Origin of the sequence: Tenacibaculum pacificus (assembly GCF_027941775.1) — a bacterium.
Classification (GTDB): domain Bacteria; phylum Bacteroidota; class Bacteroidia; order Flavobacteriales; family Flavobacteriaceae; genus Polaribacter; species Polaribacter pacificus_A.
Genome location: NZ_CP115917.1, coordinates 441029 through 498699 on the forward strand (window position 1 = coordinate 441029; position 57671 = coordinate 498699).

Genomic DNA, 57671 nt, shown 5'->3' on the forward strand with positions numbered 1-57671 from the left:
TTCTGATAAAATTTTCTTTAAAGCATGTGCGCCAAAAGCACCAAAAATTATCGATAAGCCTCCAAATAAAGCTCCTGATATTAATACTATTTGTTGTGTAATCATATTATTATTATTATTATTAAAAATTAAAACCTAAAGAAAAAGCTATTTGTAAGCCTTCTTGGCTATTAAATGCAGAAACTTTAGCTGTCATCATATTTGCAGCATTAAAAAACATACCTCCACCAATAGAGGTATTCCATTTATCAGAATCCATATTTTTCATCCATACTTTACCATAATCAAAACCTCCGTAAACTCCAATGTATAAAGGAACTAAACTTGTTTTTAAAGTGGTTAAATTTAGGCGAATATCAGTACTATGATAAAAAGCATTTTTACCTGTAAAACGTTCATTTCTATATCCGCGTAATCCGTTATTTGCTCCTAAACTGGCTCCTTGGTAAAACTCAAAACCATCACCAAAGGTAAGATGTCCTTTAAACTTTGTAGCTAGTACTAATTGACTGCTAGAAATTAGTTTGTAATCAAAAGAAACAGATGGAATTGTATATGCAAACTTGTTCTTATTACTCAAATTTGAAGTATAACCAACTTGTAACGCAGTTTTCATTCCCATAGTAGTAAAAGCAGGATTGTCAGTGTTTTCAAAAGTATAACTAGCTTCGGCATTTAAAAAGTTTTGACGGTCAAAATTCATTGTTTGTGTTGTGATAAATCGACCAGAAGTTTCATCAATTTTAAATGATTGATAGTTAATTCCTAGTTTTATTTCAGCAGCTAAATCACTTTTCCAATGAATAGAGGAACCTGCAATTAATTTTCTAATTTTAACTCGATTATAGTTTTTATCTTTAAGATTATCAGCCTCTAAGTTTATAGAATTATTTCCAAATCCGAAGAAGTTTATAGCATAATTAGGACTTGTGTACATTGCGTTAAATCCTAAATTCCAATTACCGATAATATTTGCAAATTCATTGGAATAATTTAATTCAAAACCATCAGTAGCAAAATAATATGCCCCAGAAATTTTATGCTGTGTTGTAAACGGATTTCTTTCAAAACCGTAAGTCGTATAGGTATTAGAAACACCTATTTTAAAACCGTCATCAGGATTTGTGCCAATAATAGGCACTAAAACATTGGTGTTATTTTTTAATTTTTTATAATCGTATATGTTTATTTCGTAATCGTCAGTTAATTTTTTACGTCCTTTATTGGTGATAAAAGTATTTTTCTTTGATTTATAATCGTAAACTTTTACTTTTTTACCATTTCGAATATCATAATTATCATTGTTTTGACCACCAATAATTCGAAGTTTAATCAGATTATTTCCATTACCTTTTACTACAAAAACATCGTCATCATCTAAACCATATATCCATATTTCTTTAGTTTCAGAATGATTATAAGTTCTCTGATGAAAAACAGCACCTTTTTCTCCTTTTTTAATTCTGTAGGCGGTAACGTTTGTTTGTCCGTTTGGTAATCGATTAATTTCAAACCAATCGTCTTTATTAGTTCCTTTAATTATTTGAAATTTATTAATATGATTAAAATAAATATCAGATATTTTTTGCAGATTTTGTCTTCTTCCTTGTAATTTTTTCTTGATGATTTTAATTGTTTCACCTTGTACTTCATCAGGAAAATTATTGAAAGCTTCTGTTATAATTTCATCTGTAATTGTAGCTGTAATATGTTTTACTTGAGCATCCCAAACTTTTTTATCGGATTGACTAATTAAAGACATATCTAAAGGATACGGCTCTAAATTAAACCATTTCGGACTTTTTAAATCTTCTTGATATGCTTTCATTAAGCGTAAATCAGGAATTATTCTGGTAGCGATATTTAATAAAAAACCATCTCCCATAATAGAAAAAGCTTGATCTCTATCTCTAGGAACAGGGCGATAAATAGTGTGTCCATTTTCCTTAAAAACAGCCCAACGCCATTGGTCTTCGTGTCTGTCCCAGTCGCCAATTAACATATCAAACAAACGAGCTTTTATATAAGCAGGTTCATCTAATATGTGTTTTTCACTTTTAGCTAATTTTTTTAATAAATCATCTGTGCTAATTATTTTATCAGAAAAACCAAAACTTGCTTTATCGCCATGACCAGAAGCGGCACGTTCTTCAATCATATATAATTCATCACCAAATTCAGTATTAAAAGAACCCAATGCATTTTGTTTTGGAATATAATATAAAACAGGATTTGTATGATAAATTCCAGCAGCTTTAGATAGCGTTCCGATGGTAAAAGGTGCGTAAGGATGCGAGCCTGTAAATGCGTCTAATAATAAGTTTTCTGTATATGTATCATCAAATTGATCCTTTAAATATTGATCTTTAAAAGCAACTGCTTGTAAATATTGAACAGCATTTTTACGCAAAGCACGCATTACATATTCACGTCCTTTTTTATCGCGTAAGCGTAATGATTTAGATTGATTTCCACCACCTTTTCTAATAGGTCTTAATCCGCCAAAAAGAGTATCTAAATTTACAGTTGGCGCTGTTACTTTTGTTCCGAAATCTTTTCGATAACGTTTTCCCCAAAAATATTCGAATGCTTTTGCTTTTTTGACTTCCTTATCACTGTAAATACTAGCCGATTTTTCTTTAATATTTCGATAAGGATAGGTAATAAAATTCTTGTTTTTATCCGCAGGGAAAATAGTAGTTTGATAGACTACTTTATTTTCATTTACAGAATAAAAACGAACATTAGAACTTCCATCTTTATAAATATCTAATTTAGCAAAACCTTGACTTCCGTAAGTGAATTTTGCACCTCCAGCTAATTTAGTAGCACTATTTTTTGATCCTGAACCACTAATTATTTGTGGTAAATTATCTTCAACAATGTATTGTAAACTATGCTCGTGACCAGATACAAAAATGGTTTTTTCATTTTCTTGAGCTAAAGTTACAATGTGTTTTTTAAGTTCGTTATATTTTTTATTTTGTAAATCAACATTGGCAATACCTGTAGTTTTTCTTAGGATATTTTTTAATGTTCCTAAAACAGGAAGTGGGCTCATGTGACTTTTAAATGAATAATAACCACCGTGAGAACCATTGGTAAACATCGGGTGATGCATGGCAATAATTGTTGTTTTTCCTCTTGCTTTTTTAATTAATCCTTTAAATTCATCAAAGAATTTTTTCCGTGTTTTTATATTGCAATTATCATTTATTTTAGGATGATTATCCCAATTAGTAACATACCAATGAGTGTCGACAATAATTAATACGACATCTTTCGAAATAGTTACTTTTTTTAATGGACAGCCATTTTCGGGTAAAAAAGAATTTTTTCCTAATGCTTTTTTAACTAATTTTTCTTGTCTTTTTAAGCCATCTAAACCATTGTACCAATCATGATTTCCAGGGATAAATATTGAATTACCTGCAAATTTTTCAGCAATATCGGTTTGTACTTTAATTCGATGTTTTGCTAATGAATATTTTTTTGATTTTTTAGATGGAACTCCTGTTTCGTACACGTTATCACCTAAAAAAAGTAAAGTCGAATTTTTTGGCGCTGTACGAATATGGTTATTCAAATATTTCAATGCAGGTGATGTTTTTCCTAAGTCAGAATTTCCAGCATCGCCAATTAAATAAAAAGTATGAGCGATTTTTTTATCAGTATTTAAATTGTTTTTTGTTTCTTTATTCAAATATTTTACAGCCTTTTTATCGGCATATTGAGCGTTATAAGTTGCACAGCCAGTAAGTAGATTAATGGCGAAAAAAACCAGCAAATATTTAAACTTCATATATTGATTAATTAGACTGTAAAAATACTTTATATTCTTTGAAATGATTAATAAAATAGTAGATTAAGAACTACAACTTAAAGCAGAACAGCCAACTTTATTACGAGCCCATTCTGGACGTTTTGCAAACCATTTTTGATGCTTTTCTTGTTCATCATAAGGGTTTTTTAACAACTCATATAATTTATCAATTAAATTATAATCACCTTTATTGGCATCATCAATAGCTAATTGTGCCATATAATTTCGCAATACATATTTCGGATTTACAGCATTCATTTTTTCTTTTCTTACTGAATTAGAAAAAGTTTCTTGTTGCAATCTTTTTAAATAACGATTAAACCAATCTTGCCAATGATTTTTAATCGCGTCTTTTACTTCTATAATCGTATAAAATGCCTCTTTTATTTTATCAAAAGCAGTTTCAAAACTATCATCTGAAGAAATTAATGATAAATTTCTAAAGAAAAGTGTCATATCAATTTCCGTTAATTGTAGCGTTTCTTCTAAGCGTCCAATTAATTCATAATCGTTAGTATCTTCAGAAAATAAACCGATTTTCGATGTCATCATTTCTAAATATTTCTTTTGATAAATATCAGAATATTCATCTAAAATTTCTTGTAAAGGCGGCGCTTCTTCGATAAGTGGAAACAATGAATTTGCTAATTGAAATAGATTCCAAACACCAATTTGTGATTGATTTCCGTAACGATATCGCTTGTGCTGATTGTCGGTTGTATTTGGTGTCCAGCCAGCATCGTAGCCTTCTAACCATCCGTAAGGACCATAATCTATGGTTAATCCGAGGATAGACATATTGTCGGTATTCATAACGCCGTGAACAAAACCAACACGTTGCCAATCGACAATCATTTCAATAGTTCGGTTTCTTATTTGGGTTAAAAAATCGAGATATTTTTGTTTTCCTTCGGATGTAATTTCAGGGTAAAAATGCTTGATTGTATAATCTGCTAATGTTTTTAAAGCAGGATGATTTTTTCTAGAGGATAAAATTTCAAAGCTTCCAAAACGGATAAAACTTGGTGCTAAACGGCTTACAATTGCGCCTTTTTCGTAGGCTTGATTTCCGTTGTATAACATATCTCTTAAAACGTCATCACCCGATAAACTCAAGGATAAAGCTCGAGTTGTTGGAACGCCCAAATGAAACATAGCTTCGCTACATAAATATTCTCTTACCGATGAGCGTAAAACCGCCAAACCATCTGCAGTTCTTGAATATGGAGTTCCTCCAGCACCTTTTAATTGTATTGCCCAACGTTTATTATTGTGTACAACTTCGGTTAAATTGATTGCTCTACCATCGCCTAATTGCCCTGCCCAATTTCCAAATTGATGTCCGCCATAACACATCGCAAATGGATGCGTGTTTTCTAAGACTTTATTTCCTGTAAAAACATTTACAAAATCTTCTGATTTAGCATCTTTTTCAGTTAATCCAATTGCTGTTAACATTTCTTGGGAAACATTGAAGTAACTTCGGATTTGCTGTTTTTTTAGGTTCAACAAACGAAAAGCAAGCATCTAAAACTTGTCTTCGGGTATTTTCTAAAATTTTATCAGCAGGTAATTCTTTTGTAAAAGTATTTTGAATGTTAAGCTTCATTGTTTTTTGGATAAATGGATTGACAAAATTACGGTAAATTACTTTAATTTATGAGCATGTAATTTTCGAAGTGTTGCTAATTTTGGCGAAATAACAAAACTACAATAACCTTGTGTTTGGTTTTGTCTGTAATAATTTTGATGTGCTTTTTCTGCCTCATAAAAAATAGTATATGAACTAACTTCGGTAACAATTTTATCTTCATAAAAAGGAGCAACTTCAGTTAAAACAATTTCTGAAATTTCTTTTTGAGCTTCATTATGATAAAAAATTACAGAACGATATTCAGTTCCTTTATCCGCCCCCTGCTGATTTAAGGTTGTCGGATTGTGAGTTGTCATAAAAATTATTAAAATATCTTGATACGAAATTATATTAGCATCAAAAGTAAGTTGAATTACTTCGGCATGTCCTGTTAATCCGCTACAAACTTCTCTATATGTTGGATGCCCAGGAACATTTCCGCCAGCATAACCAGAAACTACTTTTTCAATACCTTTTACTTCCTGAAAAACTGCTTCTGTACACCAAAAACATCCACCGCCTAAAGTGGCTATTTGTAAATTTTGATTAGTCATTAAATTGAATTATTTTAATTTTTATTTAAAATCATTGATTCCGAATTGATGCAATATCTTAAACCACTAGGTTCAGGACCATCAGGAAAAACATGTCCTAAATGTGCATCACAACTATTGCATAAAACTTCTACTCGTACCATTCCAAAAGTTGTATCTCTATGATATTTAATAGCATTTTCGGTAATTGGTTGTGTAAAACTTGGCCATCCAGAGCTTGAATCAAACTTAATAGTAGAATCAAATAAAGGAGTATCGCAACAAATACAGTTGTATTTTCCTTGATCATAAGCAGTACATAATTCTCCAGAAAAAGGACGTTCAGTTCCTTTTAAACGGGTAATTCTGAATTGTTCATTAGTTAATAATTCTTTCCATTTTTCTTCGGATTTTTCAACCCTTTTTATTGGTGTTGGGTTTCCGTTTACTGCAAAGTGAATAATATTTTTCCAAGTAAGCATCTTAAAATATTTTGGTGATTAATTGTAATAATTTGTTTTTTCTGTAATCTTATATATTGGTAGTAATAGAGTCGTTTTAATCTTGTCAAAATTACAATTAATAAGAGTAGAATAATATCCTTAATTTAGCAAAAAATCTTTTTGATGGAAAATTTATTAATTGAAGCTGAAAATTTTGTTGTTACTCTTTTAAATGAAAAATTAGATACTTCATTTATATATCATAATGTACTTCATACCCAACGAGTAGTAGCAAAAACGAAAGAATTAATAAAAGAAGCAGAATTAACAACTGAATTATCAAATATATTATTGTTAACAGCGTGGTTTCAATGATACAGGTTATACAAAATCAATAAAAAATCATGAAGAAGAAAGCGTTAAAATAGCAACAAAATTTTTAAAAAAACATGATGTTTCTGAAGCTGTTATTTTACAAGTTTCAGAGTTGATTTTAGTTACTAAAATTTGTGTAAAACCTGTAACCAAGTTAGAAAAAATAATTAAAGATGCTGATTGTGCTCATTTAGGAAGTAAAAATTTTAGCGATTATACATTATTATTAAGAAAAGAGTGGGAGCTGACTAAAGTAGCTGTTTTTTCTGATGAAAAATGGCTAGAAGAAAATATTAAATTCTTAACAAAACAACGTTTTTATACAGATTTTGCAGTTAAAAACTGGAGTAAAATAGCAAGTAAAAATTTAGCTGAATTATTAAAAAATCAACAAAAATTAAAACAAGAAAATAAGAGATTACAACATAAAAAAGAGGAATTAGCTTTTAAAAAAAACAAAGTAGAGTTACCCGAAAGAGGTATTGAAACGATGTTTCGTGTTGCTTTAAGAAATCATATTACTTTAAGTGATATTGCAGATACGAAAGCGAATATTTTGTTATCGGTAAATGCTATTATTATTTCGATGAGTTTATCTACTTTAATTCCAAAATTAGACAATCCGACGAATCATTATTTAATAATTCCATCGTTAATATTTGTTTTGTTTACGGTGGCTTCTATTATATTGTCTGTAATGGCAACCCGTCCAAATGTAACACAAGGGAAGTTTACTAAAGAAGATGTTGCGAATAAAAAAGTAAATTTATTGTTTTTTGGAAATTTTCATCAAATGAATCTTCCTGATTTTGAATGGGCAATGAATGAAATGATGAAAGACCGTGATTATTTATACGGTTCATTAACCAAAGATTTATATTTTTTAGGCTTAGTTTTAAACAGAAAATATAAATTACTAAGAACAACTTATACTGTTTTTATGATAGGAATTATTATAAGTGTAATTGCTTTTGTTGTAGCATTTCAAATACAAGAAAATTCAAATATTTTATAAATAATATAGGTTAAGTTAATTTTTAAACTCTTCGATTAAAGTATCAATTGTTATTGTTTTTTTAGCGTCAAAATCAGATTGATAAAGTACCGCTACACGAAGTGCTTTTAAACCAGAAACTCCTTGTAAATCTTCTAACTCTAAAGTTTCAACTTCACCTAATAAATTTTTAGCTTGTAGGTATTTAATATATTTTAAATATTCTTTAGCATCTTTACTTTGTGAATAAACAATAGAAATTTTACCAGGGATAGTAAGACGTTTTTTGGTGCTTTTTATATGAATTTTGTCAATTCTTTTTTTGATGATTTCATAACGAATATTATAAGCTCCATCAACATCAAATTGTTTTTCATCCATTCTAAATTTAATAGATAAAGGCGTGCTGTGTACTAAAATTAACGATGCAACTTGTAAATCATGCTCCATAGATTTACGTGTCGTATTCGCTACATTTTCCATTTCGCACATAAGTTGTAATTGCCATAAACGAAGATTATAAAGGTATAATTCATCGAAATTTTTATTTTTAGTTAAAGATTGCCCGATATACATATTGTATTCTACACCATCAGTTTTATAGCGTTCAAAATAATGCGGAAACATTATTTGTGCATCTTCTTGTTTACAATCTATAAATTTAGCTAATTTATCATTTAATAAAGTAACACTTTGTTCGTAGGCTTTTCGTTTTTCATAAACAACGTGCAAATTGCTATCTAAACGGTTCATGTAAGTATTTACAACAACCAATAAGTTGTTATTAAGTGTTTTTATGTGTTTAAAAACAGGATAAATTTCACGTTTTAAAAACTCTAAAATACCAATTTCATCACCAGCTTTTAAACCTGTATTCACATCTTTTAAATAGTCATTTACTCGAAACATCAATTCATTATAAATAGGTAATTTCTCAGATACACAAGCTTCTTTTAATACTGAAATAGCTAAGGTAAGTTGAGTAATTAAATCTTCTTTAATAGCTTCATTTCTGGCAAAAGATGAGCCTTTTATATCTGATTGACCATATAAAGGGTACACATTATTAAATACTATTTGTTCAATTTTTACATTTTCTTTTTCGGCATAAATATCGGCTTGATATTGTTCGGCAGCTTCATAAAATTTCCATTTTACAGTTTCGTGTAAAGAGGTGTAGTGTTCTTGTATAGTAGCTTCTAAAATGTTTGAATACTCTTCTGATGAGCGATTAACAGCCACTTTAAAAACAGGAATAATATCTTTTAATTTTTGCTGATTTACAGAGTTTAATTCATAAGGTCTTGGAGAAGCTATTTCTAATAATGCTAAGTCGTTATTGTTGCTTGCTTTAATAGGAATTAATAAAATACTTCCAATATTCTGATTTCTTAATCTTTTAGAAAATTCATTTTCTTTTGATGAATTTCCGTAGTTTTTGGTGTCAGATATAGCAATTATTTTTTGCTCTTTAAATACTTTAGTAACTATATCATTACAAAAAAAGGTACTACAAGTTATTTTGTTTTCATTTTTTAATAAAATGATACTTTCTGTTCTTTTAATACGTGTTGATTGTAATGATAAATCAGTGCTGTCAAATACTGAAAAACCGACTTTTAAATCTTTAATATTATAGAATTCACTTAATTCTTTGCGTAGTTTTTCAACAATAGTACCATCATCTTTTTGTAGTAAAGTTGTTCTTATTGATGAAATATTTTCATCAACAGTAACATCAAATAAATTCATAATACCAAAGCCTTTAAAAATATAGCTGTTTGGCGGAAATTTTTCTTTCCAAATAGCTATGTTATCATAACTATTTATAAGAATTTTAATATCATCTTCAGTAATTTCAGGAGCATTCTCTGAACGAGTAATCTCCATAAAATCGGCATTAAAAGCTACTCTGTAATGTTTTATTATGTCTAAATTTTTATCAGGAATATCAAAAAAAAATGGACGTTTTAAGTCAATAGGTTGTTTGTATACAATGTTTAAAATAAAAGTACATGCCATAATGTACATTTTATCGTCTTCAAAATCTCTAACTTTTAAAACATATTCTTCTCCAGCATTTTCAAGAATATTTTCTAATCGTTTTGTAAATTTAAACGACGTAAAAGAAAAAGGGACAGTAGCGGCTTTAATTTCATTTAATGTTAACATTTCAGGAAATAGAGTTTCTAGCAAAACATCTATAATATCTTCGTGTTTTTTTAATAATGAAAGGTCAGAAAATCCATTAATTAGTTCAGGATATTTTTCTACTTTATTTATAATTATGTTAGCCGATGCATTAAACGGATGTTTTTTAGCAGTATTACTAGCATATTCTTTAAGCATATTATATATTTTCTTAAAACTAATATTTAGTTGTAAGGGAAGTTCAATATCTTTAAAGGCGTCTAGTTTTCTAATTTCCATTAAATTATTTTCTTAATACGTTGCAAATTTATAAAATTGTGTACAATTAATTTTTTTGAAGCAACTTCCCGCTTTCTGCACTCGCTTTTTTTTGAAGAAAAATCAAAAAAAGAGCTCAAACAAATGCTTCAATCGGGGCTAGGCATACTAACTTATTTATTAAAATTATTTTTTAAATTTAGTAAATAAATAGCATTAAAATAAGCACAAAAAAAATAGTTTTTTCAGTTTTTTTTGCAAATTGATTTAATAATTTGAAAAGAAAATGAAAAAACTATTTTAATTTTTTTTAGACTAAAAATTATTTTTGTCTAAAATATATAATAATAGGAACTCCGTTAAAGTTATAATGCTGACGAAGTTGATTTTCTAAATAACGTCTGTACGGATCTCTAACATACTGCGGTAAATTCGCAAAAAATGCAAACTGTGGCGTGTATGTAGGTAATTGCATACAGTATTTAATTTTGATGTATTTTCCTTTAATTGCAGGAGGTGGATTTTGTTCTAAAATCTCTAACATCGTTTCGTTTAACTTACTTGTTTGAATACGACGTTTTCTGTTTTCAAAAACTTCAACAGCCGTTTCAATAGCTTTAAAAATACGTTGTTTTGTTAATACCGAAGTAAATACAATTGGCACATCACTAAAAGGTGAAATTTGCTGTCTTATTTTTGCTTCAAAGTCACGCATAGTATTGGTTTCTTTCTCTACCAAATCCCACTTGTTAACAAGTATTACAATTCCTTTTTTATTCTTTTCAGCTAGCCAAAATATTTTTTCATCTTGTCCTTCAAAATCACGAGTTGCATCAATAACTAAAATAGCAACATCACAATGTTCAATAGCACGAACGGCACGCATTACAGAGTAAAATTCTAAATCTTCTTTTACTTTTGATTTTTTACGAATCCCAGCAGTATCTACTAAGTTAAATTCAAAACCAAAACGATTGTATTTCGTATCAATAGAATCACGCGTAGTACCTGCAATATTAGTTACGATATTTCTATCTTCACCAATTAAAGCATTAATAAACGACGATTTTCCTGCATTCGGACGTCCTACAATTGCAAAACGAGGAAGTTCATTTTGTTCTTCTTCTTCTTCAAAAGGAATTTCTTCAGCAACGGCATCTAATAATTCACCTGTTCCACTACCATTTATTGAAGAAATAGTGTGATATCCTCCTAAACCAAGGTTATAGAATTCAACTGCATCTGCATCACGCATTGCATTATCTACCTTGTTAACAGCCATAATAATAGGCTTTTTAACTTGGCGTAATATTTTTGCAACTTCAGCATCCATAGGAGTAATTCCTTGTTCAACATCAACAACAAAAATAATTATATCAGCTTCTTCAATAGCTAATTGCACTTGTTTACGTATTTCTCCTTCAAAAATATCATCAGATCCGACAACATATCCACCAGTATCAATTACAGAAAATTCCTTTCCGTTCCATTCAGATTTTCCGTAATGTCTATCTCTGGTTACTCCACTTACAGAATCAACAATCGCTTCACGACGTTGTACTAAACGATTAAATAAAGTGGACTTACCTACATTCGGTCTTCCAACAATGGCTACAATACTACTCATTATACTAAAATTTTTGCAAAGATACAACTTACCTTACTATTATGAGCTGAATTTTAAAGACTATAATTTTTAGTACATTGTAGCAGAATAACTTTATACTATGGATGATAAATTATATAATCAAATTTTTTTAAAGCCAAGGTTTCAAATTGATTTTCAAATGAATTCAGAAGTGCTACTTAATGAAATAAAAAAGCATTTATCTGATGAAACAACTTATAAAATGAAAGTGGTAGATAATCATGTAATTATTGATGTTCCTGATAAAGAAACTCATTTTTGGTCTCCTCAGTTACAGTTGGAAGTAGAGGAAGTTACAGAAACAACATCTAAAATAAAAGGGTTATTTGGTCCAAAACCACAAGTTTGGACTTTTTTTATGTTCTTACATTTCGTAATAGCGACTGCTTTTTTTATCTTCGGAGTTGTAGCTTATAGTAATTGGTCGCTAAAAAAAACAGCAATACTACCCATAGTAATGTTGGTTGTTTTACCAATTATATGGGTAGTATTTTATTTTGTAGGAACTTTAGGAAAGGCTACAGGTAAAAAGCAAATGGATGAATTAAAAAGTTTTGCTAAAATATTATTGATGAAAATAAATTAGTCTTTATATCCAAAACGTTTTAACTGTTTGTCGTTAGAACGCCAGTTTTTATTTACTTTAACATATAATTCTAAAAACACTTTTTTATCAAAAAACAGTTCTAAATCTTTACGAGATTCTGTACCTACTCGTTTAAGTGCAGTACCTTTATGTCCTATAATAATTCCTTTTTGAGTATCACGTTCTACCATAATAACCGAACGGATTTTGATGATATTTTCTTCTTCAAAAAATTCTTCGGTTTCTACTTCAATAGAATATGGAATTTCTTTTTTATAGTGTGTTAATATTTTTTCACGTATTTTTTCATTGACAAAAAAGCGTTCAGGCTTATCTGTTAATTGATCCTTCGGATAAAAAGCAGGACCTTCAGGAAGTAATTCTATAATTTTAGTGAAAACAGAATCCACATTAAATTTTTCTAAAGCCGAAATTACATAGACAAAAGCATTTGGTACTTTATTTTTCCAGTATTCTATTTTTTCTTCAACTTCGTCTTGTGATGATTTGTCAATTTTATTTAATAATAAAATAACAGGAATTTCACTGTGGATTATTCTATTAAAAAAAGCTTCATTTTTTAATTCTTTTTCTCCAACTTCTACCATATAAATTAATACATCGGCATCATCAAAAGCTGATTTTACAAAATCCATCATTGAATTTTGTAGTTCATAAGCAGGTTTTATAATTCCTGGAGTATCAGAAAAAATAACTTGATGATTATCATCATTTACAATTCCTAAAATACGATGTCTAGTAGTTTGTGCTTTAGCTGTAATAATTGATAATTTTTCACCAACTAAAGCGTTCATTAAAGTTGATTTCCCAACATTTGGGTTTCCGATGATGTTTACAAATCCTGATTTATGTGTCATTTGGCAAAGATAAGCTGTTTAAATTAGAAATTAATTTTTTTATAGTGCTGTTATTGTATTAGTTAAAAAACATTTTACTTAAAAGTTTATTTTATTAGGTTAACTAGAATAAAAGAACGTATATTTGCACTCGAAATCGCGGGATAGAGCAGTAGGTAGCTCGTCGGGCTCATAACCCGAAGGTCACTGGTTCGAGTCCAGTTCCCGCTACTAAGCTCAAAAGCTTCACAGAAATGTGAAGCTTTTTTTATTTCTGTTAATTATAATAGTTTTCGAATACTTATAAAAACGAGAATCATTACAGAGTACCACAAGAAAAATGTAACAATGTATTCTTTTAAACCTAAAACTAACAGTAAACTTATAATTAGTAGTTGAAATCCAAGTCCGAAGGTAGATAAAGCTGTCATTAATAAATTAGGAAAGCGTTTTGTTTCTGGTGCATTTGAGTCTAATGCATAAATTGTTTTGTCAAATATTCCATATAGTGCTTTGTAAATTTTGAACAAAAGGTTTACATTTTTTTGTTTTTCTCCTTTTAAAGCTTTTGGTGTATTGTATTCAAAAATTCTACTTGTAGTATCGCCATTAACGTTGTTTCTTAGAATAACGTAATAGTAATTATATAGTGTTCCTTGTAATTGAATTGCTAAAAAGGCTAAAAAACTATAGACAAAAAAGGTATCTGTAATATACCATAGTGCTGCGAAAATAAAGAAGTTTAAAATAATATCAGCAACAGAATCAAGGTATCTACCTGTATGTGAAGGTGTTTTTTTTACTCTAGCTAGTTCTCCATCAGCTGCATCAAGTATCGATTTAAATAGTAAAAAAAAAGCAGCAGCCCAATAATAACCTAATAGTATACAGGCGATTCCCGTAACACCTGAAATGATAAACCATATAGTAACATCAATAGGAGTGTATGAAGTTTCTTTAATTTGATTAACTATTATTCTTGCTACTGGTCTTCCGTAGTCAGAAAGATCTATAAATTTATATTCTTTAGGTAATTTAGACATATTTTATTTTGAAAAATTTGAAAACTATATTGTTAATTAATTCTAAAAAGAGGTTTTATATTTTTAGTGGGCGACAAATATACGATAGCTTAATATATAATTGATATTAGTATTTCTTTTTTTGTTTACTCTTTTTGTGTTTTTATTAAACAATTGTTTAGCTTTGCTGAATAGTCTTAAAAGTACTGACTGTATCTAATTTTTTAATAGTAAGAATATTTATACAGAGAAAATATGAAATCAAAAATAAAAAATATACAGATTAATAATGATAATATAATTAGTAATTTTTCTATTGATGATATAGGTGATGACCATATGTACACTGGTTTAGAAACTCCTATGAAAGCTGATGCTTTTTTGTTATCTGATCATCAAAAGAAAGAGAAAATTTCTGATTTATTTGCCCAAATAATGGATGTTATGGGTTTAGATCTTACAGATGATTCTTTAAAAGGTACTCCAAATAGGGTTGCCAAAATGTATATAGATGAAGTGTTTTCAGGACTTAACCCTGCTAATAAACCTAAAATTGCATTATTTGACAATAAATATCAATATAACCAAATGTTGGTTGAAAAGAACATTACTTTTTATTCTAATTGCGAACATCACTTTGTACCTATAATTGGTAAAGCACATATTGCGTATGTGTCTTCAGGTAAAGTTATTGGTATTTCTAAGTTGAATAGAATTGTACAATATTATGCAAAACGACCTCAGGTGCAGGAGCGTTTAACAAATCAGATAGTAACAGATTTAAAAGCTATTTTAGATACAGAGAATATTGCCGTTATTATTGATGCAAAACATTTATGTGTTTCATCTAGAGGAGTAAAAGATGATGCTTCTGCTACAGTTACTTCTTTTTATGGTGGCGTATTTAATACATCAGAGAAAATTACAGAGTTACAAAATTATTTAAATCAGTAGTTTTATTACTTTTTTCTGAATTTTATTTATCAATAATAATTAATCATTTGTATTAGAAAAAACGATGAAAAGAATATCAAAAGCAAAATTAACGGGAAGTGTTGTTATTAAAAAAAATCCCGAATCGATTTATAATATAGCAATCAATGGCCTAAATGGACAACCAATTTTGCTTTCAGCATTTAAAGGAAAGAAACTACTTTTTGTAAATGTTGCTTCTTCGTGTGGTTTTACCAAGCAATATAAAGAATTACAGGATTTAAGCGATAAGTATGCCGATAAACTTGTAGTTATTGGTGTTCCTTGTAATCAGTTTGGAAGTCAAGAGAAAGGAAATGCATCAGAAATTCAAGAATTTTGTGAGTTAAATTTTGGAGTTACTTTTTTGTTAACGGAAAAAGTAGCGGTTAAAGGAAATTATCAGCATCCTTTATATAAATGGCTTACTTCTGAAGCTAAAAACGGAGTTAAAAGTTCAAGTGTAAAATGGAATTTTCAAAAGTATTTAGTAGATTGTACAGGAAATTTTATTGATTATTATTACTCAACGACCACACCAATGAGTTCAAGAATAACAATGTATTTATAATGGTTTTAGATAATATAACACTTTTAGTAGATTTTGGACTTGTTGTTTTAATTTGGATTGTACAGCGTATTATATATCCAAGTTTTTTATATTATAAAACTTCAAAATTACTTATTTGGCATACCGAGTACATGGCACGTTTTAGTGCTATTGTAATACCATTGATGCTTGGTCAACTGGCTATTTCCATATATCAGCTTTTTATTGATATTAATAGTAATTCCTTTATAAGTTTTGGAATTATAGTATTATTATGGATGTCTACTTTTTTACAATTTGTACCGATACACACTCATATTTCAAAAGGAATTGTTACTGAAGAAATGTTAAAATCATTAGTGCATAAAAACTGGATACGAACTGTTTTATGGACATTATTATTTTTATATCATTTTATATTATCCATCGTAATAATCTAAGTTTAAAAAAGTATTTTTAAAGTCTGTCATTTTTTGGATGAACTTTTTATTTTCTTTATAGTTTTTGTTCTTTATAAATTGAATAAAACTTCCGTTAGCGTGTATGCTAAATGTTTCATTACTATATATAACAAGGCGATAGTAAGGAATTATCCAAGAATAACGTCCTAATTTATTGGTAAAATGAACTATAATTCCTTTTGGTCTTAATTCAATATTAGCATATTTTATGGCATATGATTCGTTGCTTTTAGGTTGTAACTTAGTACTTAATTCTTTTATAATAAATCGACTAGACCCTACACCACCAATTTTAATTTTATCAAAAAAAGAAAAAGATTTTCCTAGTTTTTGTTTACTTTCTGTAATGTAGTTTTTATTAGTATAAGTTGTATTAAATAACATTATGTATGTATTTTAATTTATATTTTAATGAGAAATAGCTAAATTTATTAAATATTTTTCACCATTATTTAGGTGTATTTGTTGTTTTTCGATAGGCATTTTATCAAACATACGTACTAGCATTCCTAACCTTGGATTTGATAAAAAGAAATTACGATGTATGTGCATAAACCTCCAAAATAGTCCATCCCAAACAGCTTGCCATTCTCCTTTTTTATAATTACTCATTTTAAGAATATAGTTGCTACCACTTATATAAGGTTTTGTAGCTATTAATCCACCATCTGAAAACTGACTCATTCCGTAAATATTGGTAACCATTACCCAGTCGTAAGCATCAATAAAAAGTTCCATAAACCATTTATATACTTCATCAGGGTCAAATTCGCAAAGCATCATTGAAATTACCTAATATCATTAAGCGTTCTATATGATGACAATAGCCAGTTTGTAATACTTTTTTTATCGTTTTATCGATAGGAGGAATGCCTGTAGTTCCGTTATAAAATGAAGCGGGTATTTTCTTTTTAAATTTCCAAAAGTTAGTAGTGCGTTCTTCACTTCCTCTAGTTTCATAAACACCTCTTACAAACTCTCGCCAACCTATAATTTGTCTAACAAAACCTTCTGTAGAGTTAATTGGGATATTGTTTTCCTCTGCGTAGGTTAGACAGGTTTCTATGATTTCATTAGGAGTTATCAATCCTACGTTTAGCATAGGAGTTAATACACTATGATTAAGTATTGAATTTTCTGAAACAATAGCATCTTCGTATGTTCCAAATTCTAAAAATCGTTGTTCTAAAAACTGAACGAACCACTGTTTTGTGTTTTTAAAATTAGTTGGATATAATGAGTATTCTGTTAAGTTTCCTAAGTTAGAAGAAAAGTGAGTTTGTACATATTGTATAGCTTCTTTATAATAACTGTCTGTGTTAGGAAATTGAATTGGAGGAGGTGTTTTTTTTGCAGGATATTTTTTTCTGTTTTCGGTATCAAAAGTCCATTTTCCACCTGTAGGTGTTCCATCTGGTTCTATAAGTATATTACGTTTTTTTCGTTGTTCAGTATAAAAAGTTGTTTGATGGTATTTTTTTTTATCCTTTTTAAAGAAGCTTGTTAACTCTTCTTTTGTATTTATAAATAAAGGTGATTTGTATATTTTAGTTGTAATATTATTATCTAAACATCCTTTTTTTATTCTTTTTTCAAGCCAATTATCCGTAGTGTCTATATAATTAATATGAGTAATATTTTTGTTTTTTAAATAAGGAATTAATATTCTTATATCAGAAATGGGGTTAATACTTTCAATATAATATATTTCGATATTTTTAATATTACTAATGTAATTGGCATAGTGCTTCATAGTGGCTCTATGAAATGCTATTTTTTGTTTATGAAAAGAGTATTGCTTAAAAAATAAATATTCTTCAATAATATATATACGAGTATTATTTTCAAAAATAGGAGAGTTTTGAAATAATTGATGAGGGAATACTAGATTAACTTGTTTCATTTTTTATTTCGAGAACGTTGACTGCAATATTTTACTTCATTCCAGTTTTTTTCCCACTTTTTACGCCATGTAAAGGGTAGTTTACATACTAGACATATTTTTTGAGGGAGATGTTGCTTTTTCATTTTTTTAAATTCATAATTTTTTTTGCTATTACACTTTTTCCCATATTTGATCAACATTTAAATAAAAACTGCCTAATGAGTTAAAAGTACATTCTTCTGGTGCTATAATCGAAAGAAATGATTCACCATTATCTCTTTTATAAAGATGATAAATTTGTCCTATAATTGGTTCAAAAGTAAATTTTGCTTCAAAAATAAGTTTGTTGTATTCAAAATCTTCCATCATTTTATCATAGGCTACTTTTAACTCTAAGTACTGTGTAGCTACTTTATGATTTATTTTATTGATGCTTCTATTTTTCCAAGCAATAGTATCTGTTGTAGTAATTACTGGTGCTCCTACAGATGTTGCATATGGTTTAAGATAGGCATCGTATTTTTGAGTTTCTGCATTAAAAACTACATTATCAGGTTTTTTATTTTTAGTCATTTTATAAAATGGTATTAATTAAGTTTTTCTATTTTTAGCATAACTTCTTCTGCTTCAAAACTTTTTTTATCACTCATTTTTCTATTTGTTGTAGATAGTGTATGTGCTTCTTTTAAAAGTTTTTCATATTGATATTGAAGTTTTTCTTTTTCTGTTTTCTTTTTAAATATTCCAAACATTTTTTATTAGGTTTTATAGTTATATTTCTGATTAATTATTTTATAAAGATAATAAATGTTTAATTAATTTTATAATTTGTTAAACAAAACATCAAGTTAAATAGTTTCTAATGATGTAAACTATTGTTAGACTGCTTTTTTACGCTTTTATTTTTATCAAAAAAAAATATTTAAAAAAAACTGTATTTATTAGGTTAACTAGAATAAAAAAACGTATATTTGCACTCGAAATCGCGGGATAGAGCAGTAGGTAGCTCGTCGGGCTCATAACCCGAAGGTCACTGGTTCGAGTCCAGTTCCCGCTACTAAGCTCAAAAGCTTCACAGAAATGTGAAGCTTTTTTTGTGCGTAAAATAAAATAAATAAAAAACATTTTTATTTATTACGTAATAGAAAAAGGTTGTATATTTGCACCCACAAATCGCGGGATAGAGCAGTAGGTAGCTCGTCGGGCTCATAACCCGAAGGTCACTGGTTCGAGTCCAGTTCCCGCTACTATAAAAAGAGTAATCAGCAATGATTACTCTTTTTTTTTGTTAAATTTTCAAAATAACTGCAAATTTTTTTTTGATGTAATCGTATTTGATGTAGAAAGATGTTATTTTTACAGAAAATATCAATACAACTATTAATTAAATGATAATGAGGGAATTACTGACAATCGCAATATTTTTCGTAAGTGTTTTTTCTTACGGACAAATGGATAACCCTGTAAAATGGACTACTGCAGTAGAAAAAATATCAGAAGAAGAAATTGAATTAATAGCGATAGTAACTCTAGAGGATGAATGGCATATTTATTCTCAAAAAATGGAAGAAGGAGGTCCTGTAGCAACTTCGTTCTCTTTTAGAGGAGATCAACGTTATATTAAAAAAGGAAATACTGAAGAGGAAGAAGGGCATATTGTAAATGATGAAATATTTGCAATGAGTATTAAGTATTTTAATAATACAGCAGTATTTAAACAACGAATTAGATTAAATACAAATGAAAAATTTATCATAAAAGGAACTGTTGAATATATGGTTTGTTCTAATGAAAGTTGTTTGCCTCCTGAAGAGGTAGCTTTGTCTTTTCAAGTTAATTAACCCCCATAATAAATTTATATGAAAAAAATATGCATATTTTTTGTCTTATTGATAAACTTATCAGTAACAGCTCAGATATTTAATCCTATTCAATGGAAGACCAAAGTAGAAAAGATAACTGATTCAAAATATAAATTAATTACAGAAGCTACAATTAAAGATAGTTGGAGCTTATATTCTCAAGAAGTACCTAAAGGAGGGCCAATTCCGACAACTTTTTTTTATAATGATAAAGAAAATAAGATAAAATTAATAGGAAAGACAGAAGAACCTAAGGGAAAAATTAAGTTTACAAAACTATTTAATGACGAAGGAATGTCTATTAAGTCATTTGCTTATAAAGCAGTTTTTAAGCAAGAAATAGACTTAACTGATCCTACTGTAAAAACAATTAATGCTTTTGTCGAATTTATTGCTTGTACAGATGAGCAATGTTTACCTCCAAAAGAAATCGATTTAGTTTTTGATTTAACGAAAGCTATTGTAAAAAAACAAAATATTTCAGAGGTTAATAAATCAACTAATACTAATAAGAAAGATAAAAAAGGAATGATAGCTATCTTTTTTATTGCTTTTTTATCAGGATTTGCAGCTTTGTTAACGCCTTGTGTTTTTCCAATGATTCCAATGACAGTAAGCTTTTTTACCAAACAAAGTAAAAGTAAAGCTGAAGGAATTAGAAATGCTATTATTTATGGAGTATCAATAATTGGAATATATGTATTATTAGGAAGTGTAGTAACGGGTGTTTTTGGTGCCGATGCTTTAAATGCGTTGTCAACAAATGTATGGTTTAATGTCGCTTTCTTTTTGATATTAGTAATTTTTGCAGTATCATTTTTAGGTGCTTTTGAAATAACATTGCCAAGTTCTTGGGCTACTAAAGTAGATTCTCAAGCAGATAGAGGTGGTTTAATTGGTATCTTTTTTATGGCATTGGCTTTAGCAATTGTATCGTTTTCATGTACAGGACCAATTGTAGGAACATTATTAGTAGAGTCTGCATCAAAAGGAGGTATCGCACCTATTGTTGGTATGTTAGGTTTTTCTTCAGCAATAGCAATACCATTTGCATTATTTGCAATGTTTCCAGGTTGGTTAAATTCATTACCAAAATCGGGTGGATGGTTAAATACAGTAAAAGTAGTTTTAGGATTTTTAGAATTAGCCTTGGCTTTTAAATTTTTATCGAATGCCGATTTAGTTTTACAATTACATTTATTTGAAAGAGAAGTTTTTATTGCTATTTGGATAGCAATATTCGGAGCTTTAGCATTATATTTATTAGGTAAAATTAAGTTACCACATGATGATTCTCAAACTCATATTTCTGTAGGAAGATTGTTTTTAGGTTTAATTGTAGGAGCTTTTACCGTATATATGTTACCAGGTTTATGGGGAGCACCTTTAAATTTAATTAGTGCTTTTCCACCACCACAACATTATAGTGAATCTCCATATGGAGTAGGATTTACAAAGAAAAATACGCAGGTAGTTTCAGTTACTAATTCTGAAAAAACGCATACAGGTTTACCTGAAGGAGCACATTTAATGCCTCCTCATGATATTATTTCTTTTCATGATTATGATAAAGGATTGGCCTACGCTAAAAAAGTAGGAAAACCTGTTATGATTGATTTTACAGGTCATGCTTGTGTAAATTGTAGAAAAATGGAACAAAACGTTTGGGTAAAACCTAATGTTTTAGATGTATTAAAAACCAAAGTAGTTTTAATTTCTTTGTATGTTGATGATAAAAGAAAGTTAAAAGATGATGAGGTTGTTGAGTCTAAATTAAACCCAGGAAAAAAGTTAAAGTATATAGGTCAAAAGTGGAGCGAATTACAAACTATAAAGTATAAAGCAAATACGCAACCTTTTTATGTATTAATGGCGCATGACGAATCTAATTTAATTGATCCAGTTTCTTATACACCAGATCCTTCTGAATATTATGATTGGTTAACAAAAGGAGTATCAAACTTTAAGAAATAGAAAATACGACTTTCAAAATATCATAAAATAAAAAACACTTTAGAAATTTCTAAAGTGTTTTTTTGTAAATAATATTATATCAATATAAAAAATAAGCCTATTTTAAAGGATATAATTTTACATCTTTACCTAACCAAGCTTGTAACTTAGCGTAAATTTTTTGTTGATCTTCATCAGAAAAATCTTTAATTCTAGTAGTATGAGACCCATCTTTTAAAACCATTTTTAAAGCATCAACTCCTTCATTAGGTGTTGGTCCGCAAGCTCCCCAAGGATCGTTACCTCCTTGAATATGTAAAACATTAGTTCCTTTTGTTTCAATAATGTTTCTTATCTCTTTAATATAAGAAGGATTGTAAGTTAAGTCTACATTTTTAGGAGCAAATCTACTATTAGTACTACTTTTAACAACCTTTAATAAGTCTTTTACAGGTTCTAAATCAAAACCATAGTACCCTAATTCTCTCATGTGTTGATAAAAAGAAGGTAAAAGCTTTTTGTATCCTGAATCACTAAAAACATAAAAACCAGAAATTTTAACTAAGTAGTTAAATAATTCTTCTGATGATGCATTTTCTGCAGGTACATCTTCACATTTTCCGCTACCCCATTGCCAGAAAGAAAAAGGAAATTCTAATACAGCATATTCTAAAGCTTCCTCTTGAGAAAGTTCAGTGAAATTTAATTTTTTATCTTTAGCATAAGTTGCTAATAATGCTAAAACTTCTTTTCTGTTATTTAAAACAGTTTTTTGATATTTTCTGATATCAGCTCTACATTCATCACTACCAACAGAATTAATTAATTCATTAGTTCTAGGGTCTTCTAAGGTATTAATTAACGGAGCAACATAAGGTACAGCAACATCAATATCATTAGGATATTTAGCTTTGTAAATTAAAGTAGTTTCTCCTCCTTTACTAATTCCTGATGATAACCATTTACCGCTATAAACAGTTTTTAATTTGTTAACAACACTATGATAATCTTCAATAGCATTATCATTTGTTAAATATTTCCAAGGAATAGAATCAGGTCTTGATTTACCATACATTCTGTATTCAACAATCACTTGGTTACCTTTAAATACTTTACTTAGCTCAGTAGTTCTGTTCCATGAGTCGTAACCATCTGTAATTAAAACAGTAGGACTCTTATAATTTGTATGTGAAACATACATATGATGGTCAAATGTTCCTTCAGAAGGATTTTTAGGATTTAAATTTTGTTTTAAAACAACTTTATACGCTTCTGTAAAATGGTCTTTAGCTTCAATAGAGTCTATTTGAGCTTTAGGAAAAGTACTTTGTAGTTTTTGTTTAAATGATACGATTTTACTCTCTTTAGTCGTTTTGCATGATGCAAAAATAGCTAAAGATAGCAGAAGAAATAATTGTATTTTTTTCATTTTGGTTCTTGTTTTCGCTAAAAATACAGGCTTTATAGTATTTCATATTATACTATATTAACAATGTCTTTGCTTATATTATTCTTTATAAAGATACTGTATAATAATGTTTGTATAAATAACTATTTTACGGCATGGAAAAAATTATTCAAATAGATAACAATTATATAGAAGATAATACAAGTTTTTTAGAACTGATTTCTGAATTAAAATCTTCATTTTCATCGCAAGATACTATTGTACCTATGCGTCATCATCACGATTTTGCAAATCCAGAGGTAAATGCAGATTCTACGTTATTATTAATGCCAGCTTGGACACCAAGTAAAACAGCTGGAGTTAAAATAGTAACTGTAAGTCCTGAAAATAGCCAGTTTGATTTACCTTCTATCAACGGAACTTATATTTATTTAGATGCTGTTAAAGGAACAATTAAAGCAATTTTAGAGGCTAAAAGTTTAACAGTAAAGCGTACTGCTGCGGCTTCAGCTTTAGCGTCATCTTTTTTATCAATAGAAAACGCTTCTTCATTATTAATGATTGGTACAGGTGCTTTATCTGTTAATTTAATTAAGGCACACGCTTCAGTTCGTCCTATTAAAAATGTATTTATTTGGGGACGTAATTTTTCTAAAGCTCAAGCTATTTGTGAAACATTAAAAGATGAAGATTTTACAATTACAGCTATAGAGAATATTGAAGAGAAAATTTCAGATGTTGATATTATTTCATGTGCAACATTATCTAAAAATCCATTAGTTTTTGGAAAGTATTTAAAGGCTGGGCAACATGTTGATTTAGTTGGAGCTTATAAAAAAGGCATGAGAGAAGCTGATGATGAAACAATAACTAAAGGAGCTGTTTATGTTGATACTTATCAAGGTGGATTAAAAGAAAGTGGTGATATTCTTATTCCGTTACAAACAGGAGTATTAAAGGAAGAGGATATTAATGCTGATTTATTTGAATTATCTTCAAGTAAAAAAACAGGAAGAAAAACCGATGAAGAAATTACAGTTTTTAAATCTGTAGGTCATGCCTTAGAAGATTTAGCAGCTGCAAATTATTTTTATAAAAAATATACTAATGAGTAAAACATATCAAAATATACTAGCTAAAACAGATTTTGTACCACATAAAGATTGGTTAAAAATTAAAACCATTGATATGCACACAGGTGGTGAGCCTTTACGTGTAATTGTTGATGGTTTTCCAGAGTTAAAAGGAAATTCAGTTTTAGATTACAGACGTTATTGTAAAGAAAATTATGATGAATTACGTACTGCATTAATGTTTGAACCACGTGGTCATGCTGATATGTATGGGTGTATTTTATTACCTCCTAATGATGATGAAGGTGATTTTGGAATTATATTTTTACATAACGAAGGATATTCAACAATGTGTGGGCGTGCAATTATTGCTATTTCTACTTTAGCTGTTGAAATGAATTGGGTTGATGTTAAAGAAGGTGAAAATATTTTAAAAATTGATGCTCCTTGTGGACGAATTACTTCTTTTGCAAATGTAAAAGATGGAAAAGTAACAGGTGTTCGTTTTCATTGTGTACCAAGTTTTGTAGTTGGTTTAGATAGAACTGTTGAGGTTGACGGGTTAGGAACAGTAACTTACGATTTAGCTTACGGAGGTGCTTTTTATGCCTATGTCGATATCGCTAAAAACAACTTTGATTTTGATTTAAGTACTGATTCTTACAGAGCTTTAATAACAAATGGTATGAAAATTAAACATGCCGTTATGCAAGCTGATAAAGAAATATTACATCCAATAGAGGAAGATTTAAGTTTCTTATACGGTACTATTTTTATTGATAATACAAAACAAGCTTCTGGAACTGATAGTAGAAACGTTTGTATTTTTGCTGAAGGAGAAGTAGATAGATGTCCTACAGGTTCGGGTGTTTCAGGAAGAATGGCTATTCATAAAAAGCGAAATGAAATTCAATATGGTGAAACCATGACAATTGAAAGTATTACTGATTCGGTATTTATAGGATCTGTAGTTTCTGAAGAGAAATATGGTCCTTTTAATGCGGTTATTCCACAAGTAGAAGGAACGGCTTATATTACAGGAATGCAAACGTTTACAATTGATCCAAATGATCCAATGAAAGACGGGTTTATTTTAAGATAATAATATCTAATTTATAAAAAACAAAAAGGGTTGTCAATATATTGACAACCCTTTTCTATTCAAATAAAAGACTAACTTAACACACTATAACAATATAAATTTAATTTACTTCTGAATTAGTTTGAATTTCTGTTAAAGGTACTGGTAAATAAGAATGTTGTGAAGCATTAAAACCTGTTCTTCCTGCATCTTGCATTGCTTTATCTAACATTCCCCATCTTCTTAAATCAAAGAAACGTACAGATTCTAATGTTAACTCCATAGTTCTTTCATGGATAATCTGTGTTTTTACAGCATCTTTAGATGTTATTGTTATTGCAGGCATATTTCCATGTATAGCTCTTACCTTGTTTATATGAGTTATTGCTTCAGTTGTAGCTCCAGTTTCATTTAAAGCTTCAGCATACATTAATAATACATCAGCATAACGCATTAATACTACATTTAAACCTATATAAGAATTATCATAGACATAATTTGGTAACCATTTTCTAAAATAAGCATGATTTTCATAAGTATCATTATACTGCCAATCCATTAATTGATCCCAAGTATATCCTTGCATTTCATTGGTGTTTGTATCATTAAAGAAAGGATCTCTAAAATATACTGAACCATATAACCTACTATCATAACGTCCTGTTGTAGCAATCATTCCTTCTGCTTTCATTTCAGTAACAATAGCAGGGCTTGCTTCAATACCTCCCCAGCCACCTAAAGACCAATCACCTACAAAAGCATGTAATCTTGTAGCATTCCAAGAATTGTCATCACCACTTTTAAATTGTAATTCAAAAATAGATTCTTGATTATTTTCATTTTCACCATTAAACAAGCTTAAAAAGTTTGGCTCTAAATTATATGAACCAGCATTTCCATTAACAATTTTTTTGAATGCAGCTGCTGCATTTTCATAATCACTAGCATCTGAAGATGTTGCGTCACCAGCTTTATACATGTAGGCTTTTCCTAAATAAGCTAAAGCAGCTCCTTTAGTAGCTCTTCCTGCTTGTGTATCTCCAACAAGACTTAGCATTGCTTCAGCATCTTGAAAATCTTTAATAACAACTCCCCAAGCTTCTTTCCTTGTTGCTAATGCTTTATTTAATGTTTCCGTATTAATCATTTCTGTTCTTAATACTATTTTTTCAAATAATGTTAATAATTTAAAATGATAATACCCTCTTAAAAAAGTTGCTTCACCAATAATTTGTTTTTTTTCTTTTACTGAAATTTGTTCAGCAGTCATTTCATTAACTTTTGTAATTACTTGATTAGAAAAGTTTAAACCTTTATAATTAGTTTTCCAAAGTACATTTAAAAATGTATGTCCGTTGGTATAATTAAAATTAAAAATAGATAACCAATGTCCGTAATTAATAGCATCTGGACCTGGTAAAGCATAATCTGACCTAAAATACTCTACAACAGGTCTTCCTTCTTGCCATCCATCCCAAAAGTTACTTCTAGCTTCTAGTTCTGAGTAAGCAGCAGTTAATCCTGATTGTGCATCTTCTGCATTTCTCCAAAATGAATCTGAAGTTAATTGATCTGGTGATACTTGCTGAATAAAAGCATCATCATCACAGGCTATTATTGTAACTGTAAAAACAGTAGCTATAATTATTTTATATATGTTTTTCATTGTTTAATTTTTTAAAATTTAAATTGGACACCTAAAATAAATGATTTATACTTTGGATATAAAGACCTATCAATACCTTTAGATAAAGTAGATCCTCCTACTTCAGGATCTAAACCACTATAATCTGTAATTGTAAATAAATTTTGCCCTGTAACATATAATCTTAACTTATCAATTTGTAAGTTATTTAATACTTTTTTAGGTAAGCTATATCCTAATTGAATTGTTTTAACTCTTAAATATGCACCATTTTCAAGAAAACGTGTTGATGCTCTATTGTTTTGATTAGGGTCTCCTAAAACAGCTCTAGGAACTGAAGTATTTGTATTTGTAGGTGTCCAAGAATTTAAAGCTTCTGTTTCAAAGTTTCTTCCTGCATCTAAACCTAGAGATTCAAAACGGTTTCCATTGTATATTTTATTTCCACCAACTCCTTGAAAGAAAATATTAAAATCAATTCCTTTATAATCGGCAGATAAATTTAAACTATATTCAAACTTAGGAATTGCTGTACCTTTATATACTTCATCCTTACTATCAATAATACCATCATTATTCTGGTCAATAAAACGAATATCTCCTGGTTTAGCAAATTTTTGCATAGCATTATCTGCTCCATGAAGAGCAATACTATTTGCGTTATGCTTATCAATTTCTGCTTGATTTTGAAAAATACCATCAGCTACAGGTAAAAAGTAAGCTCCAGGTTCATAACCTATTTTAGTTTGGTTTACAAAATGTTCAGATCCGAATTTTAATCCATCACCATATAATACTTGACTAGTACTACTTAATTTAGTTACTTCACTATTAATTGTTGTTAAAGTAGCAAAAGCGGCATAACCAACTTCATTTTTTTTATTTGTATAACCTAATTCAAATTCAAGACCTTTGTTTACAAATTCTCCAACATTTATAATAGTAGTATTTATTCCTCCTGATTCAGACGGAATAGATGGAATTAATAAATCACTTGTAGTAGAGTTATAATAATTTACTGATCCTTTAAGAGCATGGTTTAACGTGGTGAAATCTAATCCAAAATTTGCTGAAGTATTAGTTTCCCATTGTAAATTATCATTTTGTAATTCTCTTGCAATACTTCCTTGGTAAGATGTTTGTGGATTACCAAAAACATATCCTCCATTATTTTGACTTTTTCCTTGCTCGATTTTAGCTACATAATCATAATAACTTAAAGCGTTATCATTACCTGCTTGTCCCCAACTAAAACGTAATTTTAAGAAATCAAATAAGTTTTGATTTTTAAATGAAATTTTCTTCAGTAATTTTCCAACCTAATGCTACAGAAGGGAAGGTTCCATATTTATTGTTTTTTCCAAACTTAGAACTTCCATCTCTACGAATACTTGCTTGAAATAAATATTTGTCATCGAATGAATAATTTACTCTACCAAATTGAGAAACCAAACTATATTCATAATTTGTTCCAGTTGCAGAACGTGTACCATCTCTAAAAGCATTTAAAGTATTAAAACTAGGGTCTAAAATAATCGCTGGTATTTTATCATCTAAGTCTCCGTTATTATTCAAGTCTTTAGGTGAATATTTCCATCCTTCTGCTTGTGCATAGGTTTCTTTTAATGGCTCTGAAATTCTTTGATAACCTGCTAAGAAATTGAAATTACTTTTACCAAATTCTAAACTGTAATTTAAGGTGTATTCTTGGTTTATTCTTCTAAATTCATTGTTGTACTCTGAAATAAAAGCAAATTCATTTTCTGGATTTGATGGTACAGCTCTTACTTGAAAAGCTTGATGAAAATCATAGGTATAGTTTGTTAAATTTGATACAGAGTAATTTACTTTAGCTGTTAAGTTGTCTAAAAGATCATAACTTACGTTTACACTTCCTAAAAAGTATTTTAATTTCGTATAATCATTCTTAAAATGATCTTCTCCTACAGGATTTTTATGGTCAGGTAAGCTACCGTCTCTATAACCAAATCCTGACTCTTTTGTTTCATCAAAAACAGGAATTAAAGGAGATATTTGAAAAGTTTCTCTTAAAGAAAATTTTTGTTGTTCTCTATAAGTTTCACTATAATTTAAACTAGTATTTACCTTAAATCTATCTTTTGTAAATCCGATGTTAGCATAAACACCTTTTTTAGTGAATATTGATCCAATTAACATTCCTGTTTCATCAGCATAACTAGCACCAGCACTATAATTAAAATTATCTGAAGCACCACTCATTCTTACATTTAATAAGCTTAATTCACCATTTCTATGTGTTTCATCTAACCAATCAGTATTTGCTGTTATTGGGGCTGTTACGTATGAAGGTAAACTTTTTCCTGCATTTTCATACATTTGTTTATGTACACTTACATATCCGTTAGCGTCTAATAGTTTTAACTTTTTTCTTGCAGTATTAATACTAAGAGATGTTTCAATTTCTATTTTAGATTTTCCTTTTTTTCCTTTTTTTGTCGTAATTAGAACAACACCATTGGCTGCTTTTGTTCCATAAATTGCTCCAGACGCAGCATCTTTTAAAATTTCCATAGAAGCAATATTTGTTGCATCAATAAAATAAGGATCTGCCTGTACACCATCAATAATATATAAAGGTTGGTTCTGACCAAAAGTACCAATACCTCTAATTGAGATATCTGCTCCTGAACCAGGGCTACCTGATGATGAAGTTACTGTAACTCCTGATACACGTCCTTGTAGTGCGTCAATAGGGTTTGTTGTAACTACACGTGTTAATTCTTCTGCCTTAACTTGTCCTACAGCTCCTGTTACATCGCTTTTCTTTTGAGTACCGTAACCAACTACAACAACTTCATCAAGAGTTGCTGCATCTTCAAGTAATGTAATATCAATTGTTTTTTTATTTTCAACAATTATTTCTTTAGTTATGAATCCTAAGTAGTTGAAAATTAAAGTATTTTTAGGTTCTGCCTTTATGGTATAATTACCTTCAAAGTCAGTTTCAACACCTATACTTGTCCCTTTAATAATAATAGAAGCGCCAGGTAAGGAAAGTCCATGTTTATCAATTACTTTACCACTGATACTATTTTTTTGAGCGATTACTTTAGAAGTCGAAGCTATAAAAAAACAAATAAGTAAGGTTAAAAATGAAAAATTGATCGTTTTACCATTTTTGAGATTTTCTTTTTGATTCATACGTAATTGGTTTATTAATTATGATTTAAGTTCTAATAAATTAAGATACTTATAAAACAGTAGTATAAAATATTTTGACAAACTCTAAAAGCCAAATGTACAGGGAATTAAAAATTAAACACAACTAGTACCTACTAGTTTGTGATTTTTAGATGTTTAGTTTATTTTTGTAAGATTAGTTTTACTAGCTTTAAGCAAGGTGTAAATAGATTCTAAAATCTGTAGAAAAATCATAATTTTTTACATAAAAAAAAACTTCAATTAAGATATGATTAAACAAACAGAACTGCTATTAGTAAGCTTATTAATTGTTTTGATAAGTTGTAAAGATAAAGTCGAAAGTAAAAAAGAGAAGGTGAAAACAATGGTACATACTAATGTGCTCAATTATGTTTTTACACCCAAACATAAATTTGATAAAAAAGGTTTAATGTTTTCTGATCAAGGGGCTTGGTTTGCATACAGTTTCCCGGATTCTATAAATACTACAGGTTTTTCAGGTCCTTTTTTAATGACTCAACAAAATGGTATTTGGAGTAGTTCATCACTTACTAACTTGGTATTGAAAAATACAAAATGGACGTCAATTGATACAAAAAGTTATAGCAGTCATTTAGAACAGGTTTTTTTATCAGAAAAATTAGAGTTAAAACAACAATTATTTTTTTTATCAGGACATACAGCTATTATTAAATCAATATTAAAAAATAAAAGTAATTCACCACAAGCTATTAATTATAGTTTTAAAAATGAACAGTTATTAGCTGACGGATTAAAATTATCAGTAAAAGAAAATAATTTAACAATTAAATCAGCTTTAACAGATGCTGTTGGTCATGTTATTTTTCCTGAAGATGTACTTTTAACAGCATCAACAGATAGTACTTATATTTCAAATGAAATACAAATGGTATTAAAGCCAAATGAAACTAAAGAATTTACAATTTCTCAAAGTTTTATTTTTAAAGAATATTCATGGTTAGAAGAGCAACAAAAAATTACTACTTCAAGTTTTGATGCTATTTTAAAAGATAGAAAATCAGATAAAAACACAGAATTACAATCATTAATAGAAAATAGAAAAATTCAATTTAATGATGATAAATACGCTGAGGTATTAGCAAAAACACAATTAACATTACAAAATAATTGGAGAATTGCAGCTGGAGAATTAAAAGATGAAGGTTTATTTCCTAGTTATCATTATAAATGGTTTCATGGTTTTTGGTCTTGGGATTCTTGGAAACACGCAGTAGGATTATCTTATTATAATACTGATTTGGCTAAAAAACAAATGAGAGTTATGTTTAACTTTCAAAATGAAGATGGTTTTATTGTAGATTGTGTTTATAGAGATACTTTAATTGAAAAACATAATTATCGAGATACAAAACCACCACTTTCTGCATGGGCAATTGCTAAAATTTATAAAAAAGATAAAGACCTTTCTTTTGTAAAAGAGTTTTATCCGAAGTTAAAAAAATATCATCAATGGTGGTATAATAAACGTGATCATGATAAAGATGGTTTGTGTGAATATGGTTCTACAGATGGAAGTGTAATAGCTGCAAAGTGGGAGAGTGGAATGGATAACGCTATTCGTTTTGACAATTCTAAAATTTTAAAAAATAGTGAAGGAGCTTATTCAATAGACCAAGAATCGGTAGATTTAAATGCCTATTTATATGCTGAAAAATTATTTTTATCAGAATTAGCTACTATTTTAGGGTATAAAACTGATGCAGATAGCTTTAAGAAAGAAGCTGAAAAGTTAAAATTGATAATTCAAACACAATTTTATGACCCTATTGATGGATGGTTTTATGACACTACTTTAGATGGTAAAACATTTATCAAAGGAGAAGGAAGTGAAGGGTGGACAGCGCTTTGGGCAAATGCAGCAACACAAGAACAAGCAGAAGCTGTTAAAAATAAAATGATGGATCCTAAGAAGTTTTTTACAAAGGTTCCTTTTCAAACCATGAGTGCCGACCACGAAAAATTTAATCCTTTAAAAGGATATTGGCGTGGTCCTAATTGGTTAGATCAAGCTTATTTTGGTGTGAAAAGTTTGCGTAATTATGGTTTTGATAAAGAAGCTGATAAGGCAACTATTCAAATTTTGAAAGGTGCCGAAGGTGTTCTTGGAAAAGGAAAATCAATTAGAGAAAATTACCATCCTTTAACAGGAAAAGGATTAAGTGCTGAAAATTTTAGCTGGAGTGCTGCACATATAATTATGTTATTACAAAAAGATTAAATGGACTATAATCAAATAAAAATATCGATTCAACAAGCGGAAGAAATTCTTTCGAAAACCTATAATATTAAAGGTGTTGCATCTGAGTTACCGGGAGAATTAGATTTTAACTTTAGAATTAAAGTGCCAAATTCTGAAGGCTATATCTTAAAAATTTCTCGTCCTAATGAGGATGAGAATTATTTAGACTTTCAACAAAAATTATTACAATATGTTGCTAATAATGAAAAAAATATTATAGCGCCTAAAGTAATTGAAGATGTTGATGGTGTTGTAATATCTACTATAATTGATGCGTTTGGAAATGCTCGTAAAGTACGTTTATTAACGTGGATTTCTGGTAGAGTTTGGTCATCTGTAAACCCGCAATTAGATAGTTTACGTTTTAGTTTAGGTGAACAATGCGGATTGTTAACTAAAGCCTTACGTGGTTTTAATCATCCAGAGGCAAATAGAGAATTTGTATGGGATGTAGCACAATCACTTTGGACTTTAAAACATATTGATTTATTTGAAAATCAAGAAAAAGAAATTATAACTTATTATCAAAAACAATTTGAAAATAATAAAACAAGTTATGATTCTTTAAGAAAATCGGTAGTTCATAATGATGCCAATGATAACAATGTTATTGTGTCAAAAGAATTGGTAAATCCAACGGTAAAAGCTGCGATAGATTACGGGGATGCGATTTATACACAAATAATTAATGATGTAGCTATTGCTTGTGCATATGCTGTTATGAATCATAACGATCCGTTAGATGCGGCGTTAAGTTTTGTAAAAGGATATCATCAAAACTTCCCTTTAGAAGAAAAAGAGCTTTCACATTTATACAATGCAATTGCAATGCGATTGGTGATTTCTGTTACAAAATCGGCAATTAATAAAATAGAAGAACCAAATAATAAATATTTACTGATAAGCGAAAAACCAGCTTGGGAAGTACTTAAAAAATGGCGTGAAATTGATCCTGATTTTGCGGAATATAATTTTAGAGTTGCTTGTGGTTTTTCAGCACATCCGAATGAAAAAAAGTTTGAAAACTGGAGTGTAAATAATAATTTTCAATTAGAAGATATATTTCCAACAGTTCAAAAGAAAGCGATTTTTCCTATTGATTTAAGTGTTTCTAGTAAATGGATTGGTCATGAAAAAGAGTTTAATGATGTAGATTTTTTTCAATTCAAAATTAATCAATTACAGAAAGAAAATCCTACAGAAATTATAGCTGGTGGTTATTTAGAGCCAAGAGCTTTTTATAAATCAACTTCTTACGAAAAGGTAGGGAATAACGGAAAAGAAAGCAGAACTATTCATTTAGGAACTGATTTTTGGTTACCAAAATATACGCCTGTTCACGCTATTTTAGATGGAGAAGTTGTTATTTCTTCGGATAATCAAGGCGATAAAAATTACGGCGGATTATTGGTTTTAAAACATCAAGTTGAAGATTTTGAGTTTTATACTTTATACGGTCATAATTCGATAGAAAGTATAAAAAATCATAAAATAGGGGATACTATTTTAAAAGGCGATAAAATTGCTGAACTTGGAGATATTTCTGAAAATGGAAATTGGGTTCCTCATTTACATTTTCAAGTATTATTATCTTTATTTGATTTTACAACAGATTATCCAGGTGTTGCATATATAAATCAAATTGATGTTTGGAAAAGTATTTGTCCTAATCCAAATTTATTATTTAAGTCTGAAGAATTAGCAAATAAAAATTCGATTTCAAATAATGATTTAATTAAGTATCGAAAACAACATTTAGGTAAAAGTTTAAGTCTGCAATACAAAACGCCTATAAAAATGGTTCGTGGAGCAGGGCAGTATTTAATGGACCAATTTGGAAATAAATATTTAGATACTGTAAATAATGTTGCACATGTAGGACATGAAAATTATAATGTTGTAAAAGCAGGACAGCAACAAATGAGTTTAATTAATACAAACTCACGCTATTTACACGAAAATATCAATGCTTTAGCTAAAGAATTAATTGAAACTTTACCACCTGAATTAAATGTATTACATTTTGTGAATTCAGGAAGTGAGGCAAATGAGTTAGCTATTAGAATGACAAAAGCTGTTACAGGCGAAAGAGATATTATTGCTAGTGAAATAGGGTATCATGGAAATGCGAATATGTGTATTGATATTTCATCTTATAAATTTGATGGAAATGGTGGAAGTGGTGCGCCAGAACACACTCAAATATTTCCTTTAGTAGATACTTTTAGAGGTAAATACAGAGGTGAAAATACGGCTGATAAATATGCAGATGAAGTTCAAAAATGTATTGATACCATTCAAGAAAAAGGACGAAATGTAGGTGCTTTTATTATAGAACCAATTATTAGTTGTGGTGGTCAGGTAGAATTACCAACAGGTTTTTTATCTAAAGCATATCAAAAAATCAGAAAAGTTGGCGGAATTTGTATTTCTGATGAAGTGCAAACAGGTTGCGGACGAATGGGGAAAACTTTTTGGGGTTTTCAATTACGTGATGTTGTTCCTGATATTGTAACTATTGGGAAACCTTTAGGAAACGGACATCCTATTGCAGCTGTTGCTTGTACTCAAGAAGTTGCCGATGCCTTTGCAAATGGTATGGAGTATTTTAATACTTTTGGAGGGAATCCTGTTTCGTGTGCTATTGCAACTGAAGTAATTCGAACTGTAAAAAGAGATAAATTACAAGAAAATGCACTTGAAGTAGGTAATTATTTAAAATCAGCATTAAAAGAGCTTTCTAAGGAATTTCCAATTATTGGCGATGTAAGAGGGCAAGGACTTTTCTTAGGAATTGAATTTGTAGATTCAGCCTTGAATCCGTTAGCTGCTCAAGCAGATTATTTAGCGGCACGAATGAAAGACCATGGAATTTTAATGAGTACCGATGGAGCAGATCATAATGTGTTAAAAATTAAACCACCGATTGTTTTTACAAAAGAAAATGCTGAAGAAGTAATTTTCTATATCAAAAAAATAATAACGGAAGATTTTATGAAAGTTAGTTTATGAGAAAAATAATACAAAGTATCGTTCTTTTATTGATTGTTAGTTGTAATAAAACTCCTTTAAAAGAAGTAGATGTTCAACAAAATCATTACAATCACAAAATTTTTGAAGAAAATAAATTAGCACCTAGAGCTTCTTTTTTTACTTTTGAAAATTCAGAAATTTCTGATAAAGAAAATTCAAATCGCTTTTTAAATTTAAATGGCGAATGGAAATTTAATTGGGTTAAAGATCCTAAAAAACGTCCGACAACATTTCAAAATGTTGCTTATAATGATACAGATTGGAAAACAATTACTGTTCCTGCTAATTGGGAAACGGAAGGTTACGGACATCCTATTTATTTAGATGAACGCTATCCTTTTACTACAAAATGGCCAGATGCTCCTACGGATTACAACCCTGTTGGAACGTATCGTAAAGAAATAAATTTAACCAAAGAATATTTATCAGAAAATATTATTCTTCATTTTGCAGGTGCTAAATCGGCAATGTATGTATATATCAATGGAAAATATGTAGGATATTCTCAAGGAAGTAAAACACCTGCCGAATTTGATATAACACCATATTTATCCGAAGGAAAAAATGTAATTGCTTTACAGATGTTCCGTTGGTCTGATGCTAGTTATTTAGAAAGTCAGGATATGTTGCGTATGAGTGGAATAGAACGTGATGTGTATTTATATTCACGTTCAAAAGTTTTTATTTCTGATTATCATGCTAAAACTACTTTAGATGACTCTTATCAAAATGGAATTTTTAAAGGTACTTTTTCTGTAACAAACTCTACTGATAAAGAAGTTACTAAAAAGGTTACTATTTCTTTATCCGAAGAATTTAAAACAGTTAAAAAAATAACTATTCCTGCTAAGTCAACAGCCGATTTTATTGTGAATGAAGTGGTTGAAAATGTAAAATCTTGGTCAGCTGAAATTCCAAATTTATATGCTTTAAATATTTCTTTGGATGCGAATCAATTTATTAAGAAATCAATAGGTTTTAAACGTGTTGAAATAAAAGAATCGCAAGTGTTAATTAACGGTAAACCGATTTATATTAGGGGTGTTAATAGACATGAAACAGATGCATATACAGGACATGTAGTTTCTAGAGAATCAATGGAAAAAGATATTCAATTGATGAAACAAAATAACATTAATGCGGTGCGTTCTTCTCATTATCCGAACGACCCATATTGGCTAGATTTATGTGATAAATATGGATTGTATGTTGTCGATGAAGCAAATATTGAAAGTCATCCATTGGCAATAGATAAAAAAACTCAAATTGGAAACGAAATGAGTTGGTTGCCTGCTCACGTGATGCGTACAAAACGTATGTATTATAGAGATAGAAATCATGTTGCTATTTATTCTTGGTCTTTAGGAAATGAAGCAGGAGAGGGCGATGTTTTTAAAACCACATATAAATGGTTAAAAACACAGGATGATAATAGAATTGTTCAATATGAACCAGCTCAAAAAGAAGATTATACTGATTTGTATTGTCCAATGTATCCGAAGCCTGAGTATTTAATAAAGCATGGTGAATCAAATTCTGATAAGCCTTCTATTATGATTGAATATGCACATGCAATGGGTAATTCGGTAGGTAATTTACAGGATTATTGGAATATTATAGAAAAATATGACAACCTACAAGGTGGTTTTATTTGGGATTGGGTAGATCAAAGTTTAGAATATAAAGATGAAAATGGAAAACCATATTTAGCGTACGGACACGATTTTCATCCAGATTTACCAACCGATGGGAACTTTTTAAATAATGGATTGGTAGACCCTTACAGAAACCCGAATCCTCATTTATCAGAAGTAAAAAAAGTATATCAACCTGTAAAATTTAGTTTGGTAAATAATAGTACTATTGAAGTTACTAATAAAAACTTTTTTAGAGATTTTTCAGATAAAACTTTTAAATGGAAGTTATTAAAAGATGGTAAAGCTATTGATAGTTTAACGAATATTCATTTAGACATTAAAGCGCAAGAAAGCTTAAATTGGAATCTTAAAAAGAATTTAAGTTCTTTTAATGATGTATCAGAATATATTCTTGAAGTAAGTTTAGTACAAGATAATGCCACAAAAATGATTTCTAAAGGATATGAAATAGGATGGAATCAGTTTATTTTACAAAAAGGAAGTACTACAAAAACATCAAAAGTTAAGGTTTTAAATGAAAAATTAACGATTAAAGAAGATACTATTTATAGTTTTAATAATAGTTATACTTCTTTTAAAATCGATAAAAACACAGGTGAAATAATTTCATGGTCATCAAATGATAAAGAAGTAACTAATACACCTATTAAATTAAATTTTTGGAGACCACCTACAGATAATGATTTAGGAAATGGAATGAATAAATGGGCTAAAATTTGGCAAGATGCAACTTATAATTACACAGCAATTTTAAGCGAAAAACCAAAAGAAGTTTCAAACGGAATAAGCTATAAAGTGAATTATAAATTACCAAATAATGAAGCTACTGTTGTTGTAAAATATACGTTGTCTTTTAATGGTAATTTAAAATTAGATTATTCGTTTACACCTAATAAATCTGAACTTCCTAATATTCCTCGTTTAGGAATGTATTTAAGTATCAATAATGATTTTAAAGAAGTTTCTTGGTATGGTAAAGGACCAGGTGAAAATTATTGGGATCGAAAATTAGGTCAGAAAACAGGGGTTTATTCTGATGAAATTATAAGTCAATTTCATAGATATCCTCGTCCTCAAGAAACAGGAAACAAAACAGAAGTTCGTTGGATGGAAGTTTCATCAACAGGACTTAATTTAAAAGTTGTAGGAGAGCAGTTATTAAATGCTAGTGTGTGGCCATTTAATATGAAAGAACTAGATTTTATTGCTAGTGACGCAGGACAATCAGCTTCAGGATTGGTACCAGTGACTAAAAAACATGGTGCGGATATTAAAATTGGAAATACTGTTCAATGGAATATTGATTTACAACAAATGGGAGTAGGAGGAGATACTTCGTGGGGTAGGTTAGTTCATAAAGAATATACAATTCCTGCAAACAAAAAATATAACTACTCATTTACTATTGAGCCAACAAAAAATTAAAAGAATTAATTATAGTTAACAACAAAAAAAGCAACTCATATAGAGTTGCTTTTTTTTATATATTAAGGTGTTTTTTATTTTGAAATTCCAAAAGGATCTTCAATAGTGTGCATTGGTTCTGTAAACCATTTAGGACCATTTTTAGTCATATAAATATGATCTTCATGACGTATTCCAAATTTATTAGGAACACAAATCATAGGTTCATTACTAAATGCCATACCTTCTACTAAAACAGTATTGTCATTCTTAACAATATATGGCCATTCATGAATATCTAAACCAATTCCATGACCTGTTCTATGAGGTAATCCTGGTAATGCATATTTAGGACCTAATTGATGACTTTCTAAAGTTTTTCTAGCAGCAGCATCAATATCAGCACAAACACTACCTAATTGAGCAGCATCAAATGCAGCTTGTTGTGTTTCTTTTTCAATATTCCAGATAGATCTTTGTAAATCATCTGCTTCACCAAAAACATATGTTCTTGTAATATCAGAAATATAATCGTGTAATACACAACCAGTATCTACTAGTGTAACTTCGTTTAATTCTAAGTTTTTAGGAGTTTTTACACCATGAGGAAATGAAGAATCAACACCAAATAACACGATACAAAAATATGAACCTGACGGAATTCCGTATCTAATATGTGCTTCGTGAATAAAATCTACTACTTCTTTAGATGAAATACCAATTCTTAAAATCCTTGCAGCTGCTTTTTGAACCTCTAAAGTGATGTTCATTGCATGTTGTATAATAGTAATTTCAGCATCTGATTTTATCATTCTACAACCAGCTGTAATTGGTGTAGCACTTTCTAAAGTAAATGATGTGTTACATTTATTAATTCCATCAGTAATGAAAAAAGGCGTTGCTTCATCTATTAAAATATCACCTTCAGTAACTTTGTTTTCAGTTAATATTTTAGTGAATAATTTATAAGGACTTTTGTGTTCTTCCCAACAATTAACTTCACCTTCTATTAGCATGAAATCTAAAATAGTTCCTTTTTCAAATCTTGGTGCAATAAAATGAAGGTCTCCATTTTGAAATAAAATAGCACCTACCATACGTTCGCTCGAGTTCCATTTCATTCCTGTGAAATAAAATAAATTAGTTCCTGCATGTAAGTACATTGCTTGTTTGTTTTGATTTTTCATCATTAAACAAGCTTTATCTATTCTAGATTGAAATTCTTCTTTCTGAATCGGTTCAACTAAGTGAGCTGTTGGAGTTATTGCGTTTAATTCTGCTTCTATTGTAGAGCCTCCAATTCCAAATGTATTCATGTAATTTTTTTTAATTGTTCATTAATGCTTCAATATCCTTAATTTCGATAGGCATTGCAGCTGTTAAATTGATGTTTCCTGTTTCAGTGATTAAATAATCATCTTCTAATCTACATCCAATTCCTTCTTCAGGAATATAAATACCAGGTTCACAAGTTAACACCATTCCTGTTTCAAAAGGACGAGAATATATACCAACATCATGTACGTCTAATCCTAAATAATGAGCTGTTCCGTGCATAAAATATTTTTTATACAATGGTTTTTCAGGATCTTGCTTGGCAACATCATCAGCATTTAATAAATTTAATTTTATTAATTCAGCTTCAACTAATCCTGCCATATTTTTTTCGTAAACACTTGGTAAAATACCAGGTTTTAACATTTTACTACCTTCTTTTAAACAATATAATACTGACGAATAAACAGCAGCTTGTCTTTCAGAGAATTTTCCATTTACAGGAAAACAACGAGTAGTATCGCTATTATAATTAGCGTAACAAATCCCGAAGTCAAGTAAAATCATTTCACCATCATTACAAACTGAATCATTTGTATTATAGTGTAAAGCACAAGCATTTTTACCAGAAGCAATAATTGGCTTAAATGCGTGATGCGAAGAACCTGTTTTAACTAAGTTATAAGCTAATTCAGCCTCTAACTCATATTCTTTCATACCAGGTTTGCATGTTTTTAACACGCTAGTAAAAGAAGCAACACTTATATCAGAAGCCTTTTGTATTAAGTCGTATTCTACTTTCGATTTTACAGGTCGTAAATTACGTGTAATTTTTGCAGCTCTATAATAATCATGTAATGGGTATTTTTGTTTACACCATTTGATCATTCTATCTTGTTTTGTTTCTTGATCATTGGTAACACGTTTAGCATGTTCGTTATGACCTAAGTAAAAACCATCAGCTTCAAAAGCCATGTACTGTAAAAATAATTCAAAATCTTTATCCCACTCAACTCTTGAAATTCCAGAAATATCTTGAGTTTGTTCTTTGGTTAGTTTTTCACCATCCCAAATTTTAATAAGCTCGCTTGTTTCTTTTATAAATAGAATAGCTCTATTTTCTTTTTTGAAAGCATCAGGATACAACACTAAAATAGTATCTTCTTGATCGATACCCGAAAGGTAAAAAAGATCATTGTTTTGTGTAAATCCCATAACATCATCAGCGTTATGATGTTTAACATCGTTAGATGTTAAAATAGCTATGGTATTAGGTTTCATTTGAGCAATGAAATTTTTTCTATTTTCTATAAATAAAGAATTGTCAATTTGGTCGTAACGCATATTTTCTTACGGATGTATTTAATTAATTTTTACGTGCTTTTAATATTCAAATTATGAATATCTTTCTACATGAAAAGGGTTTAAATCTAAACTTGTTTTTTTATCAGAAATAATTTCCGAAACTAATTTACCAGTTGCAGGACCTAAACTCCATCCCATCATTGCATGACCAGTAGCAATAGTTACGTTTTTAACTTTTGATAAACGACCAATATAAGGTAATCCATCAGGAGAACATGGTCTTAAACCAGCAGCAACATCGTCAATTTCTTTTTGATTAATTTTTAAACCGTCGTAAAATCTCTCACTTGCTCTAGCAATAGCATCTACTCTTACACGGTTTATATTATTATTTATTTTATCTACTTCCATTGTACCTGCAAAACGAGTAAAACCATTCATTGGTGTTACAGCAACTTTTGCTTCCATTAAAATGGCAGGTATTGTAATTCCTGTATCTTGAGATACATTAATTCTATATCCTTTACCAGCCTGAATTGGTACGGTAGCATTTAATTTTTTAACTAAAATTTGAGACCAAGAACCAGTAGCAACAACAATTTCATCAGCTGTTACTTCTTGTTTATTTGTTCTGATAGATGTTACTTTATCATTTTTAACATTGATATCTAATACCTCTTCATTTGCTAAAATAGTAACACCCTTTTTTTCTAAGTAAGATTTTAATTGTGGCATAAATTCATTCGGAGTCATATGTGCATCAGTATGATAATACACAGCTCCTTTAATGTTTAAACCAGCATTCAGTTCTAATTTTAAAACCTGTTCTTTTGTTAAGTTTTCAACATTTAAGCCTTCCTGAATAGCACGTTTACCTGTTTTCCATTCTTCTTCACCAGCTTTATCAGTTTGGTAACACATTAACAAACCTTTGTGTTTGTAAAAGAAATCAAATTCATTAGAGTCTTTTATCTCTTGATATAATTCTCTACTTAATATATTAATATCTTTAATGGTTTTAATTGAGCTTTCAACTTTTTCTTTTGTTGATGCTTTTTTAAATAACCAAGTCCATTTTAAAAAATCATAATCTAAACGAGGCTTCACAGAAAAAGGACTTTTTGAGTCAAACATCCATTTAATACCTTTGTTTATCATACCAGGAGCTGCCAAAGAAATAATATGACTAGGAGTTATATATCCTGCGTTTACATAAGATGCACCACTTGAAAAATCAGATTTATCAATTACGGTAACTTTGTGCCCTTCCTTTTGAAGATAATAAGCTGAACATAAGCCTATAATTCCTCCTCCAATAATTACTACTTCTTTTGACATTTAATATGTTTTTAAACTTACTCTTTTTTTATTCTATTTACGGTAATAACTCTAAAAGTACTTGTATTAATCGTAACTGTTATATTATGATGTTTATTGATAATATAGAAGTTTTTACCTATTTTTTCGTAGTTTTCTAAAGCTGTGTCTTCTAACACTTTTCGAATAAGTATTTCTATTTCAAATTTAGAAAAAGCCATACCAAGCTTTTTATTTATCCTTTGATAAACAAGCTCGGTATAGCAAATGTTTCTTAGTATTTTATGTTTTATTGTCTCCAATTCTTTTAAATCGAAAGATAACTCTTTTTTTAGATAACTTGAAATCCATGTGCATAAGGGTCATCTTGGTCATCAATAATAATATTATTGTAACCAAAAACCTTTGCCCATCCCTGAATACTTGGTATAATTGCTGGTTTTCCGTCTAAAGTAGTTTCCTCTTCAACTCTACCAATAAATTTACTACCGATAAAACTTTCGTGAATAAATTCTTCTTTTAATTTAAGTTTTCCTTTTGCATGTAACTGTGCTAATCTAGCAGATGTACCTGTTCCACAAGGGCTTCTATCAATGGCTTTATCACCATAAAAAACGGCATTTCTACCAGAAGAAGTTGGGTCAATTGGGTTACCTGTCCAAAGCATATGTGTTACATCTCTAATGGTATCATTTTCTGGATGAATAAACATATCAGGATATTTCTCATTAATGCTATTTCTAACAATTTGAGAATATTGAATGATTTTACTAGCTGTAAAATCGTGTACTCCAGAAAAGTTTTTCTGCGGATCTACAATAGCGTAGTAATTACCACCGTAAGCAACATCAAAAGTAATTTCACCTAATTCAGGACAGTCAATAGTTAAATTTTCTGCTGCTAAATAACTTTTTACGTTAGTTAATCTAACCCAGTCTACCTTTTTACCAGTTTGACCGTATTCAATATTTACTAAACCAGCAGGAGCTTCCATTTTAATTTTTCCTGGAACTTTAGGAGTAACTAAACCTTCTTCAATTGCAATAGTAATAGTACCGATAGTTCCGTGTCCACACATTGGTAAACAACCAGAAGTTTCAATAAATAAAATTCCAAAATCATTTTCAGGATTATGAGGAGGAAATAAAATACTTCCGCTCATCATATCACGTCCACGTGGTTCGAACATTAATCCTTTACGAATCCAGTCATAATCTTTTAAAAAATGCTGGCGTTTTTCGCTCATATTTGCTCCAATTAAATTTGGACCTCCACCTGCTACAACTCTAACTGGGTTTCCACACGTGTGTGCATCAACACAAAAAAATGTTTTTCTCATACTAAATTGAATAGCCAACTTGCACTCTTCCTTAGAAAAAACCTTTCAAAATTTCTTTAATTAAGAAAGCAAAGTTGGCATAGTTTTCAATTTCTTTAAATCATCAAAATAATAGGTAACTAATTTTGTTGATTTAAAGAAATTGTTAATGTTTATTAATTTAACTGTTCTTCTGTAAGTTTATTAATTTCTTAATTCACTAGGTAATAATTCTGTTGGCCAATCTTGAAAACTAAATGGTCTTATCCATCTTTTAATAGCTCCTAAACCTACTGCTGTAAATCTAGAATCTGAAGATGCTGGGTAAGGTCCACCATGTGTCATAGACTCACAAACTTCTACACCTGTTGGTACTCCGTTAAAAATAATTCTTCCTACTTTAGCTTGTAAAGCATCTGCTACAGCTGGTAATTCAGCAAAATCTTCTTGTTCAGCTAATACAGTACCTGTTAATTGACCGTCTAAACTATCAATAACTTGTACTAATTCAGCTTGGTCTTTTGCTTTTACAACTAAAGAAAAAGGACCAAAAACTTCTGTATGCATTTTAGGATTTGCTAAAAAGTCAGCTCCTGATACAGCACATATTGTTGATGCTGCAAAGTTAGGTTCAACACTTCCTGCTACTTGAGCAACAACTTCAACACCTGGTTGAGAAGTAACTATTTCACCGTTTGATACAAAACCGTCTTTAATATTTGGGTGTAACATACATTGTGGTGCAATTGCTACTGTTTTTTCTGCTAAATCTTTAACAAAAGCATCAGTTTTATCACCAGCAAGAGTTAATAATAATCCTGGTTTAGTACAGAATTGACCTGTTCCCATAGTAATTGAACCTGCATAAGTAGAAGCTGTTGCTTCAGACTTATTTTCAATTACATTTGGCATTACTACTACTGGATTGATACTTCCCATTTCAGCAAATACTGGAATTGGTTCAGTTCTTTCACCAGCTAAGTTATAAAGTGCTCTACCACCAGCAATACTTCCTGTAAAACCTACAGCTTTTACCTTCGGATGTTTTACTAATGCGCTACCAACAACTCTTCCACTTCCTGTAATGTTTGAAAACACACCATTTGGCATTCCTGTTTTTTCTGCTGCTTTAATAATTGCTGAAGCAACTAATTCACCAGTTCCAGAGTGCATTGCGTGTGACTTTACAATTACTGGACATCCTGATGCTAATGCACTAGCAGTATCTCCACCTGCAGTTGAAAATGCTAATGGAAAGTTACTTGCTGCAAATACAACAACAGGTCCTAAAGGAATTGAAGTTTTTCTGATATCTGATTTTGGTAATGGTTGTCTTGTTGGAATTGCTTCATCAATAGTAACACTTCTCCATTCGTCTTTTAAAATTAAGTCAGCAAAAGCTCTTAATTGACCAATAGTTCTACCTCTTTCTCCTTGAGCTCTTCCTTCTGGTAAACCTGATTCAGACATATACATATCTGTAAGTTCAGTATCTAAAGCTAAAATTTCATCTGCTATTGCATTTAAGAATTCTGCTCTTTTTTCTCCTGAAACTTTACGATACTCTTTAAATGCGCTATCAGCTAATGCTACAGCTTCGTTAACCTCTTCTAAAGTTGCTTGAAAAAAAGGTGTTGGATTTTGTATATTTAACTTAGGATTTACTGTTTGATGAGTGGTAGTTCCTGTAGCTTTTAATTGATTTCCGATATAATTCTTCCCTGTAATCATTAGATATTGTTTTTTTTAATGTACGATGACATTTAGTGATTTTTAAGTGTTTAAAGATATTGATTTTAATTTAAAAATCAATACCTTTTTTTGAGCACCTTCTTTATTAAAAGGCCTGTTGAAACCCGCAAAATCATTGCCTCAAAAAATGAAGCAATGATTTGTTTAATGGTATTAAATATGTATCATTTTAAAACTTTTATACTATTAAATAAGTAAAAAAAATAATGATTTTATCTAAAAATAGTTAATTCTTTGTATGCAGGTAATGTAGTTCTAGTTCTTTTAACCATTTTTTTTTAATAGCTAAAAGAGATTCTCTTCTTTACCAATTAAAGGTACACGAGGCTCTCGTACATTTTCAGTACCGATACCAGAGTAGAAACCCTTACTAATTCAATGTTTTGTATTAATTTAGAATTTATGTATAACTTTTAATAAAGGTAAGAACCAATGTTAGATTTATCTAGCTTGATCATCTTTTCCTGATTTTATAAGTTAAAGATAGTAAAAGTCTCTGTTAGAAATACAGATAACTAAATCTGCAACTCCACCTATCAGTACTAATATAAATACTTTCTAAAGCTAAAGTATCTAAAATGTACTATCTAAATTAATTCCAATAATAACTGGCATCTAATTGTGCATTAATATTTAATTGAAAGTTAACTAAATCCAATGTATCTTCGTTAGTGAATTTAGTTGTAGTAACTTCAGGCATAATGTCTTCCCAATTTATATTTATGTTCTTTTTTTGGTGCAAGCTTATATTAGATTTGCAAATTTATATCAGATTTGTAAATTTTTTTGATTAATTTCTAACTATTGGTAGTAGTATATTACCTTTTTTTTGCTTTTTAGCATGTTAATAGGTGAATATTTTATAAATTTATAAAAAATATTTTTAAATACATGAAAGTTTTACCATTTAAAATTCCAAAAACTAAAAATTTAGGATTAATATATCAAGAAGATAATGGCGCATTTTTCTATGATAAATTTCATCAGCATGAAGAAATTCAACTATGTTATATTGTTAAAGGAGAAGGTACTTTAATTGTAGGAGATACGGTTAACGAATATAAATCTAATGATATTTTAGTTATTGCAGGTAATCAACCTCACGTTTTTAAAAGTGATACTTCTAGGATAAAAAACTCTTCAATGATTTCGCTTTTCTTTACTCAAAAATCATTTGGAGAAACGTTTTTTGAATTAGATGATTTTAAAGATATCGCAACTTTTTTTAATATTGCTAAAAATAGTTTTAGAGTCAAATCGAACAATAAAAAATTAAGAAGATATTTTTTAAAATTACAAAAAAGTAGGGATTTATTAAAGTTTATTGTTTTTATAAGGATAGTCGATGTTATTTTAAAATCAGAAACAGAATCTCTTTCGTCATTTGTTTATGAAAAAAAATATACAGATAATGAAGGAAAACGAATGAGAGATATTATGGATTATACATTGAGTAACTATAATAAAAAAATAGAATTAGAAGATATTGCTGCTGTTGCAAATATGACTTCTAATGCTTTTTGTAGATATTTTAAGCAGAGAACAAATAAAACATTTTTTACTTTTTTAAATGAGTTAAGAATTGAAACTGCTTGTAAATTATTACAAAATAAAGATTATTCTATTATTGAAGTGTCAGAGAAATCTGGATTCAAGAATATTTCAAATTTCAACAGAAAATTTAAAGAATTAAAAAATAAAACGCCATCAAATTATCGATTAAATTATTAAATTACCATAAAAAACCAACTATAAATGTGTTTTATTTAAAAATAAAACTATTTACGGTAATTATTGGTTATATTTGGTGACTATTTCTTAAACTTAAAACATGAACAAATTTATATTATTCTTTTTCTTTATTTTAATTACAAAAATTTCAGCTCAAGAAACATTACCTATTTACGCAGATTATTTATCTGACAATACTTATTTATTACATCCAGCAGCAGCGGGTATTGGAAGCTGTGGGAAATTACGTGTAACAGCTCGTCAGCAATGGGTAGGGGTAAAAGATGCTCCTTCTTTACAAACAGCAAGTTTTCATGCAAAATTTAACGAAAATTCAAAAGGAGCGTATGGTTTAATTCTTTTTAATGATAAAAACGGATATCATTCTCAAAAAGGATTGCAAGGTACGTATGCATATCATTTAGATATGGGGAATGAAAATTTATTCAAGCAATTATCATTTGGATTATCAATGTCTATGGTGCAAAATGAAGTAAATCAAGAGGACTTTAAAGGTGATCCTATGGTTGAGCAAATAAGAATAAGTGATTTTTATTTTAATGCTGATTTTGGTATGGCATATCATTATAAAGGTTTTTCATCATATTTAACTATTAAAAACATAATGTTATCAGCAAAGAATGATTTAAATCCTGATTTTGAATCTCTAAATTTGAGAAACTATATTTTAGGAGCTGGTTACTTTTTTGGCGATAAAAATAAATTACAATTTGAACCTTCTGTAATGTTTCAATATAAAGATATAACTGGTGAGAAAATTGCTGATTTAAACTTTAAGGCTTACAAGCAATTTGATACCACACAATTATGGGCGGCTTTATCTTATAGAAGAAGTTTTGATAGTAGTGCCTTTGGTGATGCAAATTATGTAACTCCAATTGTAGGTTTAAATTATCAAAATTTAATGTTTGCTTATACATATACACAACAAACAGGAGATATTGTATATTCTAATGGAGGTTTTCATCAAATTTCTTTTGGTATGAATGTTTTGTGTAGAAAGCGTAGAGCTTCAGCGTGTCCTAATATTAATGGAAGTTTCTAGAAATCTAAATAATTTATAATAGCTTTTTTGTAGTCTTTTAAAATAATATCTAGAACACTTTTATCTTTATTGATGTAAAAAGTGTTGTAGGTATTTTTTTTTGCAGTACTAATAAGATTGTTTTCTGCTAATATTTTTTTTGTTTGTTTAGCAACTGCTTCTCCGGAATCAATAATAGTAACGCTACTACCTACAATTTTTTTTATTTGTGGAATTAAATAGGGGTAATGTGTACATCCTAAAACAATACAATCACATTTAGAAGAAAGCATTAAGCTTAAATGCTTATTTAGTAAGTTGGTCATTTCTATTGATTCTATTTTACCTTCTTCAATAAGTTGAACAAGCCCATTACCAACTTGTTCCATAATTATAATATCACTATTAATACTAGCTGATGTTTTTTCAAATAAAGCACTATTAAGTGTTCCTTTTGTAGCTAATATTCCTATGGTACCTGTTTTAGTTTGGATAGATGCCGTTTTAATTGCTGGTTCAATTCCTATTATAGGAATTGAATAATTACTTCTTAAATAGTCAATAGCATTTGTAGTAGCTGTATTACAAGCAACAACTATTAGTTTACAGCCTTTATTAATTAAAAACTCTGTGTTTTTAATAGATAAATCAAGAATTTCTTCTTTTGATTTTTGCCCATATGGCGCATTTTTACTGTCGGATAAGTAAATAGTACTTTCGTTTGGTAATAAGACATTAATTTCTTTCCAGATTGATGTTCCACCAATTCCAGAATCAAAAATACCGATAGGTTGTTGTGCTTTAGTAATCATATATTACAAAAGTAAAAATCCTGCTGAATTCAGCAGGATTTTTATAATATATTTTTAAGTTTTATTAAAAACCTAATTTAGCTTTCACAGCTCCATAAATATCTTCTCCTTTTTCGTAAACGATTAATCCTTTACCAGGGGCAGCATCATATACGTAAATAATTCCTTTAGCAGCAGCAACATCTTTAATAGCTTGCTCAGCTTTCTTTAAAATAGGAAGTGTTTTTTCTTGATATTTTCTTTGCATTTCCTGTCCTGCAGATTGTTCAGCCTTTGTAAGACGTTGTCTATCTTGTTGAACCTCTATAGCTCTTTTTTGATTAACTTCTTGCGTTTGACTTTTACCTTCAGCTTCGTATTTTTTAATTTTAGCTTCTAGTTTTTTGTACATCGCTTCAATATCATCACGATATGTTTTATTTAATTTTTCTAGCTCAGCTTTCATAGACTTGGTAGCTGGCATTTCAGATAATAACTTATCAGTGTTTATATGTGCCGTTTTTTGTGCATTTGCGATACCACCTAATCCAATTGTAAAAATTGCAACTAATAATAGGGTTTTAAAATGTTTCATCTTTGTTTTTTAATTTAATTTAGGTTCTCTATTCTTGATTTACTTATTCTATTTTTCCAATGCTTTTTTCTTAGCATCTTCTTTTAATTTTCTTGCAGCATCTTTCTTTTGTTTTAATTCTTCTCTTGCATCTGCAATCTTTTTTAACTTAGCTGCTCTTTTTTCTTCAATACGTTTAGCTCTTTCAACTCTATCAGATTGTTTTTTCTTTTTAAGAGTTTCTTTTTTAGCTATTCTTTCTTTCTGAGCATCACTTAAACCTTCATTTTTAAGTAATTCTTTTTTAGCTGCAATCTTATCTCTTTTTTCTTGTTTTTTCTGATCAATATTAATCATTTTCACAACAAGTTCGCTAATATCGTGTTTTTTGTTTGAATACAGCATTACTAAATCACCTGATTTGTCAAAAACAAAATCATATTTTTTTCTTGAAGCAATTGTTTGAACAGCACTATAAACCTGATCTTGAATAGGCTTTATTAATTGTCTTCTTAAATTATACATATCTCCTTGAGGACCAAAGTATAATGATTCTAATCTTCGTAAAGCTTCTTGTTTTATGGTAATATCTTCCTCACGTTCTAAAACTAAATCTTTTGTTAAAATAACTTTTTCATTAGTTAAATCAGTTTTTAAAACTTCTATAGCTCTAGCTTCTTTGTCTAATTTTGTTTTCCATTTTTCAACTTTAGCGTCTAAGGAGTTTTGTGCCTCTAAATATTCAGGAATATTTATAAGTATATACTCCATATCAATATACGCTATACGTTGACTTTTTTGTGCAACAATACTGCTTGTAATAAGTAAAAGAACGATTGATAAAATTATTTTCTTCATCTTGCTATAATGTATTTAGAAAAAACCGTGCCAAAAAATGAAACTTATTTCAAAAGTAAACTTTTTTTAAAACTGCCTTCCGATAATAAAATGTGTTTGCCACCCAGATTTTTGAATTTGACCTGGTAAAGGATCAAACCCATGTGCGAAATCAATACCTAACAATCCAAATGCAGGCATAAAGATACGAACACCAACACCAGCTGAACGTTTTAATTTAAACGGATTAAATTCACTAAAATTCTCATAAGAGTTACCAGCTTCTAAAAAACCTAAAGTATAAATTGATGCAGAAGGTTTATCTGTAATAGAATAACGTAATTCCATTTGAAATTTATTGTAAATAGATCCTCCTTCGTTTTGACCATCAGGTCCAACAGAAAGACTATTGTTTTCATACCCACGAACTCCAATAGTTTCTCTACCGTCTAATTGTCCTTGTGCAATTCCATCACCTCCAACAAAAAATCTTTCAACAGGTGTTAAACCTAATTCATCATTATAAGATCCTAAATATCCCATTTCAAAATTAGACATTAATACTAATTTATTGTTTTGAGATAAAGATGTGTACCATTTTCCTTTTGCAGATAACTTATAGTATTCAAGCCATTTATATTTATCAGCTAAATATTCTTGTCTTTGTTCATTTGTAGGGTTTTCAGCTTCTGTATAATCTTTTCCGTTAATTAAAGAATAAGGTAGTGTAGCTTTGGCTTTAATTGTAAATTCTGAACCATAAGTAGGGAATACTAAACTAGGTCCTGTAGAGTTACGACTAAAAGAAACTGTATATGCTAAATTATTTAAGTTTCCTTCACTTATAACATCATTAGATGAACCAACACGATATCCGTAATTGTGTAAATCGATTCTTTGAAAACTAATGTTTTGTGATAAAGAAAAATAATCATCAGGCCATTGTAAACGTTTTCCTAGACCGATTGTAGCACCTATAATACTTAAACTATTGTTTCTATTAACTTTATTTCTACTGTAGTCAAATTGATATTGATTTGATAAATAGACTGAAAAAGATAAAGATTGAGGTTTTTTACCACCTAACCATGGTTCTGAAAAAGAAAAACTATAAGTATTATATGTTTGACTAGCTTGTAAACGAAGTGAAAGTTTTTGACCATCACCCATTGGAAGTGGTTTATATGCTTCTTTTTTAAAGATATTTCTTAAAGAAAAGTTATTAAAAGATAAACCTAAAGTACCAATAAATGATCCACCACCATAACCACCTTGTAATTCAATTTGACTACCACCTTTTTCAACTACAGAAAAATCAATGTCAGCTGTTTTATTCTGGTAATCTGGTTTTACATCAGGAGTTACATTTGCATCAAAGAAACCTAATTGACCAATTTCACGAATAGATCTAATAATGTTTTCACGACTAAATAAATCACCTGGTTTTACACGTAATTCTCTGTAAATAACATGGTCATTTGTTTTTTCATTACCAGTTACAGTTACTTTTTTAATAGTTGCTTTTTCATCTTCACGAATACGAACCTCTACAGTAATAGAATCGTTTTTTACGCTAGTTTCTATCGCGTTTATTTGTGAGAACAAATATCCATTATTGTGATATAATGTTTGAATATCTTGTGAATTAGGAGTTCCATCACCTGAAATACGTTCTTTTAAAACTTTTCCGTTATATACATCACCTTTATCAATACGTAAAAAACGATTTAAAAAATCATCTGTATAATTTTTATTTCCGATAAATTTAATATCATCAAATCTGTATTGACGACCTTCTTCTACATCAATATTAAGATTAATTGTATTATCGGTATTCCAAGTAAGTTTATCAGATAAAATACGGGCATCACGATATCCATTTTCACTATATTTTTCAAGAATTTTCTCTAAATCTTCTTTATAATCATCTAAAATATATTTTGATGATTTCCAGAAACGTCCTAAAAACTTACGTTTTGTGTTTTTCATAACACTGCGTAAGTATTTGTTTGATAATGCTTTATTTCCGTTAAAGTTGATTTCTTTAATTTTGATACGCTTACCTTTATCTACAAAAATATTCATACTAACAGTATTTATGTCAGTAGTATCTTTTTTTGTATCTAAAGATACTTTTGTTTTTAAGAAACCTTTATCAGTATATTTCTTTTTAATATAATTTTTAGTGGTTACGATTAAGTTATCGGTAACCATACTTCCTTTTTTAAGTTCAGTCTCTTTTTTAATTTCTTTTGTTTTGGATTTACTTAAACCAGAAATATTGATATTTGTTAATTGAGGTAACTCAGTAACATCAAACAAAAGATATACTGTTTCTCCATCTTTTTTAGATAAATAAACATCTACTTGGCTAAATTGTTTACTTTCATATAGTTTTTTAATTGCACTTGTAAGTTTATCTCCAGGTAATTTAATAGGTTGTCCATCTACCAATCCTGTATAAACTTTAATAGTTTGTTCGCTAAATTTTTGTAAGCCACTAACAGTAATTCCTCCAAGTATATATTGTTGTCCTTTTTTATAAGAAACAACATTTTTAGAGGTTACATTATCATTGTTTACTGTGTTTTGTGCTTTTACGCTCGCCGATAAAAAGGCGATTAAAAATACGGCTAAATAAGAATATTTATTCATTGATCTCAATCTGTTCGCTTGTTTTTCCAAATCTTCTTTCTCTGTTTTGATAATCTATTATAGCGTCAAAAAGGTGTTCTTTTCTAAAGTCTGGCCATAATATATCTGTAAAATATAATTCAGCATAGGCCATTTGCCAAAGTAAAAAATTACTAATTCTTTGTTCTCCGCTTGTACGTATCATTAAATCAACGTCGGGCAAATTAAATGTATATAAATGGTTATTTATAATTTTTTCGTCTATTTTTTCAATATCGAGTTCGTTATTAACAACTTTTTTAGATATATTTCTGATTGTATTAACAATTTCTTCTCTAGAACCATAGCTTAAAGCAAAGGTTAATGTAATTTTAGTGTTATTTTTAGTCTGATCAATAACCTGTGCTAGTATTTTTTGCGCATTTTTAGGCAAACTGGTAATATTTCCAATTGCATTTATTTTTATGTTTTTACGCTGAAATTCAGGGAGTTCTTTTTTTAGAGTACTAACCATTAAGCTCATTAATGCATCTACTTCTAGTTTTGGTCTGTTCCAATTTTCCGTAGAAAAAGCATATAAAGTAACAAATTGAACACCTACTTCAGATGCAGCATCTGCGGTTTCTCTAATAGCTGTTAATGCATTTCTGTGTCCAAAAATACGTTGCATTCCTTTACCTTTTGCCCATCTACCGTTACCGTCCATAATAACAGCGATATGATTTGGTACTTTTTGCAAGTTAATGCGGTGTAATTTTTCTTCCATATTTATTCTGCCAATCCATTGTAACATGGTGGTCTTCCAAAGGTGTAAACTATAGAAATCCCTGTAAACATATATACATCATTTCCAGTGCCACCAAAGTTTAAGTTTTCTATTTTGTCTGTTGTATAATCTATATCATCTACTAAGGTAAATCGAACACCTGTTTCAAAAGCAATAGCAAAATGATCGTATAAACGACCTTTAATTCCAATACCTAAAGGTAATGAATAAGAAAATTTATTTTTTAAACGAGTATTATTTGAATCCATTTCTTCAGAAGGACTAAAGTAATTGAAAGCTGATATTTCGGCTAAAATATATGGCGTAAAAGTTGTTTTATAATTACTGATATTATAATCAAAAAAATTAAACTCCATCCCGAGAGCAACTTCATGTATGTTATTCGAAAATAGATTTCCCCTTTTTTGTCGATATAAATTATCTGAATCTTTATCATCACCAGAAACAGGAATATAAGTATATGTTCCTCGAAGTGCTATTCTTGGGTTTAAATTGTACTTATACACTAATCCACCACCAACTTCATTAGGATAGATATAATTGGTTCTACCAATATCTCCTATATAATTAGAACCCCCGACGAAAAAACCGATTTCGTGAGTTTGTGATTGTATTGTTATTGCTGTTAAAGCAAATAATATGAATAGAAATTTTTTCTTCATTATAAAATAGCACGCAAATATAGGAAAATGAATTTGCTTTAAAAGTTAATAAATGTCTTTTTGATTAACTTTTTTTAAAAGATTTATTGTGTGTAATCGGTATTATAAGGATTCATTACGAGTATCTTCACCCCATAAAAGCTTGACTCTTAGTGTTTTTAAATGCGATTGATCTTCTAATAAAATACTTTTTATAGTAAAATTAGCTTTTTGTATTTTAATTTTAGTGCCTTGAGGAACTGTAGTAATACGAGAATCAAGAGATATAAGAAAGTCTTTTTCACGAGCACTGACTTCTAAATTAATACAAGTATTATCAGGTATTACCATTGGTCTTGCATTTAAATTATGAGGAGCTATTGGTGTAATAACAAAATTTTTAGCATTAGGTAAAATCACAGGACCATTACAGCTTAATGAGTATCCTGTAGACCCTGTTGGTGTGGCAATAATCAAACCATCTGCCCAATAATTTGTTAGATATTCATCATTCAAAAAAGTTTTTACACCAATCATTGATGTGGTATTTCTACGTGCAATGGTTATTTCATTTAAAGCAAAATCTAAGTCAGTAAATTCATTTACTTGTGGAATTGTTGTTACCTGTAATAAAGTTCGTTCTTGAATAGAATATTTTTTTTCAAGTAATAAAGTTACAGCTTCTTTAATTTGATCTTTTTGAACAGTAGCTAAAAAACCTAATCTACCAGTATTGATTCCTAAAATAGGAATATCTAAATCACGAATATAAGTAATAGCTCTTAATATTGTTCCATCGCCTCCGATAGAAAACAGCATGTCAAAAGAGTTTGACAAATCACTAAAATGTGAGTATGTAGGATATTTTTTTGTTAAAGAATTATTTTCAACTAAGAGATTGTAAAAATCTTGTTCAAAAAAAACAACAATATTATTTTTTTCTAATTCTGATAATAATAGTATAATTTCTTTTTCAGCTGAAATGGTATAGGATTGACCGTAAATAGCTACTTTTTTCAATGTTTATAATATTTGGTTAACAAGTTTTGTGAATTACATATTTAGGTATTTTCTTAAATATGCAGCTCTATCTTTTAATTCTTCTAAATAAAAATCATCTTCATGTCGTGTAACTACATTGTAGTCATATCTTCGGAAAGTTTGAATAATTTCATTTATTTCTTCAGTAATTACTTTTAAAGTAACTTGAATATTGTCTTGATTTTCAGAACAAATATAAAGACCCAATAGTTTACCTCGACTAGTTTCAACTATTTGAGCAATTTGGCTCATCGAATAATCATTTTTGTTTTTACTTACAATTAAAGTTTCACTTTCGTTGTGTAAAAAAGGACTATCTGCAAAAGCATCTAAAATATCGCTTAGCTCATAATAACCAATATAATTCATTTCCTGATTTAAAATAGGAATTAAATTAGAATCATTATCTGCAAACAAAACAATTAAATCAAGTAATGTCGCTTTTTCATTAGAATGAAAGTTATCTAATAAATAAGAGTATTCACTTAATTTTTGGTCTTTACCCTCTATTGTTTGAATGTCACTTGCGGGTAAACAGCCAATTAGTTTTCCATTTTCAACAATAGGAATATGAGTTATCGGTAAATTTTCACAGACTTCTTGAGCTCTTTTTACAGTGCTTTTTAAAGTAAGTGCTTTAATTTCGTCTAATATAAAGTCGTTGATATTCATTACTACGAATATAGTTTAAAAAGTTTTAATGATTTATCTTTGTAGCTTAATTTTATGAGATGACAAAGTTAAGTGTAAATATAAATAAAATAGCTACGTTACGTAACTCTAGAGGTGGAAATACACCTAACTTATTACATGTAGCAACCGATATCGAAAATTTTGGTGCAGAAGGAATTACAATTCATCCAAGACCTGATGAACGTCATATTCGTTATCAAGATGCATATGATTTAAAATCAATAGTTACTACAGAGTACAATATTGAAGGAAATCCGATAGATAAATTTATGAAAATGGTTTTAGAAATAAAGCCAACTCAAGTAACTTTAGTACCTGATAGTGTTGATACGTTAACATCTAACGCAGGTTGGGATACCGTTGCAAATCAATCTTATTTAGAAGAAGTAATTGCCGAATTTAAAAATAACGGAATAAGGACTTCAATTTTTATTGATACAGATTTAAAATTGATTGAAGCTGCTGCAAAAACTGGTGCTGATAGAATTGAATTATATACCGAAGAATTTGCAACTCAATACGCTTTAGGAAATAAAGATGCAATAAAACCTTACACTGAAGCAGCTATTTTAGCAGATAAATTAGGCTTAGGAATTAATGCAGGACATGATTTGAGTTTAGAAAATATTAAGTTTTTCAAACAAAACATACCGAATTTAGCAGAGGTTTCTATTGGACATGCGCTTATTTCTGAATCTTTATACTTAGGATTAGAAAATGTCGTGAATATGTATCTTAATAAATTAAAAGGATAATTTAAATTGATATATGCAAATTTTACATTCTAGAATAGTAGGAGAAGGAAAGCCGTTGTTAATTTTGCACGGATACTTTGGTATGGGTGATAATTGGAAAACTCATGCCAATAAATTTGCTGAAGATGGTTTTGAAGTACATTTAATAGATCAACGAAATCACGGACGTAGTTTTCATTCTGATGATTTTTATTACGAAGTATTGGTGGAAGATTTACATAGGTATATTGAGCATCATAATTTAACAGATGTTATTTTATTAGGGCATTCAATGGGAGGTAAAACAGCGATGTTATTTGCAACCGAATATCCTGATTTGGTAGAGCAGTTAGTAATTGCAGATATTTCTCCAAAAATGTATCCGCCACATCATCACGATATTTTAGACGCATTAAATTCTGTT

At 29.3% G+C, this 57671-nt stretch carries 49 protein-coding genes, 3 tRNA genes and 1 pseudogene (2 of these 53 running past the window's edge); 20 read left to right on the forward strand and 33 right to left on the reverse strand.

Translation table 11 applies throughout. The features are described 5' to 3' along the window. From PG913_RS02010 to msrB, 5 genes and pseudogenes are all read right to left on the reverse strand, one after another. On the reverse strand, positions 1–105 hold the start of the coding sequence (locus tag PG913_RS02010; RefSeq protein WP_271231401.1) for a DUF423 domain-containing protein. The gene continues 267 nt to the left of window position 1, outside the view; 105 of the gene's 372 nt are visible here — the first part of the coding sequence; it begins with the start codon at positions 103–105; its stop codon lies beyond the left edge, outside the window. A 16-nt stretch (positions 106–121) separates the two neighbouring features. Then, positions 122–3802 (reverse strand): metallophosphoesterase, encoded by a 3681-nt coding sequence (locus tag PG913_RS02015; RefSeq protein ID WP_271231402.1) that lies wholly within the window; start codon positions 3800–3802, stop codon positions 122–124. Positions 3803–3865: 63 nt separating this feature from the next. Further along, positions 3866–5432, reverse strand: a pseudogene (locus PG913_RS02020) (protein adenylyltransferase SelO). A 38-nt stretch (positions 5433–5470) separates the two neighbouring features. Continuing rightward, positions 5471–6010: a peptide-methionine (S)-S-oxide reductase MsrA gene (msrA, locus tag PG913_RS02025; protein WP_271231403.1), complete on the reverse strand. Its 540-nt coding sequence runs from the start codon at positions 6008–6010 to the stop codon at positions 5471–5473. A 14-nt stretch (positions 6011–6024) separates the two neighbouring features. Continuing rightward, on the reverse strand, positions 6025–6471 hold the full coding sequence (gene msrB, locus PG913_RS02030) for a peptide-methionine (R)-S-oxide reductase MsrB (RefSeq protein ID WP_271231404.1): 447 nt from the start codon (positions 6469–6471) through the stop codon (positions 6025–6027). Positions 6472–6615: 144 nt separating this feature from the next. On the opposite strand from msrB, the gene PG913_RS12830 reads away from it, so the two are divergent. Beyond that, entirely contained in the window at positions 6616–6807 is a 192-nt protein-coding gene (locus PG913_RS12830; RefSeq protein ID WP_333780773.1) for a hypothetical protein, read from the forward strand. A gap of 112 nt (positions 6808–6919) precedes the next feature. Then, on the forward strand, positions 6920–7822 hold the full coding sequence (locus tag PG913_RS02035; protein WP_333780774.1) for a Pycsar system effector family protein: 903 nt from the start codon (positions 6920–6922) through the stop codon (positions 7820–7822). A 15-nt stretch (positions 7823–7837) separates the two neighbouring features. Here PG913_RS02035 and PG913_RS02040 read toward each other — a convergent pair whose 3' ends face one another. Together PG913_RS02040 and der are read right to left on the reverse strand one after the other, a co-directional pair. Next, entirely contained in the window at positions 7838–10231 is a 2394-nt protein-coding gene (locus PG913_RS02040; protein WP_271231405.1) for a GAF domain-containing protein, read from the reverse strand. Between the two features lie 301 nt (positions 10232–10532). Further along, the gene (gene der, locus PG913_RS02045) at positions 10533–11837 is read right to left on the reverse strand and encodes a ribosome biogenesis GTPase Der (protein ID WP_271231406.1); all 1305 of its coding nucleotides are present in this window, start codon (positions 11835–11837) and stop codon (positions 10533–10535) included. Between the two features lie 100 nt (positions 11838–11937). On the opposite strand from der, the gene PG913_RS02050 reads away from it, so the two are divergent. Next, positions 11938–12444, forward strand: coding sequence for a GTP-binding protein (locus PG913_RS02050; RefSeq protein WP_271231407.1), 507 nt, complete (start codon positions 11938–11940; stop codon positions 12442–12444). Here the strand turns inward: PG913_RS02050 and era are convergent. Further along, the gene (era, locus tag PG913_RS02055) at positions 12441–13322 is read right to left on the reverse strand and encodes a GTPase Era (RefSeq protein ID WP_271231408.1); all 882 of its coding nucleotides are present in this window, start codon (positions 13320–13322) and stop codon (positions 12441–12443) included. The genes PG913_RS02050 and era overlap by 4 nt on opposite strands. 137 nt (positions 13323–13459) lie before the next feature. Between era and PG913_RS02060 the strand changes: the two genes are divergently transcribed. After that, positions 13460–13532: transfer RNA gene (locus tag PG913_RS02060), tRNA-Met, on the forward strand. 50 nt (positions 13533–13582) lie between these two features. On the opposite strand, the gene PG913_RS02065 is transcribed toward PG913_RS02060, so the two are convergent. Further along, positions 13583–14344 (reverse strand): CDP-alcohol phosphatidyltransferase family protein, encoded by a 762-nt coding sequence (locus PG913_RS02065; protein ID WP_271231409.1) that lies wholly within the window; start codon positions 14342–14344, stop codon positions 13583–13585. 234 nt (positions 14345–14578) lie between these two features. Here PG913_RS02065 and folE point away from each other — a divergent pair, with 234 nt between their 5' ends. The 3 genes from folE to PG913_RS02080 all read left to right on the forward strand — a co-directional run bounded on the left by folE (position 14579) and on the right by PG913_RS02080 (position 16285). Then, a complete protein-coding gene (folE, locus tag PG913_RS02070; protein WP_271231410.1) occupies positions 14579–15277 on the forward strand; it encodes a GTP cyclohydrolase I FolE in 699 nt (232 codons plus the stop codon). A gap of 64 nt (positions 15278–15341) precedes the next feature. After that, positions 15342–15866, forward strand: coding sequence for a glutathione peroxidase (locus PG913_RS02075; RefSeq protein ID WP_271231411.1), 525 nt, complete (start codon positions 15342–15344; stop codon positions 15864–15866). Continuing rightward, positions 15866–16285, forward strand: a complete 420-nt coding sequence (locus PG913_RS02080) for a hypothetical protein (protein WP_271231412.1) — start codon at positions 15866–15868, stop codon at positions 16283–16285. Before PG913_RS02075 ends, PG913_RS02080 begins: the two co-directional genes overlap by 1 nt. On the opposite strand, the gene PG913_RS02085 is transcribed toward PG913_RS02080, so the two are convergent. From PG913_RS02085 to PG913_RS02105, 6 genes are read right to left on the reverse strand one after another with little or no spacing between them, the layout of a single operon-like run. Then, positions 16265–16690 (reverse strand): hypothetical protein, encoded by a 426-nt coding sequence (locus tag PG913_RS02085; protein WP_271231413.1) that lies wholly within the window; start codon positions 16688–16690, stop codon positions 16265–16267. The two genes, PG913_RS02080 and PG913_RS02085, sit on opposite strands and share 21 nt — an antisense overlap. Before the next feature lie 24 nt (positions 16691–16714). Continuing rightward, the gene (locus PG913_RS12835; RefSeq protein WP_333780775.1) at positions 16715–17089 is read right to left on the reverse strand and encodes a cryptochrome/photolyase family protein; all 375 of its coding nucleotides are present in this window, start codon (positions 17087–17089) and stop codon (positions 16715–16717) included. Beyond that, positions 17070–18209: a cryptochrome/photolyase family protein gene (locus PG913_RS02090; RefSeq protein ID WP_333780776.1), complete on the reverse strand. Its 1140-nt coding sequence runs from the start codon at positions 18207–18209 to the stop codon at positions 17070–17072. Before PG913_RS02090 ends, PG913_RS12835 begins: the two co-directional genes overlap by 20 nt. After that, positions 18206–18334 (reverse strand): DUF2256 domain-containing protein, encoded by a 129-nt coding sequence (locus PG913_RS02095; RefSeq protein WP_271231414.1) that lies wholly within the window; start codon positions 18332–18334, stop codon positions 18206–18208. The genes PG913_RS02090 and PG913_RS02095 overlap by 4 nt, the downstream gene beginning before the upstream one ends. A gap of 28 nt (positions 18335–18362) precedes the next feature. Further along, positions 18363–18764, reverse strand: coding sequence for a DUF2452 domain-containing protein (locus PG913_RS02100; protein ID WP_271231415.1), 402 nt, complete (start codon positions 18762–18764; stop codon positions 18363–18365). 14 nt (positions 18765–18778) lie between these two features. Further along, positions 18779–18943, reverse strand: a complete 165-nt coding sequence (locus PG913_RS02105; protein WP_271231416.1) for a Lacal_2735 family protein — start codon at positions 18941–18943, stop codon at positions 18779–18781. A 232-nt stretch (positions 18944–19175) separates the two neighbouring features. On the opposite strand from PG913_RS02105, the gene PG913_RS02110 reads away from it, so the two are divergent. From PG913_RS02110 to PG913_RS02125, 4 genes are all read left to right on the forward strand, one after another. Then, a tRNA-Met gene (locus tag PG913_RS02110) sits at positions 19176–19248 on the forward strand. A gap of 117 nt (positions 19249–19365) precedes the next feature. Continuing rightward, a tRNA-Met gene (locus tag PG913_RS02115) sits at positions 19366–19438 on the forward strand. A gap of 147 nt (positions 19439–19585) precedes the next feature. Beyond that, on the forward strand, positions 19586–20032 hold the full coding sequence (locus PG913_RS02120) for a protein-disulfide reductase DsbD domain-containing protein (protein WP_271231417.1): 447 nt from the start codon (positions 19586–19588) through the stop codon (positions 20030–20032). A gap of 18 nt (positions 20033–20050) precedes the next feature. After that, the gene (locus PG913_RS02125; protein ID WP_271231418.1) at positions 20051–22027 is read left to right on the forward strand and encodes a protein-disulfide reductase DsbD family protein; all 1977 of its coding nucleotides are present in this window, start codon (positions 20051–20053) and stop codon (positions 22025–22027) included. A gap of 97 nt (positions 22028–22124) precedes the next feature. Here the strand turns inward: PG913_RS02125 and PG913_RS02130 are convergent, their stop codons facing one another. After that, on the reverse strand, positions 22125–23435 hold the full coding sequence (locus PG913_RS02130; RefSeq protein WP_271231419.1) for a S28 family serine protease: 1311 nt from the start codon (positions 23433–23435) through the stop codon (positions 22125–22127). A gap of 134 nt (positions 23436–23569) precedes the next feature. On the opposite strand from PG913_RS02130, the gene lhpI reads away from it, so the two are divergent. Together lhpI and PG913_RS02140 are read left to right on the forward strand one after the other, a co-directional pair. Further along, positions 23570–24529 carry a bifunctional Delta(1)-pyrroline-2-carboxylate/Delta(1)-piperideine-2-carboxylate reductase gene (gene lhpI, locus PG913_RS02135; protein ID WP_271231420.1) on the forward strand — a complete coding sequence of 320 codons (960 nt, stop codon included), beginning with the start codon at positions 23570–23572 and terminating at the stop codon, positions 24527–24529. Further along, a complete protein-coding gene (locus tag PG913_RS02140) occupies positions 24522–25589 on the forward strand; it encodes a proline racemase family protein (RefSeq protein ID WP_271231421.1) in 1068 nt (355 codons plus the stop codon). Before lhpI ends, PG913_RS02140 begins: the two co-directional genes overlap by 8 nt. 100 nt (positions 25590–25689) lie before the next feature. On the opposite strand, the gene PG913_RS02145 is transcribed toward PG913_RS02140, so the two are convergent. The 3 genes from PG913_RS02145 to PG913_RS02155 all read right to left on the reverse strand — a co-directional run bounded on the left by PG913_RS02145 (position 25690) and on the right by PG913_RS02155 (position 30396). Beyond that, positions 25690–27234, reverse strand: coding sequence for a RagB/SusD family nutrient uptake outer membrane protein (locus tag PG913_RS02145; protein WP_271231422.1), 1545 nt, complete (start codon positions 27232–27234; stop codon positions 25690–25692). 11 nt (positions 27235–27245) lie between these two features. Beyond that, positions 27246–27836 (reverse strand): hypothetical protein, encoded by a 591-nt coding sequence (locus tag PG913_RS12840; protein WP_333780777.1) that lies wholly within the window; start codon positions 27834–27836, stop codon positions 27246–27248. Positions 27837–28500: 664 nt separating this feature from the next. After that, positions 28501–30396: a SusC/RagA family TonB-linked outer membrane protein gene (locus tag PG913_RS02155; RefSeq protein WP_271231423.1), complete on the reverse strand. Its 1896-nt coding sequence runs from the start codon at positions 30394–30396 to the stop codon at positions 28501–28503. Positions 30397–30664: 268 nt separating this feature from the next. On the opposite strand from PG913_RS02155, the gene PG913_RS02160 reads away from it, so the two are divergent. The 3 genes from PG913_RS02160 to PG913_RS02170 are packed head-to-tail and all read left to right on the forward strand — an operon-like array spanning position 30665 to position 38793. Continuing rightward, positions 30665–32656 carry an MGH1-like glycoside hydrolase domain-containing protein gene (locus PG913_RS02160; RefSeq protein ID WP_271231424.1) on the forward strand — a complete coding sequence of 664 codons (1992 nt, stop codon included), beginning with the start codon at positions 30665–30667 and terminating at the stop codon, positions 32654–32656. Further along, on the forward strand, positions 32657–35689 hold the full coding sequence (locus PG913_RS02165) for an aminotransferase class III-fold pyridoxal phosphate-dependent enzyme (RefSeq protein ID WP_271231425.1): 3033 nt from the start codon (positions 32657–32659) through the stop codon (positions 35687–35689). After that, entirely contained in the window at positions 35686–38793 is a 3108-nt protein-coding gene (locus PG913_RS02170) for a glycoside hydrolase family 2 TIM barrel-domain containing protein (RefSeq protein ID WP_271231426.1), read from the forward strand. Before PG913_RS02165 ends, PG913_RS02170 begins: the two co-directional genes overlap by 4 nt. A 74-nt stretch (positions 38794–38867) precedes the next feature. On the opposite strand, the gene PG913_RS02175 is transcribed toward PG913_RS02170, so the two are convergent. The 6 genes from PG913_RS02175 to PG913_RS02200 form a co-directional block, all read right to left on the reverse strand. Continuing rightward, entirely contained in the window at positions 38868–40088 is a 1221-nt protein-coding gene (locus PG913_RS02175; RefSeq protein WP_271231427.1) for a M24 family metallopeptidase, read from the reverse strand. Positions 40089–40098: 10 nt separating this feature from the next. Next, positions 40099–41391 (reverse strand): aminopeptidase P N-terminal domain-containing protein, encoded by a 1293-nt coding sequence (locus tag PG913_RS02180; protein WP_271231428.1) that lies wholly within the window; start codon positions 41389–41391, stop codon positions 40099–40101. 51 nt (positions 41392–41442) lie between these two features. Next, positions 41443–42690: an NAD(P)/FAD-dependent oxidoreductase gene (locus PG913_RS02185; RefSeq protein ID WP_271231429.1), complete on the reverse strand. Its 1248-nt coding sequence runs from the start codon at positions 42688–42690 to the stop codon at positions 41443–41445. A gap of 17 nt (positions 42691–42707) precedes the next feature. Continuing rightward, the gene (locus tag PG913_RS02190) at positions 42708–42971 is read right to left on the reverse strand and encodes a DUF3781 domain-containing protein (RefSeq protein ID WP_271231430.1); all 264 of its coding nucleotides are present in this window, start codon (positions 42969–42971) and stop codon (positions 42708–42710) included. Between the two features lie 29 nt (positions 42972–43000). Beyond that, entirely contained in the window at positions 43001–44008 is a 1008-nt protein-coding gene (locus PG913_RS02195) for a 4-hydroxyproline epimerase (protein ID WP_271231431.1), read from the reverse strand. 183 nt (positions 44009–44191) lie between these two features. Then, on the reverse strand, positions 44192–45718 hold the full coding sequence (locus PG913_RS02200; RefSeq protein WP_271231432.1) for an aldehyde dehydrogenase (NADP(+)): 1527 nt from the start codon (positions 45716–45718) through the stop codon (positions 44192–44194). A 912-nt stretch (positions 45719–46630) separates the two neighbouring features. Between PG913_RS02200 and PG913_RS02205 the strand changes: the two genes are divergently transcribed. Together PG913_RS02205 and PG913_RS02210 are read left to right on the forward strand one after the other, a co-directional pair. Next, positions 46631–47470 carry an AraC family transcriptional regulator gene (locus PG913_RS02205; RefSeq protein WP_271231433.1) on the forward strand — a complete coding sequence of 280 codons (840 nt, stop codon included), beginning with the start codon at positions 46631–46633 and terminating at the stop codon, positions 47468–47470. Between the two features lie 100 nt (positions 47471–47570). Next, entirely contained in the window at positions 47571–48536 is a 966-nt protein-coding gene (locus tag PG913_RS02210) for a PorP/SprF family type IX secretion system membrane protein (RefSeq protein ID WP_271231434.1), read from the forward strand. Here the strand turns inward: PG913_RS02210 and murI are convergent. The 8 genes from murI to PG913_RS02250 all read right to left on the reverse strand — a co-directional run bounded on the left by murI (position 48533) and on the right by PG913_RS02250 (position 56492). Further along, positions 48533–49327: a glutamate racemase gene (murI, locus tag PG913_RS02215; protein ID WP_271231435.1), complete on the reverse strand. Its 795-nt coding sequence runs from the start codon at positions 49325–49327 to the stop codon at positions 48533–48535. The genes PG913_RS02210 and murI overlap by 4 nt on opposite strands. Positions 49328–49391: 64 nt before the next feature. After that, positions 49392–49901 (reverse strand): OmpH family outer membrane protein, encoded by a 510-nt coding sequence (locus PG913_RS02220; protein WP_271231436.1) that lies wholly within the window; start codon positions 49899–49901, stop codon positions 49392–49394. A gap of 48 nt (positions 49902–49949) precedes the next feature. Then, positions 49950–50738, reverse strand: coding sequence for an OmpH family outer membrane protein (locus PG913_RS02225; RefSeq protein ID WP_271231437.1), 789 nt, complete (start codon positions 50736–50738; stop codon positions 49950–49952). A 66-nt stretch (positions 50739–50804) separates the two neighbouring features. Then, the gene (gene bamA, locus PG913_RS02230; protein WP_271231438.1) at positions 50805–53372 is read right to left on the reverse strand and encodes an outer membrane protein assembly factor BamA; all 2568 of its coding nucleotides are present in this window, start codon (positions 53370–53372) and stop codon (positions 50805–50807) included. Then, on the reverse strand, positions 53365–54117 hold the full coding sequence (locus tag PG913_RS02235) for an isoprenyl transferase (protein WP_271231439.1): 753 nt from the start codon (positions 54115–54117) through the stop codon (positions 53365–53367). Before PG913_RS02235 ends, bamA begins: the two co-directional genes overlap by 8 nt. Before the next feature lie 2 nt (positions 54118–54119). Beyond that, complete coding sequence (porG, locus tag PG913_RS02240) at positions 54120–54800, reverse strand: type IX secretion system protein PorG (protein WP_271231440.1); 681 nt, start codon at positions 54798–54800, stop codon at positions 54120–54122. 102 nt (positions 54801–54902) lie between these two features. After that, positions 54903–55799, reverse strand: coding sequence for an NAD kinase (locus PG913_RS02245; protein ID WP_271231441.1), 897 nt, complete (start codon positions 55797–55799; stop codon positions 54903–54905). Positions 55800–55832: 33 nt separating this feature from the next. Further along, the gene (locus tag PG913_RS02250) at positions 55833–56492 is read right to left on the reverse strand and encodes a CBS domain-containing protein (protein ID WP_271231442.1); all 660 of its coding nucleotides are present in this window, start codon (positions 56490–56492) and stop codon (positions 55833–55835) included. A gap of 59 nt (positions 56493–56551) precedes the next feature. Here PG913_RS02250 and PG913_RS02255 point away from each other — a divergent pair, with 59 nt between their 5' ends. Together PG913_RS02255 and PG913_RS02260 are read left to right on the forward strand one after the other, a co-directional pair. Next, positions 56552–57268, forward strand: coding sequence for a pyridoxine 5'-phosphate synthase (locus PG913_RS02255; RefSeq protein ID WP_271231443.1), 717 nt, complete (start codon positions 56552–56554; stop codon positions 57266–57268). A 13-nt stretch (positions 57269–57281) separates the two neighbouring features. After that, positions 57282–57671, forward strand: partial view of an alpha/beta fold hydrolase gene (locus PG913_RS02260; protein WP_271231444.1) — the 5' portion only. The gene runs 381 nt beyond the window's last position; only the first 390 of its 771 coding nucleotides appear in the window; the start codon lies at positions 57282–57284; its stop codon lies beyond the right edge, outside the window.

Bases quoted from the DNA above. Each gene is read 5' to 3' on its own strand.
- PG913_RS02160 (WP_271231424.1), top strand. From the start codon at position 30,665: ATGATTAAACAAACAGAACTGCTATTAGTAAGCTTATTAATTGTTTTG.
- PG913_RS02220 (WP_271231436.1), bottom strand. From the start codon at position 49,901: ATGAAACATTTTAAAACCCTATTATTAGTTGCAATTTTTACAATTGGA.
- PG913_RS02040 (WP_271231405.1), bottom strand. From the start codon at position 10,231: ATGGAAATTAGAAAACTAGACGCCTTTAAAGATATTGAACTTCCCTTA.
- PG913_RS02250 (WP_271231442.1), bottom strand. From the start codon at position 56,492: ATGAATATCAACGACTTTATATTAGACGAAATTAAAGCACTTACTTTA.
- bamA (WP_271231438.1), bottom strand. From the start codon at position 53,372: ATGAATAAATATTCTTATTTAGCCGTATTTTTAATCGCCTTTTTATCG.
- PG913_RS02100 (WP_271231415.1), bottom strand. From the start codon at position 18,764: ATGACTAAAAATAAAAAACCTGATAATGTAGTTTTTAATGCAGAAACT.
- PG913_RS02075 (WP_271231411.1), top strand. From the start codon at position 15,342: ATGAAAAGAATATCAAAAGCAAAATTAACGGGAAGTGTTGTTATTAAA.
- PG913_RS12835 (WP_333780775.1), bottom strand. From the start codon at position 17,089: ATGATGCTTTGCGAATTTGACCCTGATGAAGTATATAAATGGTTTATG.
- PG913_RS02155 (WP_271231423.1), bottom strand. From the start codon at position 30,396: ATGAATCAAAAAGAAAATCTCAAAAATGGTAAAACGATCAATTTTTCA.
- folE (WP_271231410.1), top strand. From the start codon at position 14,579: ATGAAATCAAAAATAAAAAATATACAGATTAATAATGATAATATAATT.
- PG913_RS02015 (WP_271231402.1), bottom strand. From the start codon at position 3,802: ATGAAGTTTAAATATTTGCTGGTTTTTTTCGCCATTAATCTACTTACT.
- PG913_RS02195 (WP_271231431.1), bottom strand. From the start codon at position 44,008: ATGAGAAAAACATTTTTTTGTGTTGATGCACACACGTGTGGAAACCCA.
- PG913_RS02085 (WP_271231413.1), bottom strand. From the start codon at position 16,690: ATGTTATTTAATACAACTTATACTAATAAAAACTACATTACAGAAAGT.
- lhpI (WP_271231420.1), top strand. From the start codon at position 23,570: ATGGAAAAAATTATTCAAATAGATAACAATTATATAGAAGATAATACA.
- der (WP_271231406.1), bottom strand. From the start codon at position 11,837: ATGAGTAGTATTGTAGCCATTGTTGGAAGACCGAATGTAGGTAAGTCC.
- PG913_RS02130 (WP_271231419.1), bottom strand. From the start codon at position 23,435: ATGAAAAAAATACAATTATTTCTTCTGCTATCTTTAGCTATTTTTGCA.
- msrB (WP_271231404.1), bottom strand. From the start codon at position 6,471: ATGCTTACTTGGAAAAATATTATTCACTTTGCAGTAAACGGAAACCCA.
- PG913_RS02175 (WP_271231427.1), bottom strand. From the start codon at position 40,088: ATGAATACATTTGGAATTGGAGGCTCTACAATAGAAGCAGAATTAAAC.
- PG913_RS12830 (WP_333780773.1), top strand. From the start codon at position 6,616: ATGGAAAATTTATTAATTGAAGCTGAAAATTTTGTTGTTACTCTTTTA.
- era (WP_271231408.1), bottom strand. From the start codon at position 13,322: ATGACACATAAATCAGGATTTGTAAACATCATCGGAAACCCAAATGTT.
- PG913_RS02125 (WP_271231418.1), top strand. From the start codon at position 20,051: ATGAAAAAAATATGCATATTTTTTGTCTTATTGATAAACTTATCAGTA.
- PG913_RS02225 (WP_271231437.1), bottom strand. From the start codon at position 50,738: ATGAAGAAAATAATTTTATCAATCGTTCTTTTACTTATTACAAGCAGT.
- PG913_RS02210 (WP_271231434.1), top strand. From the start codon at position 47,571: ATGAACAAATTTATATTATTCTTTTTCTTTATTTTAATTACAAAAATT.
- PG913_RS02065 (WP_271231409.1), bottom strand. From the start codon at position 14,344: ATGTCTAAATTACCTAAAGAATATAAATTTATAGATCTTTCTGACTAC.
- PG913_RS12840 (WP_333780777.1), bottom strand. From the start codon at position 27,836: ATGCAAAAATTTGCTAAACCAGGAGATATTCGTTTTATTGACCAGAAT.
- PG913_RS02170 (WP_271231426.1), top strand. From the start codon at position 35,686: ATGAGAAAAATAATACAAAGTATCGTTCTTTTATTGATTGTTAGTTGT.
- PG913_RS02140 (WP_271231421.1), top strand. From the start codon at position 24,522: ATGAGTAAAACATATCAAAATATACTAGCTAAAACAGATTTTGTACCA.
- PG913_RS02095 (WP_271231414.1), bottom strand. From the start codon at position 18,334: ATGAAAAAGCAACATCTCCCTCAAAAAATATGTCTAGTATGTAAACTA.
- PG913_RS02145 (WP_271231422.1), bottom strand. From the start codon at position 27,234: ATGAAAAACATATATAAAATAATTATAGCTACTGTTTTTACAGTTACA.
- PG913_RS02185 (WP_271231429.1), bottom strand. From the start codon at position 42,690: ATGTCAAAAGAAGTAGTAATTATTGGAGGAGGAATTATAGGCTTATGT.
- PG913_RS02165 (WP_271231425.1), top strand. From the start codon at position 32,657: ATGGACTATAATCAAATAAAAATATCGATTCAACAAGCGGAAGAAATT.
- PG913_RS02090 (WP_333780776.1), bottom strand. From the start codon at position 18,209: ATGAAACAAGTTAATCTAGTATTCCCTCATCAATTATTTCAAAACTCT.
- PG913_RS02080 (WP_271231412.1), top strand. From the start codon at position 15,866: ATGGTTTTAGATAATATAACACTTTTAGTAGATTTTGGACTTGTTGTT.
- PG913_RS02200 (WP_271231432.1), bottom strand. From the start codon at position 45,718: ATGATTACAGGGAAGAATTATATCGGAAATCAATTAAAAGCTACAGGA.
- PG913_RS02235 (WP_271231439.1), bottom strand. From the start codon at position 54,117: ATGGAAGAAAAATTACACCGCATTAACTTGCAAAAAGTACCAAATCAT.
- msrA (WP_271231403.1), bottom strand. From the start codon at position 6,010: ATGACTAATCAAAATTTACAAATAGCCACTTTAGGCGGTGGATGTTTT.
- PG913_RS02120 (WP_271231417.1), top strand. From the start codon at position 19,586: ATGAGGGAATTACTGACAATCGCAATATTTTTCGTAAGTGTTTTTTCT.
- PG913_RS02180 (WP_271231428.1), bottom strand. From the start codon at position 41,391: ATGCGTTACGACCAAATTGACAATTCTTTATTTATAGAAAATAGAAAA.
- PG913_RS02105 (WP_271231416.1), bottom strand. From the start codon at position 18,943: ATGTTTGGAATATTTAAAAAGAAAACAGAAAAAGAAAAACTTCAATAT.
- PG913_RS02050 (WP_271231407.1), top strand. From the start codon at position 11,938: ATGGATGATAAATTATATAATCAAATTTTTTTAAAGCCAAGGTTTCAA.
- PG913_RS02255 (WP_271231443.1), top strand. From the start codon at position 56,552: ATGACAAAGTTAAGTGTAAATATAAATAAAATAGCTACGTTACGTAAC.
- murI (WP_271231435.1), bottom strand. From the start codon at position 49,327: ATGATTACTAAAGCACAACAACCTATCGGTATTTTTGATTCTGGAATT.
- porG (WP_271231440.1), bottom strand. From the start codon at position 54,800: ATGAAGAAAAAATTTCTATTCATATTATTTGCTTTAACAGCAATAACA.
- PG913_RS02205 (WP_271231433.1), top strand. From the start codon at position 46,631: ATGAAAGTTTTACCATTTAAAATTCCAAAAACTAAAAATTTAGGATTA.